Source organism: Micromonospora sp. NPDC051924, assembly GCF_055586005.1.
In genome coordinates this window covers 57,087-114,230 of sequence record NZ_JBVJJA010000003.1, presented here as the reverse complement: position 1 = coordinate 114,230, position 57,144 = coordinate 57,087, and the positions used below count along the sequence as shown (strand labels likewise).

At 73.7% G+C, this 57,144-nt stretch carries 48 protein-coding genes and 1 pseudogene (2 of these 49 running past the window's edge); 21 read left to right on the top strand and 28 right to left on the bottom strand.

Translation table 11 applies throughout. The features are described 5' to 3' along the window. The 3 genes from ACZ6S5_RS03095 to ACZ6S5_RS03085 all read left to right on the top strand — a co-directional run. Positions 1–1,666, top strand: the 3' portion of a protein-coding gene (locus tag ACZ6S5_RS03095; protein WP_465997178.1) for a M6 family metalloprotease domain-containing protein. The gene continues 392 nt to the left of window position 1, outside the view; only the last 1,666 of its 2,058 coding nucleotides appear in the window; the start codon falls outside the window, past its left edge; its stop codon occupies positions 1,664–1,666. A 70-nt stretch (positions 1,667–1,736) separates the two neighbouring features. After that, complete coding sequence (locus ACZ6S5_RS03090) at positions 1,737–2,168, top strand: hypothetical protein (RefSeq protein WP_465997176.1); 432 nt, start codon at positions 1,737–1,739, stop codon at positions 2,166–2,168. Beyond that, entirely contained in the window at positions 2,165–2,764 is a 600-nt protein-coding gene (locus tag ACZ6S5_RS03085; protein ID WP_465997174.1) for a TlpA family protein disulfide reductase, read from the top strand. Before ACZ6S5_RS03090 ends, ACZ6S5_RS03085 begins: the two co-directional genes overlap by 4 nt. 12 nt (positions 2,765–2,776) lie before the next feature. Here ACZ6S5_RS03085 and ACZ6S5_RS03080 read toward each other — a convergent pair whose 3' ends face one another. Together ACZ6S5_RS03080 and ACZ6S5_RS03075 are read right to left on the bottom strand one after the other, a co-directional pair. Then, positions 2,777–4,192 carry a CoA transferase gene (locus ACZ6S5_RS03080; protein WP_465997172.1) on the bottom strand — a complete coding sequence of 472 codons (1,416 nt, stop codon included), beginning with the start codon at positions 4,190–4,192 and terminating at the stop codon, positions 2,777–2,779. 57 nt (positions 4,193–4,249) lie between these two features. Further along, a complete protein-coding gene (locus ACZ6S5_RS03075; protein ID WP_465997170.1) occupies positions 4,250–6,496 on the bottom strand; it encodes a transglycosylase domain-containing protein in 2,247 nt (748 codons plus the stop codon). 358 nt (positions 6,497–6,854) lie between these two features. Between ACZ6S5_RS03075 and ACZ6S5_RS03070 the strand changes: the two genes are divergently transcribed. Continuing rightward, the gene (locus ACZ6S5_RS03070; protein ID WP_465997168.1) at positions 6,855–8,108 is read left to right on the top strand and encodes a glycoside hydrolase family 6 protein; all 1,254 of its coding nucleotides are present in this window, start codon (positions 6,855–6,857) and stop codon (positions 8,106–8,108) included. A gap of 74 nt (positions 8,109–8,182) precedes the next feature. Here the strand turns inward: ACZ6S5_RS03070 and ACZ6S5_RS03065 are convergent, their stop codons facing one another. Both ACZ6S5_RS03065 and ACZ6S5_RS03060 read right to left on the bottom strand, forming a co-directional pair. Further along, complete coding sequence (locus ACZ6S5_RS03065) at positions 8,183–8,863, bottom strand: RNA methyltransferase (protein WP_465997166.1); 681 nt, start codon at positions 8,861–8,863, stop codon at positions 8,183–8,185. 160 nt (positions 8,864–9,023) lie between these two features. Then, complete coding sequence (locus ACZ6S5_RS03060) at positions 9,024–10,166, bottom strand: hypothetical protein (RefSeq protein ID WP_465997164.1); 1,143 nt, start codon at positions 10,164–10,166, stop codon at positions 9,024–9,026. A 156-nt stretch (positions 10,167–10,322) separates the two neighbouring features. Here ACZ6S5_RS03060 and ACZ6S5_RS03055 point away from each other — a divergent pair. Beyond that, a pseudogene (locus ACZ6S5_RS03055) lies at positions 10,323–11,174 on the top strand (diacylglycerol/lipid kinase family protein); the annotation flags it as partial. Here ACZ6S5_RS03055 and ACZ6S5_RS03050 read toward each other — a convergent pair. Beyond that, a complete protein-coding gene (locus ACZ6S5_RS03050; protein ID WP_465997162.1) occupies positions 11,094–13,745 on the bottom strand; it encodes an AMP-binding protein in 2,652 nt (883 codons plus the stop codon). The pseudogene ACZ6S5_RS03055 and the gene ACZ6S5_RS03050 overlap by 81 nt on opposite strands. Before the next feature lie 82 nt (positions 13,746–13,827). Between ACZ6S5_RS03050 and ACZ6S5_RS03045 the strand changes: the two genes are divergently transcribed. From ACZ6S5_RS03045 to ACZ6S5_RS03025, 5 genes are read left to right on the top strand one after another with little or no spacing between them, the layout of a single operon-like run. Next, positions 13,828–14,865, top strand: coding sequence for an iron ABC transporter substrate-binding protein (locus ACZ6S5_RS03045; RefSeq protein ID WP_465997160.1), 1,038 nt, complete (start codon positions 13,828–13,830; stop codon positions 14,863–14,865). 53 nt (positions 14,866–14,918) lie between these two features. Further along, positions 14,919–16,433, top strand: coding sequence for an ABC transporter permease (locus ACZ6S5_RS03040; protein WP_465997416.1), 1,515 nt, complete (start codon positions 14,919–14,921; stop codon positions 16,431–16,433). After that, positions 16,430–17,464, top strand: a complete 1,035-nt coding sequence (locus ACZ6S5_RS03035) for an ABC transporter ATP-binding protein (RefSeq protein ID WP_465997158.1) — start codon at positions 16,430–16,432, stop codon at positions 17,462–17,464. The genes ACZ6S5_RS03040 and ACZ6S5_RS03035 overlap by 4 nt, the downstream gene beginning before the upstream one ends. A gap of 33 nt (positions 17,465–17,497) precedes the next feature. Further along, positions 17,498–18,271 carry a nucleotidyltransferase domain-containing protein gene (locus tag ACZ6S5_RS03030; protein WP_465997156.1) on the top strand — a complete coding sequence of 258 codons (774 nt, stop codon included), beginning with the start codon at positions 17,498–17,500 and terminating at the stop codon, positions 18,269–18,271. A gap of 55 nt (positions 18,272–18,326) precedes the next feature. Next, positions 18,327–19,430: a glycoside hydrolase family 18 protein gene (locus ACZ6S5_RS03025; RefSeq protein ID WP_465997154.1), complete on the top strand. Its 1,104-nt coding sequence runs from the start codon at positions 18,327–18,329 to the stop codon at positions 19,428–19,430. A gap of 51 nt (positions 19,431–19,481) precedes the next feature. Here ACZ6S5_RS03025 and ACZ6S5_RS03020 read toward each other — a convergent pair whose 3' ends face one another. Beyond that, positions 19,482–20,201: a TMEM175 family protein gene (locus ACZ6S5_RS03020; protein WP_465997152.1), complete on the bottom strand. Its 720-nt coding sequence runs from the start codon at positions 20,199–20,201 to the stop codon at positions 19,482–19,484. Between the two features lie 977 nt (positions 20,202–21,178). Next, positions 21,179–22,030 (bottom strand): S1 family peptidase, encoded by an 852-nt coding sequence (locus ACZ6S5_RS03015; protein WP_465997150.1) that lies wholly within the window; start codon positions 22,028–22,030, stop codon positions 21,179–21,181. A gap of 188 nt (positions 22,031–22,218) precedes the next feature. On the opposite strand from ACZ6S5_RS03015, the gene ACZ6S5_RS03010 reads away from it, so the two are divergent. Further along, positions 22,219–25,011, top strand: coding sequence for an FAD-binding and (Fe-S)-binding domain-containing protein (locus tag ACZ6S5_RS03010; RefSeq protein ID WP_465997148.1), 2,793 nt, complete (start codon positions 22,219–22,221; stop codon positions 25,009–25,011). A gap of 32 nt (positions 25,012–25,043) precedes the next feature. Here the strand turns inward: ACZ6S5_RS03010 and ACZ6S5_RS03005 are convergent, their stop codons facing one another. Both ACZ6S5_RS03005 and ACZ6S5_RS03000 read right to left on the bottom strand, forming a co-directional pair. Next, positions 25,044–26,216 (bottom strand): MFS transporter, encoded by a 1,173-nt coding sequence (locus ACZ6S5_RS03005; protein WP_465997146.1) that lies wholly within the window; start codon positions 26,214–26,216, stop codon positions 25,044–25,046. 166 nt (positions 26,217–26,382) lie between these two features. Continuing rightward, the gene (locus ACZ6S5_RS03000) at positions 26,383–27,807 is read right to left on the bottom strand and encodes a M1 family metallopeptidase (protein WP_465997144.1); all 1,425 of its coding nucleotides are present in this window, start codon (positions 27,805–27,807) and stop codon (positions 26,383–26,385) included. Positions 27,808–27,944: 137 nt separating this feature from the next. Between ACZ6S5_RS03000 and ACZ6S5_RS02995 the strand changes: the two genes are divergently transcribed. Beyond that, positions 27,945–28,388 carry a glutaredoxin domain-containing protein gene (locus ACZ6S5_RS02995; RefSeq protein WP_465997142.1) on the top strand — a complete coding sequence of 148 codons (444 nt, stop codon included), beginning with the start codon at positions 27,945–27,947 and terminating at the stop codon, positions 28,386–28,388. Positions 28,389–28,403: 15 nt separating this feature from the next. Next, complete coding sequence (locus ACZ6S5_RS02990; RefSeq protein ID WP_465997140.1) at positions 28,404–28,970, top strand: GNAT family N-acetyltransferase; 567 nt, start codon at positions 28,404–28,406, stop codon at positions 28,968–28,970. A gap of 128 nt (positions 28,971–29,098) precedes the next feature. Here the strand turns inward: ACZ6S5_RS02990 and ACZ6S5_RS02985 are convergent, their stop codons facing one another. Next, the gene (locus tag ACZ6S5_RS02985) at positions 29,099–29,542 is read right to left on the bottom strand and encodes a hypothetical protein (protein ID WP_465997138.1); all 444 of its coding nucleotides are present in this window, start codon (positions 29,540–29,542) and stop codon (positions 29,099–29,101) included. Between the two features lie 161 nt (positions 29,543–29,703). Here ACZ6S5_RS02985 and ACZ6S5_RS02980 point away from each other — a divergent pair, with 161 nt between their 5' ends. Beyond that, positions 29,704–30,123 carry a nucleotidyltransferase domain-containing protein gene (locus tag ACZ6S5_RS02980; protein WP_465997136.1) on the top strand — a complete coding sequence of 140 codons (420 nt, stop codon included), beginning with the start codon at positions 29,704–29,706 and terminating at the stop codon, positions 30,121–30,123. Positions 30,124–30,129: 6 nt separating this feature from the next. Here ACZ6S5_RS02980 and ACZ6S5_RS02975 read toward each other — a convergent pair whose 3' ends face one another. Further along, complete coding sequence (locus ACZ6S5_RS02975) at positions 30,130–31,164, bottom strand: nitronate monooxygenase (RefSeq protein ID WP_465997134.1); 1,035 nt, start codon at positions 31,162–31,164, stop codon at positions 30,130–30,132. A 216-nt stretch (positions 31,165–31,380) separates the two neighbouring features. Here ACZ6S5_RS02975 and ACZ6S5_RS02970 point away from each other — a divergent pair, with 216 nt between their 5' ends. Further along, entirely contained in the window at positions 31,381–32,274 is an 894-nt protein-coding gene (locus ACZ6S5_RS02970) for an SDR family NAD(P)-dependent oxidoreductase (RefSeq protein WP_465997132.1), read from the top strand. A gap of 5 nt (positions 32,275–32,279) precedes the next feature. Here ACZ6S5_RS02970 and ACZ6S5_RS02965 read toward each other — a convergent pair whose 3' ends face one another. The 7 genes from ACZ6S5_RS02965 to ACZ6S5_RS02935 form a co-directional block, all read right to left on the bottom strand. Beyond that, positions 32,280–33,905: a glycoside hydrolase domain-containing protein gene (locus ACZ6S5_RS02965; protein ID WP_465997130.1), complete on the bottom strand. Its 1,626-nt coding sequence runs from the start codon at positions 33,903–33,905 to the stop codon at positions 32,280–32,282. Positions 33,906–34,049: 144 nt separating this feature from the next. After that, positions 34,050–34,478 (bottom strand): ester cyclase, encoded by a 429-nt coding sequence (locus ACZ6S5_RS02960; protein WP_465997128.1) that lies wholly within the window; start codon positions 34,476–34,478, stop codon positions 34,050–34,052. 181 nt (positions 34,479–34,659) lie between these two features. Beyond that, complete coding sequence (locus tag ACZ6S5_RS02955) at positions 34,660–35,898, bottom strand: styrene monooxygenase/indole monooxygenase family protein (RefSeq protein WP_465997126.1); 1,239 nt, start codon at positions 35,896–35,898, stop codon at positions 34,660–34,662. Positions 35,899–35,915: 17 nt separating this feature from the next. Then, positions 35,916–36,521, bottom strand: coding sequence for a GTP-binding protein (locus ACZ6S5_RS02950; protein ID WP_465997124.1), 606 nt, complete (start codon positions 36,519–36,521; stop codon positions 35,916–35,918). Then, on the bottom strand, positions 36,499–36,840 hold the full coding sequence (locus ACZ6S5_RS02945) for a DUF742 domain-containing protein (RefSeq protein ID WP_465997122.1): 342 nt from the start codon (positions 36,838–36,840) through the stop codon (positions 36,499–36,501). Before ACZ6S5_RS02945 ends, ACZ6S5_RS02950 begins: the two co-directional genes overlap by 23 nt. Before the next feature lie 21 nt (positions 36,841–36,861). Then, on the bottom strand, positions 36,862–37,320 hold the full coding sequence (locus ACZ6S5_RS02940) for a roadblock/LC7 domain-containing protein (protein WP_465997120.1): 459 nt from the start codon (positions 37,318–37,320) through the stop codon (positions 36,862–36,864). Then, positions 37,317–38,567 (bottom strand): sensor histidine kinase, encoded by a 1,251-nt coding sequence (locus ACZ6S5_RS02935; protein WP_465997118.1) that lies wholly within the window; start codon positions 38,565–38,567, stop codon positions 37,317–37,319. The genes ACZ6S5_RS02940 and ACZ6S5_RS02935 overlap by 4 nt, the downstream gene beginning before the upstream one ends. 271 nt (positions 38,568–38,838) lie before the next feature. Here ACZ6S5_RS02935 and ACZ6S5_RS02930 point away from each other — a divergent pair, with 271 nt between their 5' ends. Next, entirely contained in the window at positions 38,839–39,465 is a 627-nt protein-coding gene (locus ACZ6S5_RS02930) for an SGNH/GDSL hydrolase family protein (protein WP_465997116.1), read from the top strand. A 32-nt stretch (positions 39,466–39,497) separates the two neighbouring features. Here ACZ6S5_RS02930 and ACZ6S5_RS02925 read toward each other — a convergent pair whose 3' ends face one another. The 9 genes from ACZ6S5_RS02925 to ACZ6S5_RS02885 all read right to left on the bottom strand — a co-directional run bounded on the left by ACZ6S5_RS02925 (position 39,498) and on the right by ACZ6S5_RS02885 (position 50,763). Then, complete coding sequence (locus ACZ6S5_RS02925; RefSeq protein ID WP_465997114.1) at positions 39,498–42,236, bottom strand: glycoside hydrolase family 38 N-terminal domain-containing protein; 2,739 nt, start codon at positions 42,234–42,236, stop codon at positions 39,498–39,500. Further along, the gene (locus ACZ6S5_RS02920; RefSeq protein WP_465997112.1) at positions 42,236–43,369 is read right to left on the bottom strand and encodes a Gfo/Idh/MocA family protein; all 1,134 of its coding nucleotides are present in this window, start codon (positions 43,367–43,369) and stop codon (positions 42,236–42,238) included. Before ACZ6S5_RS02920 ends, ACZ6S5_RS02925 begins: the two co-directional genes overlap by 1 nt. After that, positions 43,366–44,277, bottom strand: coding sequence for a sugar phosphate isomerase/epimerase family protein (locus tag ACZ6S5_RS02915; protein ID WP_465997110.1), 912 nt, complete (start codon positions 44,275–44,277; stop codon positions 43,366–43,368). Before ACZ6S5_RS02915 ends, ACZ6S5_RS02920 begins: the two co-directional genes overlap by 4 nt. After that, positions 44,268–45,476 (bottom strand): CehA/McbA family metallohydrolase, encoded by a 1,209-nt coding sequence (locus tag ACZ6S5_RS02910; protein WP_465997108.1) that lies wholly within the window; start codon positions 45,474–45,476, stop codon positions 44,268–44,270. The genes ACZ6S5_RS02915 and ACZ6S5_RS02910 overlap by 10 nt, the downstream gene beginning before the upstream one ends. Positions 45,477–45,478: 2 nt before the next feature. Next, entirely contained in the window at positions 45,479–46,615 is a 1,137-nt protein-coding gene (locus ACZ6S5_RS02905) for an ABC transporter ATP-binding protein (RefSeq protein WP_465997106.1), read from the bottom strand. Continuing rightward, a complete protein-coding gene (locus ACZ6S5_RS02900) occupies positions 46,615–47,481 on the bottom strand; it encodes a carbohydrate ABC transporter permease (protein ID WP_465997104.1) in 867 nt (288 codons plus the stop codon). The genes ACZ6S5_RS02905 and ACZ6S5_RS02900 overlap by 1 nt, the downstream gene beginning before the upstream one ends. 76 nt (positions 47,482–47,557) lie before the next feature. Continuing rightward, positions 47,558–48,505 (bottom strand): carbohydrate ABC transporter permease, encoded by a 948-nt coding sequence (locus ACZ6S5_RS02895; RefSeq protein WP_465997103.1) that lies wholly within the window; start codon positions 48,503–48,505, stop codon positions 47,558–47,560. Next, positions 48,480–49,874, bottom strand: a complete 1,395-nt coding sequence (locus ACZ6S5_RS02890) for an extracellular solute-binding protein (RefSeq protein ID WP_465997101.1) — start codon at positions 49,872–49,874, stop codon at positions 48,480–48,482. Before ACZ6S5_RS02890 ends, ACZ6S5_RS02895 begins: the two co-directional genes overlap by 26 nt. 151 nt (positions 49,875–50,025) lie before the next feature. After that, on the bottom strand, positions 50,026–50,763 hold the full coding sequence (locus ACZ6S5_RS02885) for a GntR family transcriptional regulator (RefSeq protein ID WP_465997099.1): 738 nt from the start codon (positions 50,761–50,763) through the stop codon (positions 50,026–50,028). 191 nt (positions 50,764–50,954) lie between these two features. On the opposite strand from ACZ6S5_RS02885, the gene iolC reads away from it, so the two are divergent. The 5 genes from iolC to ACZ6S5_RS02860 all read left to right on the top strand — a co-directional run bounded on the left by iolC (position 50,955) and on the right by ACZ6S5_RS02860 (position 56,479). Next, on the top strand, positions 50,955–51,920 hold the full coding sequence (iolC, locus tag ACZ6S5_RS02880) for a 5-dehydro-2-deoxygluconokinase (RefSeq protein ID WP_465997098.1): 966 nt from the start codon (positions 50,955–50,957) through the stop codon (positions 51,918–51,920). Continuing rightward, a complete protein-coding gene (locus tag ACZ6S5_RS02875; protein WP_465997097.1) occupies positions 51,917–52,804 on the top strand; it encodes a Cgl0159 family (beta/alpha)8-fold protein in 888 nt (295 codons plus the stop codon). Before iolC ends, ACZ6S5_RS02875 begins: the two co-directional genes overlap by 4 nt. Next, positions 52,801–53,697, top strand: a complete 897-nt coding sequence (gene iolB / locus ACZ6S5_RS02870) for a 5-deoxy-glucuronate isomerase (protein WP_465997095.1) — start codon at positions 52,801–52,803, stop codon at positions 53,695–53,697. The genes ACZ6S5_RS02875 and iolB overlap by 4 nt, the downstream gene beginning before the upstream one ends. Beyond that, positions 53,685–55,526, top strand: coding sequence for a 3D-(3,5/4)-trihydroxycyclohexane-1,2-dione acylhydrolase (decyclizing) (iolD, locus tag ACZ6S5_RS02865; RefSeq protein WP_465997093.1), 1,842 nt, complete (start codon positions 53,685–53,687; stop codon positions 55,524–55,526). Before iolB ends, iolD begins: the two co-directional genes overlap by 13 nt. Before the next feature lie 182 nt (positions 55,527–55,708). Continuing rightward, positions 55,709–56,479 (top strand): hypothetical protein, encoded by a 771-nt coding sequence (locus ACZ6S5_RS02860; RefSeq protein ID WP_465997091.1) that lies wholly within the window; start codon positions 55,709–55,711, stop codon positions 56,477–56,479. Positions 56,480–56,580: 101 nt separating this feature from the next. On the opposite strand, the gene ACZ6S5_RS02855 is transcribed toward ACZ6S5_RS02860, so the two are convergent. Then, positions 56,581–57,144 carry the 3' portion of a DinB family protein gene (locus ACZ6S5_RS02855; protein ID WP_465997089.1) on the bottom strand. The gene runs 9 nt beyond the window's last position, so the window shows 564 of its 573 coding nt (coding positions 10–573); the start codon falls outside the window, past its right edge; its stop codon occupies positions 56,581–56,583.

The window sequence follows — 57,144 nt, the reverse complement described above, 5'->3', positions numbered from 1 at the left end:
TTTCCTGAACAAGCCGGGCGACCTGAACCGGGGACACACCCTGCACGAGTACTGGATGCAGGACTCCAACGGCCGGTACGGGGTGGACCTGACCGGCTTCGGCCCGTACGAGATGCCGGCGAAGTCCTACCAGTACGGCATCGACAACGGCTTCAACCCCGGCGCCTGCCCGTCCGGGGAGGCCTGCGCGAAGAACATCCGTACCGACGGGCTGGGCGCCTGGCGCGCGGCGGTCGGCGACGCGGTGGCCAACAGCTTCGAACTGGTCTTCATCCTCTCCGCCGGCCAGGACGAGTCCTCGACCTGGCAGGAGTTCGGCCAGATGATGTTCCAGACCAAGGAGGACGTGCCGGACGCCTGGGGGCCGCCGGACCCGGCGCTGCCCAACTACGCGAAGACCCGGTACGTCGAGTGGACGTCCTGGAAGGCGGCCGCCACCATCTGGCCCAACGCGGGCGGCGGCTCGTCCACCCAGGCGGAGAGCTCCGGCATGGGCGTGTACGCGCACGAGCTGAGCCACCTGTTGAGCATCGGGGACAACTACAACAATCCGTACGGCGTCCCGCTGCGCCGCGCGTACACCGGCATCTGGAGCATGATGTCGCGCGGCTCCTTCAACGGCCCGGGCGGACCGCACACCCGGTGGCAGATCCCGCCGGTCAACGGCGGCTCGATGGGCTCGCTGCACACGGTCCGGGACAAGCTGAAGATCGGGCTGCTCGGCGAGGAGCACGTGCTGCGGCTGTCCCGGGAGGCGCTGGCCACCTCCGGCATGGTGGTCGCCGACGTCACCGCCCGCGCGGTGGACGCCGGCCCGGGCGGGCTGACCGGCGTCAACATCGCGATGAACGCGGACCGCTCCCCGGCGTGCAGCGTCACCACCGATCCGCTCTGCGACGGCGGCCGGTACAACAACTACACCGTCGAGGTCGTCGACCGGATGGGCGCGGACTCGTTCACCCCGGACAGCGGCGTGCTGATCAGCAAGACGAAGAACACCGACAGCGCGCCGTTCGTGTGGGTGGTCGACGCCAACCCGCAGGACATCGACATGGTGGACTTCTACCAGCCGAACGGCACCCCGCAGAAGATCACCATGGGTGACTACCGGCAGCTGTCCGACGCGCTGTTCCACGCCGGCGCCAACTCCGGCAGCGAGTACGAGTACGTGGACGAGGCCAACCGGCTGCACTTCTACGTGCTCAACCTCCGCCGCGACGCCGACGGGGTGCTGTCGTACACGGTGGCGGTCCGGTCGCTGGACGGCGCCGGGCCGAGCGAGCACGGCGCGGCCCTGTCCAAGGGTTCCCTGATCACCCGCGGCGAGCCGACCGGCAAGGGCGCGACATGCACCTTCGACCTGACCAACACCGGGACGTACGTGGCCGGTGAGCAGCAGCACCCGGAGGATCCCGGCGCGTACCTGAAGTCGGACGTGTACCGGCTCTCGGCGACCGTCGGCGGCGAGGGCTGGCGGGTGCAGCTGCCGAACGAACTGGCGGCCGCCGAGTTCGGCGCCACCGTCCCGGTCGACGTCTCGGTCGGCGCCGCCGCCGACGCGACCGCGACCACCCTTGTGACGCTCACCGCCACCTCGGAGAGCGACCCGAGCAGGACCGTGACCAGCCAGTGCCGGGTCGAGCGACCCCGGGCGCTGCTCGGCTGAGCCACGGGTACGGCCCGGGGCGGTGCGCGCCACCGCCCCGGGCCACACCCCGACGATCTGGAGGGACAGATTGCGACGCCTGCTGGCAGCGCTGCTGCTGCCGTCGTTGCTCACCGGCGCGCTGACCGCGTGCGGTGACGCCGAGGAGGCCCGGTCGGCGGTGACCGTGCGGGTGCTCGTCCGGGACATCAACATCCGGCCCGAGGGCGTGGAGTGCGCCGGCACCGGCCCGTACACCCACTTCCACAACCGGGCACCGTTCCAGGTGATCGACGCCGCCGGCCGGACGCTCGCCGAGGGCGCGCTGTCGGCGGGCACCTCCGTGGCGACCTTCGCCGAGGACCTGGAGGTGGCGCGCGTCCCGACGTACTGCGAGTTCGCGGTGCCGGTCGAGGTGGCCAGCCGGGACGCCTACCGGCTGGTCGTCGACGGCCATCCGCCGATCCCGCTCACCGCGAACCGTAGCGAGGGGCCCGCGCTGGTCGCGGTGGTGCCCGCATGACCCGTCGACACCTGGTCCGGCTGGCCGCCGCCGCGCTGGCGCTGGCCGGACTGCTCGCCTCGGCCGCCTGTTCCGGCGGCGACGGTACGCCGGACCGGCCCGAGCCGGTGACCGGGGGAGCGGCGGCGTTGCCCGGTCCGGCGCCGGCGGGTCTCGCGCTGCGACCGGCCCCGGCGGGCGCGCCGGGTGCGCCGGCCGTCACGGGACGGCTCACCGACGCCAGCCCGGTCGCCTTCGCCGACCTGTGGGCCGACCGCCCGGTCGTGCTGGTCTTCTTCACCTCGTGGTGCAATCTCTGCGCGCAGCGGCAGGACGCCCTGAGCGGGCTGGCCCGCACCCACCGGGACGGGGTGGTGTTCGTCGGGGTGGCCACCGGGGACAAACCGGCGGACCTGCAGCGCTACCTGCGTGAGCACCGGGTGGAGTACCCCGTCGTGGTCGACGACGACGGCACCGTCGCGCGGTCGTACGCGGTCCGCGAGCCGCCGGCCGTGGTGCTGGTCGCCAAGGGCGGCGCGCTGCTGCGCGGCTGGCCGGGTGGCGTGGACGCCGCCACGCTCGACGACAAGCTGCGGGAGCTGGTGCTGGCCCCCTGACCGGCCCGCCCGTCACCTCGACGTCGGCAGCCAGGTCGGCGGGTCGGCGCCCCACGGGCCCGGCGGGGTCGCCCAGGTGCGCGGCCCGCCGGGCAGCGAGACCGGCGGCAGGGCGTACCGGAGCCGGCCCGACGGGCTGTCCCGCTCGTCGCACCAGGGCGCCGGGTCCGGGGCGGTCGCCGCGCCCGGCGCGGGCGGTACCGGAAGCTCGTGCCGCAGCCACCGCGCGGTACGGGCCAGCGACAGTTCCACCGTCCACGCGCCGCCCCGCCAGGCACGCTCGGCGAGTGCCCGGAGCACCGCCGCGGCCAGCAGGTAGCCGGTGCCGTGGTCGAGGGCCTGGGCCGGCAGCACGCCCGGGTCGCCGTCCGGTCGGCATTCCACCTCGGCGATGCCGGTGGCCGCCTGGACGAGGCTGTCGAAGCCGCGCCGGTGCGCCCACGGGCCGGTCGGGCCCCAGGCGGACAGCCGGGCCACCACCAGGTCGGGCCGGCACCGGCGCAGCGCGTCGGGGGAGAGGCCGAACCGGTCCAGGGCCGCCGGCCGGTAGCCGGTGACCACCACGTCGGCGTCGGCGAGCAGCGCGTCGAAGCGCGCGCGGTCGGCGGGCCGGGCCAGGTCGAGCAGGGTGGACCGCTTGCCGAGGCCGGTGTCCAGGTGCTGTGCCTCGATCTCCGGCAGGCCCGGCGGGTCGACCCGGAGCACGTCGGCGCCGAGCAGCGCCAGGAACCGGGTGGCCACCGGCCCGGCGATCACCCGGGTCAGGTCGAGCACCCGTACCCCGGCGGCGGGCAGCCCGGCCGGCGCGGGCGGCAGCCGGCGGGGTGTCGTCGCGCCGTCGGCTGCCAGCCGGACCAGCGGTTCGGCGGCGACCGCCCCGGCCTGCGGATGGGCGTCCCACCCCGCCGGGGTACGGGCCGCGACGGCGAGGCCACCGGCGGCGTGGACCTGCGCCTCGACGACGGTGGCCGGACGCTCGCGGATCCGCGTGGCCACGGCGTCGACCAGGGCGTCGTCGTCGGTCCCGGTCGGGTCGAGGTCGAGCGCGGCCAGCAGCCGGCGCCGGTGGTGCGGGTAGTTGGCGTGGGTGCGGACCCAGCCGTCGGCGGCCGGCCAGAACCGGGACAGCGGCGCGAACCCGGTGAATGCCCGCCCGTCCACCCGCAGGTGTCGTTCGCTGGTGAAGGCCGTCGCCACGGCCCGGCTGTCCACGGTCAGCGGGCCGGGCGGGTGGTGCCCGCGGACCCGGGACAGCTCCGTCGCGGCCAGTCCGGCGGACGCGACGCAGGCCACCGCCAGGTCGGTGACCGGCAGGCGGGCCGGCAGGGTGGCCGCCGGGCCGGACACGTCCAGCGCGTCGGTGGCCGCCGGGTCGCCGCCCAGCGCCGTCCAGGCCGAGCGGACCGCGTCCGCCGTCGACTGCTCCACGAGCCGATCATGCCACCGGCCGGCGGCCGTCCCCGGTCGGGACGGCCGCCGGAACCGTCAGGCCGGTTTCCTGGTCTTCGACGGCGACAGGGTCGGCGCCGGGCTGAGCGACGGCGACAGGGTCGGCAGCGGAGTCTTCCGGTCGCTCGGGCTGGGGCTCGGGCTGGACGGCGCCGTGCTCGGCGTCGGGCGCGCGGTCGGTGAGGGCGCGGAGGGGGTCGGCGCGGGCGAGGCCGGGGCGGTCGCCGTCGGGGTGTCGTTCGGGAAGGAGGGCTCGCCGAACCGGTACTTGTCCGGGTCGAGCTTCATGGCGGCGGTGGCCTGCTCCATGAACTGCCGCCAGATCGGTCCGGGGCCGGTGGAGCCGTACACGTCGTAGCTGCCATCCTTGGTCTTCAGCGGCTTGCCGTCGGTGGTGCCGAGCCACACGGCGGAGGCCAGCGCGCCGGTCCAGCCGACCATCCAGGTGTGCACGTTCTGGGTGGTGCTCTGCCCCGCCTGCCAGGTGCCGGTCTTGCCCGCGGAGTCCCAGCCGTTGTCCAGCTTGGCCGCCTTCACCCGGCGCAGCGTCCAGTCGAGCTGGTCGATCGCCTCCTTGTCCAGGCCGAGGTCGGTCTCCTTGAGCTGCTCGGTGTAGACCTTCTCGTCGCCCTTGGTGACCGAGCGGACGAAGTGCGCCTCGGCGCGCTTGCCGCCCGCGGCGAAGGTGGCCATCCCGTTGGCGTGGTCCTGCACGCTGATGCCGTACTGGCCGATGCCGACCTCGGTGGAGAACCGCTGCGCGACCTCCTCGGTCGGCTGGTCGCGCAGATCCACCCGCTGCGGCTGCGGGTTGCCCTTGACCGTCTCCCACATCGAGTTGACCCCGGCCCGCTTGGCCATGTCCATGACCTTCGCGATGCCCAGCTTCTCGGTCAGCTCGAAGTAGGTGACGTTCAGCGAGGCGACGGTGGCTTCCCAGAGGGCGCAGTTCGGCTGGCACGGGGCGTGCTCGGCGTTGCGGATCGGGCCGGCCGCGCTGGCCTTGGTCCGCCCGGACTCGGGGAACTCCTTGGTGTCCGGCGAGTCGAAGTGCTGCTTCACGGAGATGTCGTTCTCCACGGCGGCGGCCAGGTCGTACACCTTGAACGACGAGCCCGGCGGGTGCTGGCCGTAGCCGCGGGCCTGCCCCTTCTCGTCGTAGTACCAGCCGGCGTAGTCGGCGCCGCTGTTGCCCCCGTTGCCGCCGTAGTAGCCGAGCACGCGGCCGGTGCCCGGTTCCACCGCGACCAGCGCGGCCTGCCAGTTCTTCGGCTGGTCGCGGACCGCCTCGGGGGCGGTGTCGCGGCGGATGTCGGCGGCGGCTTCGGCGGCGTCCTGGACCCGTTTGTCGATGGTCGTCACGATCTTGTAGCCGCCGTCCCGGATGACCTCGTCCGTCTTGCCCTTGAACTGTTCGGTCTCGCGCAGCTCGCTGAGCACGTGGTTGACCACCAGGCCGGTGGGCCGGTCGAGGCCGGACTGGCCGGCGTTCTTGTCGACCGGCTTCACGTCGTCCGGGTACGCCAGGTTCGCCGCCTCCTCGGGCGTGAGGTACCCCAGCTTCACCATGCCGTCGCGGATGTAGTTCCAGCGGTCGATCGAGTTCTGCTTGGCCTTCGCGTTGCGGGCCGGGTCGTAGCCGGGCGAGCCCTCGGGGTCGTTCGGATCCGCCTCCGGCTGCTTCACCATCGCGCAGAGCACCATCGCCTCGGCCTTGGTGAGCTGCTGGGCCGGCGGGGCGTCCCGGCGCACCGTCTTGCCGAAGTACGTCTGAGCGGCCGCCTCGATCCCGTACGCACCCCGCCCGAACGGGACGGTGTTCAGGTAGAAGCCGAGGATCTCGTCCTTGCCGTACTTGTCGTCCAGCTTCCAGGCGATGACCGCCTCGCGCAGCTTGCGGGAGTAGGTCACCCCGCGCAGGTCGGCGGCGACCCGCGCGTACTGCTGGGTGATGGTCGAGGCACCCTGCCGCTGGCCGCCGGTCAGGTTCGACCAGGCGGCGCGGAGCACGCCGGTGAAGTCCACGCCCTTGTTGGTCCAGAAGGTGCGGTCCTCGGCCGCGACGATCGCCTCCTTGGCGGAGTCGTTCATCTGGTCGTACGGGACGATCGTGCGGTTCTCCGCGCCGAGCTTCGCCATCGGCGTGCGGCCGTCGGCGTAGTAGACGGTGGTCGACTCGGGCAGTTTGAGGTCGGTGGGGGTGGGCACGCTGTCGAAGTAGTAGCCCCCCGCCACCAGGCCGGAGCCGGCCAGCAGTGTGAAGACCGCCAGGAAGATCAGCAAACGGTGGCGGCGACGCTTCCGCCCCGGTACCGGGGCTGTGGAACCGTCCGCGTTGTTGTTGTCACCGGTAGGAAGCACCCGCACCCGATACCCTCCGACTGCTCGGCCGAATCGTGTCCATGCTCGGCCTGCAGGCTAGCGGAGCTGCGCGGACACCGCTCGGGCCCGGCGTCGCCGGGTGTGGCGTTCGTCGCGCCGCCCCGGGCCCACCGGCCGGTCGCGCTCCGTGACCGTCCGGCCCGGGTCGCCCCGTGAAACATCCCGGCAACATTGACAGTCGGCTGTGGACCCGGCACGCTCGGACGAGCTGCGGGAACGCTCCCACACGTCGTTCCCCCCTCTGATCAGGAGCAATGACGTGGCCCTGACCTTCGTCCGACGGCGCGTGGCTGCCGGCCTCGCCACCGTCGCCACCACCCTCGCCGCGGCCGTGCCCGCCACGCCGGCCGGCGCGGCCGTCCGCGACGGCACGACCTTCTACACGCCGCGCCCCGACCACCGGGCGGTGGCGCAGATCGCCGAGCTGACCGCCGCCGGGCAGTACCACCGGGCGGCCCAGCTGGCCGACATGATCCGTACGCCCCAGGCGGTCTGGGTGACCGGCGGCTCCGGGCACTCGCTCACCCAGTCCGTCAAGGCCGAGATGCAGCGGGCCGCCGGCAAGAAGACCGTGCCCGTCCTGGTGGCGTACAACATCCCGTTCCGCGACTGCTCGCAGTACTCGGCGGGCGGCGCCGCCTCGGTCGACGATTACCAGGCGTGGATCGACGCCTTCGCCGCCGGCATCGGCGACCACGAGGCTGTCGTGCTGCTGGAGCCGGACGGGCTGGGCATCATCCCCTGGTACGCCACCATCAACGGCAACCAGGAGTGGTGCCGGCCCGCCGAGGCGGACCCGGCGACCGCCGCCGCCGACCGGTTCGCCATGCTCAACCACGCCGTCGACGCGCTGACCGCGCTGCCCCGCACCAGCGTCTATCTCGACGGCACGCACAGCGCCTGGCTCGGCGTCGGCGACATCGCCGACCGGCTGGTCAAGGCAGGGGTCGGCAGGGCCGACGGCTTCTTCCTCAACGTCTCCAACTACGAGACCACCGAGCGGCAGCTCAAGTTCGGCAACTGGATCTCCCGGTGCGTCCACTACGGCACCGCCGGCCCCGACTGGGCCCGCGGCCACTTCGACTGGTGCGCCAGCCAGTACTACCCGGCCGACCCGGCCGACTTCGGCACCTGGGGCCGCACCGACGCCTGGTACGCGGAGAACGTCGGGGACGTGCCGGCCGACCGCCTCGCCCACTTCGTGGTCGACACCAGCCGCAACGGGCGGGGGCCGTGGACGCCACCAGCCGGCGTGTCCTGGCCCGACCCGCAGACCTGGTGCAACCCGCCGGCGCGGGGCCTGGGCCTGCGTCCCACCACCGCCACCGGTGACCCGCTCGCCGACGCCTTCCTCTGGGTGAAGACGCCCGGCCAGTCCGACGGGCAGTGCGACCGGGGTACCGGCACCGGGCACGACCCGGCCCGGGGCGGCATCGCCGACCCGGCCGCCGGAGCCTGGTTCCCCGAGCAGGCCCTCGAACTGGTCACCTACGCCGATCCGCCGCTGCGCTGACCGGCGCCGGGCGGGGGTGGTCCCGTTGCGGGTCCGCCCCCGTCCCGCGCTTTCCGGCCGCACCCGGGCGCGGCTCAGCGCAGCGCCCACCCACTCGTCCGGCCGTTGCGTGTTCGCCCGCTGGCGTGGTGCACCGGCCAGCGGGCGTTGCCGCCGGCGCGGCCCGTCCAGAACGGTGACAGCCGCCACATGGGCTGCGCGGTCGCGCCGCCCGGGACGGGAAAGGCGTCCCGGTCCAGATAGCCGTGCCGCCGGTACAGGTCGCGGTCGGCCTCGCTGAGCGCCTCCGCGTAGGTGGGCAGGCTCAGCGTGTCCATCCAGCGCTGCGCCCCGGCGAGCACCGCGGCGGCCGGCCGCATCCCGCCCGGCCCGGGGGCGGCCAGCATCGCCAGGTGGTTGTGCGGCTCGGTGGGGCGTCGTGCGGCGAGCGCCCGGCCGAACCGGAGGAACCGCTCCGGGTCCGCCCCGTACGCCTCGCCGAGGCGGTCGACGTAGCGGGCCGGGCGCGGGATCGGCCGGTACCGGTGGAACCAGACGGTCGCCGCGGTGCCGTCCCGCAGCAGGAACGCGTCGCCGAAGAGCAGCGCGTGCTCCACCCAGATACGGGCCACGGCGGCGAGGACGGTGGGTCGGCGTCGGTCGTCCGGGACGAGCCAGGCGCCGAGGGGGGTCGGGGCGAGGGTGTCGCTGACGAGGTCGACGATCCGGTCGGTGTCGCACCACCGGGCCCGGACGACAGGCATGCTCACGCTCATGGGAACTCCTGGTCGGGTCGCGATCGGGTAGGTCGGAAGGACCGCCGGCGGGGGCGCGGGTTCTCCGCGGGGCCGGCGCGGGCCATCAGGGGCCGTCAGGCAGGCAGGTACGCGGAGCAGCCGGTGCCGTCCGCGGTGGCGGAACGGACCGGCTCGTCGCTCAGGCGGGTCGGGTGCCCGGTCGGGGCGCGCGCGACGGGTGGGCGTCGTCGCCGGAGTCGCGGCGCGGGAGTCCGGACTGGGCGGACGGCGTCCAGTCACGGGCGGAGGCGTCGGCCAGCTCGCCGTGCCCGCTCGTGGTGGAGCCCGCGCCGGTCGTGCCCGGGGCGGGCGGCGCGGGGGTGTGGGCGAGATCCGAGCGCAGCGGCGGGGTGTGGCGCGGCCCGCCCGACCGGGAGAGCTGTCGGTCGTGCGGCGCGGCGCTCCACCCTGCCGGGGAGGCGCCGGCGTGGTCCGTGACGGTGGCCACGACCGGATCGGAGTCCACAACCGGCCGGTCCGGGGAAACCACGGCGTCCGGCGTGCTCGCGGTCGGGGGTGCGGTCTCCGGCGCCGGGGTGGGAGCCGGGGGGTCGGTGTGCGGGGTCGGCGCCGCTGGCCCCGGGTGCGGCGGTCCCGGCACCGGGTCGTGCGGGTCGGACACCGGGTCGGCCCGGTCACGCACCGGCTTCGGCCCGTCCGACACCGGCCCCGCGATCGGACCGGGCGGCCCGGCCACCGGGCGCGGCCCGTCGGCCACGGGTGGCCGGACGGGTGGTTGGACGTCGCCGCGGATCGGGTCGGTCACCGGACCCGGTGCGTCACCGGTCGGGCCCGGCACGCCGGTCCCGACCGGGCCGGCGCCGGGTCGCGGCGCGTCGGTGGCCGGACCCTGTGTCGGCACGGCGCGGGCGGGCCGCGTGGTCGGAAGAGGGGAGTCGCCCAGGGACGTCGGCGCCCCGGGTCGGCCGGTCGCGGTCGGAGGGCAGTCCACCGCGGTGTCCTGCGCGGGTCGCTGCCGAGACGGGGCGGTGCCGGTGACGGATACCGGCCGATCCGTGGTCGGCCGGGTCGACGGCGCCGGGGCGCGGTCGCCGGTCGCCGGGGCGGACGGGTCGGGATCGGTGGCCGACCCGGACCCGAGCAACGGGCCGAGCGCGTCGGTGACCAGCTGCAGGGTGTCGCGGATCGGGGTGGGCCGGTCGGCGGCGTACGCGGCGCCGGCGGTGGCGATCTCGTGGGCACTCCATGCCACGGCGACCCCGCCGAGCAGCAGCACGAGGCGCAGCGTGACTCGCGTCAGTCGCCCGCCGCCTCGAGTCATCCCGGCACCCCCCGATCGTCGGCCAGTGCCGACGATCAACGCTGCGTACTCTACCGAAAGCGGTCGGCCGATTACACCCTGCGGCTGATCGAAACCGGCCGGCGTCGGAAACCGGACAGGCATGGGTGCTGCGCCGTTCGGGTACCACCCTCGGCCATGAGGACGAGCACGGCCGACCACCCCGTCGACGCCCCCGCGAAGCCGGCCGGCGTCGTCGCGGTCGTCGCCCATCGGAAGAAGACCCTCGGCGGCGGGCTCGACGAGCTGCGGGCCGGCCTGGTCGCCGCCGGGGTCGGGAAGCTCCTCTGGTACGAGGTGCCGAAGAGCCGCAAGGCGCCGAAGAAGCTGCGCAAGGCGCTCGGCAAGGGGGCCGAGCTGGTCCTCGTCTGGGGCGGCGACGGGATGGTGCAGCGCTGCGCCGACACGCTGGCCGGCTCGGACGTGCCGATGGGCATCCTGCCCGCCGGGACTGCCAACCTCTTCGCCAGCAACCTCGGCATCCCGGCCGACCTGCCCGAGGCGCTCCGGATCGCACTGCACGGCCGGCGGCGCAAGCTGGACCTGGGTCGGCTCAACGGGGAGCACTTCGCGGTGATGGCCGGCGCGGGCTTCGACGGCGACCTCATTCGGGACGCCGACCGCAAGCTCAAGGGCCGGCTGGGCCGGGTGGCGTACGTCTGGACCGGGCTGCGGCACGTCCGGGGCGAGTGCGTGCCTACCCGGATCCGGGTGGACGGCGCCGACTGGTTCGACGGCGAGGCGAGCTGCGTGCTCTTCGGCAACGTCGGCACGATCACCGGCGGCATCCCCGCCTTCGACGACGCCCGCCCCGACGACGGCGCCCTGGAAATCGGCGTCTCCACCGCCAGCGGCGCCATCGACTGGGCCCGCACACTGGGCCGGATGGCCGCCGGCCACTCCGAGGACTCACCGTTCGTGCGCATCACCCGCGGTCGCAAGGTCCGGGTGCGCTTCGCCGCCCCGAAGACGTACGAGCTGGACGGGGGCGCGCGGTCCAGGGCGAAGCGGCTCAAGGTGAAGGTCGTTCCCGGCGGGCTCACAGTCTGCTGCCCCGACTGACCGGCGTGTCGACAGCCGCCGGGTCAACCGCCGCGCCCCTTCCGCGCAACCGATTCCGACGACGAGGGACGTGACCAGAGCCAGCCACCGGGACCACGGCCCCACCACCGACAGCACCTGCCAGTGGGTCAGGTAGATGAACAGGGAGCTGCTGGCCACCGTGGCGGCCACCCGGTTGACCACGGGTCGGCCTGGTAGCCAGGGCACCCAGACGAGCAGGGCGAACCCGGCGACCACGAACGCCTCCCGGTACGGCTGCCCGAAGAGTCCGGGCACGGTGAGCGCGGCGGTGGCGGTGACCGCCACCCGCTGCGCGGTCCGGCTCGCCCGGGCGGCGGCCCAGCCCAGCGCGAAGAGCCAGCCGACCGTCAACGCGTCGGGCACGTGCCCGACGCTGGCGAGGCCAGGCAGGTCGTAGCGGGTGACCAGGCCGAGACCGGCGAGGACCAGCGGCAGCCCGAACGGGTACCGGCGTTCGATCCGGTCGACCGCCGGCACCGCGATCAGCGCGGTGCCGGCGAGCAGGATGTACACCAGCGCCTCGAGGAACCAGAACTGCCACTCGGTCGCCCCGTCGTGCGGGCCGAGGATGCTGTTGAGCAGCAGCACGTTGGTCAGCGTGTAGTCGCCGGTGAGCGCACCGGCCAGGGTGATCCAGACCACCGCTGGCAGGACGAGGCGGCCGGTGCCGCGCAGGGCCGCGCGTACCCGTGCCGGTCGGGGCGCGGCGGTGAGCTGGAAGCGGGCGAAGTTGAACCCGGCGACGGCGAGCAGCAGGTGCGCCCCGCCCTTGACGGTGAAGACCGGGATATGTGAGCCGACGATGGCGACGATCGCCAGCGCCCGCAGCGCCACGCTGGTCTCCAGCGTCCGCCGCCGGTTCGCCCGGACCGGCTCCGGCCGGGCCAGCTCCCGGATCGGCCTGGTGGGCCAGTCGGTGGGCAGGTCGCCGAGGAGTTCTTCCAGCCGGACGGAGGCCGCCACGTAGGACAGTGAGTCTCCGCCCAGGTCCACGAAGCTCTGGTCCGGGTGCACCTCGGGCTGGTCGAGCAGTTCGGCGTAGAGCCGGCAGAGCTGGTCGGTGCCGGTCGTGGTGGGCGTCGGCGCGGCCGGTGGCGGGGCGTCGAGGGCGTGCGCCGCGGCCCGGTCGGGCTTGCCGTTGGCCAGTCGGGGCAGCTCGGCCAGCACGTGCGCGCGGACCACGCGGGTCGGTAGCCCGGCCGCCTCGGCAGCCAGCCGCCGCACCCGCTCGGGGTGGTGGCCGCCGGCCGCGGCCACGATCAGCTCCCGGTCCGTGCCGACGCAGTACGCCTCGACGCCTGAGCGCAGTAGCCGCTCCTCGACGCGGCGCGGGTCGACCCGCAGGCCGAAGATCTTCACGAATCCCGCGACCCGGCCGACGATCTCGTAGAGACCGTCCGGTCCGCGCCGGGCCACGTCCCCGGTCTGCAGGTCGGTGACGGTGCGGCCGAGCGCCAGGTCGGCGGTGTGCTCGGCGTAGCCGAGCATGACGTTCGGCCCGGTGTAGACCAGCTCGCCGGTGTCCGGCTCCGGGTGGTCGGCCAGGGGACGCAACTGGAAGGACCCGCCGGGGATCGGCACGCCGACCGCCTCCGGTCGCCGCTCGGCCAGCTCCGGCGGCAGGTACGCCATCCGGGCGGTGGCCTCGGTCTGGCCGTACATGACGAAGAACCGCCAGCCGTGGCGGCGGCCGAGGGCGGCGTACCGGACCACCCGTTCCGGGTCGAGCCGGCCACCGGCCTGGGTGACATGACGCAGGTGCGGCAGTCGCATCCGGTCGAAGCCGACCCGGTCCAGCAGGTCGAAGGTGTACGGCACGCCGGCCAGGCTGGTGCCGCCCTGGGCCCGGAACAGCTCCCAGAAGCGGTGATCGGCGACCGAGAACCCGGTGAGGATCAGCGCCGCCCCGCGCAGCAGGTGGCTGTTCACCACCGAAAGTCCGTAGCAGTAGTGCGGCGGCAGGGTGGTGGCGGCCCGGTCGGTGCTGCGGATGTCCAGGTACGTGGCGATGGACTCGGCGTTGGCCTGGAGGTTGGCCGAGGACAGCCGGACCAGTTTGGGGGAGCCGGTCGTCCCGGAGGTGCTGAGCAGCAGGGCCAGCTCTGGGTGCAGCTCGTGGCGGGTGCCGGGGCGGCGTTCGTCCACGACGAGCGCCCCGTCGACCCGCCGGATCACCACGTCGGGGTCGTACGCCCGGACCAGCTCGTCCACTGCGGCGGCGGAGTCGCCGGGCACGAGCAGCAGCGGGTGCCCGCCGGCCAACGCCGCCAGGTACGCGACCAGCTCCTCGACCCGGTTCGCGCCGGTGAGCAGCACCAGCCGGCGTTCCGGACCGAGTCGGGCGGCCAGCGCGTCGACCCGCTCGGCCAGCTCGGCGTAGCTGAACCGGCCATCGGCGGTGATCAGTGCCGGGCGGTCGCCGTGTCCGGCCAGGGCGCGGACGAACGGCACCGGCGCGGTGTGGGCGTGCAGGCGCATGGCAACAGGTTAGGGGAGCCTCACCTAATATTTTGGTGGGGGTGGGTTGCTTCGATCGTGATGAGTAAGGTAAGCCTTACCTGTGCGAAAGCGTCTCAGTCTCGTTCTGGCCAGCGCCCTGGCCGGACTTCTGTCCCTGACCGCGTGCGGCGGCCCCGAGGGCGACCCGGGAAAGCCGGGCGACAAGCGGCTCACGGTCTACAGCGGCCGCAGTGAGGCCCTGGTCAAGCCGGTGTTCGAGAAGTTCGAGAAGGCCACCGGCATCGACGTCGACGTGCGCTACGGCACCACGTCGCAGATGGCCGCGCAGCTGCTGGAGGAGGGGAAGCGCAGCCCGGCCGACGCCTTCCTCGCCCAGGACGCGGGCGCGCTCGGCGCGGTCGGCCGGGCCGGACTCTTCGCGCCCCTCTCCGCAGCGCAGCTCGACCGGGTGCCCGCGGCGTACCGGGACAACGCGGGGCGGTGGGTCGGCGTCAGCGGCCGCTCCCGGGTCCTCGCCTACAACGCTCAGCAGATCACCGCCGCGCAGCTGCCGAAGAGCGTGTTCGAGCTGACCGGTCCCACCTGGAAGGGCAAGGTCGGAGTCGCCCCGACCAACGGCTCCTTCCAGGCGTTCGTCACGGCACTGCGGGTGCAGCACGGCGACGCCGAGGCCCGCGAGTTCCTCACCGGGCTCAAGGCCAACCAGCCGCAGATCCGCGAGAGCAACGTCCAGATCGTCGCCGACATCGACGCCGGCACTCTCGCCGTCGGCCTGGTCAACCACTACTATGTGTACGAACTGGCCAAGGAACGTGGCGGCAGCCCCGACGCGTTGAAGGCGAAGCTGCACTTCTTCCCCGACGGCGACACGGGCGGCCTGGTCAACGCGGCGGGCATCGGCGTGCTCGAGCGGGCCGGCGCGGACCCGGACGCCAGGACGCTGGTCGACTACCTGCTGGGCGCCGAAGCGCAGACCTACTTCGCCACGCAGACCTTCGAGTACCCCCTCGCGGCGGGGGTGCCCGCCGCGCCGGGCCTGCCGCAGCTCGCCACCCTCGAGGCGCCGAGGATCGACCTGAACGACCTGGACACCCTCGACGCCACCGTGACCATGATCAAGGAATCGGGGCTGGCCTGAGCACCGTCCTGGCCGGCGACCGTCGGGCCTCCACCCGGCGGTCGCCGCGCCGGCTGATCCGCCGGCCCGCCCTCACCGCCGCCTCGGCCGCCGCCGTGGCGGTCGCCCTGCTGCCCCTGGTCTACCTCGGCGTACGGGCCGCCGAGGCGGGCGCGGACCGGATCGTCGCCGAGCTGTTCACCGTGCGGGTCGCCGCGCTGGCCGGGCGGAGCCTGGCGCTCGCGGCCGTGGTCACCGCCGCCTGCACCGTGCTCGGTGTCGCCACCGCGCTGCTGGTCGCCCGCACCGATCTGCCCGGCCGGCGGGCCTTCGGCCTGCTCGCCGCCCTGCCGTTGGCCGTGCCGACCTATGTCGCCGGGTTCGCCTGGACCGCCACGTTCACCGGGTTCGAGGGCTTCTGGGCCGCCGCGCTGCTGCTCACCCTCTGCTCCTACCCGTACATCTTCCTGCCCGCGGTGGCGGCGCTGCACCGGGCCGACCCCGATCAGGAGGAGGTATCCCGTTCGCTGGGCCGGGGTCCGTGGGCCACCCTGTTCGGAGTGACTCTGCGGCAGATCCGTCCCGCCGTCGCCGCCGGCGCACTGCTGGTCGCCCTCTACGTGCTCAGCGACTTCGGTGCCGTCTCCATCGTCCGGGTCGACACCTTCACCCGGGCCATCTTCACCGCCTTCAACCTCGGCTTCGACCGCACCGGGGCGCTGGTCCTGTCCACCGTCCTGGTGCTGCTCACCGTCCTGCTCATCGGAGCCGAGCTGGCCACCCGCACCCGCGACGCCCGGTACGCCAGCGGCACCACCCGACCGCCCGTACGGCGGCCGCTGGCCCGCTGGCGCGGGCCGGCGCTGCTCGGTCTGCTCGCGGTGAGCGGGCTCGCTCTGGGCGTGCCGGCGGCCGGCCTGGCTCGCTGGCTCGCGGCCGGGGTGTCCCGTCCCGGCTCGCTCGCCGAGGTCGCCGCGGCGGCCGGCGCGTCGCTGTCGGTGTCCGTCGCCGGCGCCGGGCTCACCATGCTGCTCGCGCTCCCGTTGGGCCTGCTCACCGCGCGGGCCCCCGGCCCGGTCGCCACCGCGCTGGATCGCCTCACCTACGTCGCCCACGCGCTGCCCGGCGTGGTGATCGGCCTGTCCCTGGTGTTCTTCGCGGTCAACGTCGCGTATCCGCTCTACCAGAGCGTCTGGCTGCTCGCCCTGGCGTACGCCACCCTGTTTCTGCCCCTCGCCGTCGGCGCGGTGGCCTCCGCCGCGGCGCAGGGCCCACCCGCCGTCGAGGAGGCCGCCCGGTCGCTGGGACGTGGCCCGTTCACCGTGTTCCGCACCGTCACCCTGCCGTTGACCCTGCCCGGCATCGGCGCGGGTGCGGCGCTGACGTTCCTCACCTGCATGAAGGAACTGCCCGCCACGCTGCTGCTGCGCCCCACCGGCATGGACACCCTCGCCACCGAGCTGTGGACCCACACCAACTCCTCGGCGTACGCCGCCGCCGCCCCGTACGCCGCGCTCCTGGTGGCACTCGCGGCCGTGCCGACCTGGCTGCTCGCCGTCCGAACCGGACTCACCGGAGGTGCCCGATGATCGAGTCGATGCTGACCGTGGCGGGGGTCACCAAGATGTACGGCCCGGTGGTGGCGCTGGCCGGCGTCGACCTCGACGTGCCCCGGGGCGACCTGGTCGCGGTGCTCGGCCCGTCGGGCTGCGGCAAGACCACCCTGCTGCGCTGCGTTGCGGGGTTCGAACGCGTCGACTCGGGGGTTGTCGGCGTCGCCGGCCGGCAGGTGACCGACGGGCGTGTCCACCTCCCACCGCACCGACGGCGGGTGGCCGTGGTGCCGCAGGACGGCGCGCTCTTCCCCCACCTCTCCGTCGCCGGCAATGTCGGCTACGGCCTGGACCGGGCCGAGCGCCGCGGCGGCCGGGTCGAGGAGGTGCTGGACCTGGTCGGGCTGTCCGGGTATGCCGCCCGGATGCCGCACCAGCTCTCCGGGGGCCAGCAGCAGCGGGTGGCGGTCGCCCGCGCCCTCGCACCCCGCCCGCCGCTGGTCCTCCTCGACGAGCCGTTCAGCGCGCTCGACGCCCAACTGCGGGCCGAGCTGCGCGCCGACATCCGGCAGGCGCTGCGGGCCGACGAGGCGACCGCCGTGCTGGTCACCCACGACCAGGGCGAGGCGCTGTCCATGGCGGACGCCGTGGCGGTGATGGACGCCGGCCGGATCGTCCAACACGGCACGCCCGTCGAGGTCTACCGGGACCCGGCGACCCCCTGGGTGGCCCGGTTCGTCGGTGACGCGGTGCTGCTGCCGGCCACCGTCGACGCCGACGTGGCGGTCACGCCGCTGGGCCGGCTGCCGCTGCGCGGCCCGGCCGTCGGCGGCACCGCCACCGTGCTGATCCGCCCCGAACAGCTCCGGCTCGCCCCGACCGGCGGATCGGTCGCCACGGTGGTCCGGCAGGCCTTCCACGGGCACGACGCGTTGACCACGCTGCGGCTGGCCGACGGCACCCTGCTCACCGCGCGCACCCTCGACGAGGGTGCGGCGCTGGCCACCGGGGCGCAGGTCGGCGTGACCGTGCGCGGCCCGGTCCGGGCGTACGCCGGGGCGAGCTGACCGGCGACCGGAGCGACGGGCAGGATGGCACGCATGGAGCACGGCGTACGCGACTACCTGGCCGAGCTGGTCGAGCGGGCCCGGGCGGCGCTCGGCGACAACCTGGTCGGCGCGTACGCGGCCGGCTCGGTGGGGTTGGGCGCGTACCAGCCGGGGCGCAGCGACGTGGACGTGGCGCTGGTGACCGCGGGGCCGGTGGACGCCGCCGCGAAGCGGGCGCTGGTGGCGCGGCTGCGGCACGAGTCGCTGCCCTGCCCGGCGCGCGGCCTGGAGCTGGTCGTCTACCGGCGGGAGGTGGCCGGCTCCGGCACCCCCGAGCCCGGCTTCGAGGTGGAGCTCAACACCGGCGCGACGATGGCGTTCCGGGCCACGTACGACCCGACCGACCGGCCGGCCGCCGACGGGCGGTTCTGGTACGCCCTGGACCGCAGCATCCTGCGCCAGTCCGGGCTGGCCCTGCTCGGCCCGCCCGCGGCCGAGGTCTTCGCCGATCCCGCCCCGGCGGACCTGTGCCGGCTGCTGGTCACCGCGCTGGACTGGTGGCTGGCGCTGCCCACCCCCGAGGGCGACGGCCCGGCGCCGGGCACCGAGGACGCGGTGCTGGGCGCGTGCCGTTCGCTGGCGCGGGCCACCACCGGTGCCTGGCTGGCCAAGGTGGACGCCGGGCGGTGGCTGGCCGAGCGGGGCCGGCACGCGGAGCTGATCGGTCGGGCGATCACGGCCCGGCGGGGCGGCCCGGCACCGAGCGGACCCGAGGCCCGGGCCTTCCAGCGGTGGGTCCGCGCCGAAGTCGCCGGGATGCATTGACGCGGATCAGCGCCTTACTGTAAACAAGGCGTACTGATCGATCGGGGAGGTCCCCATGCGACGCTCGGTACCCCTGGCCGCACTTCTGCTCACCCTCGCCACCACCACCCCGGCCGCCGCCGCGCCCGCGGCCCGACCGGCACCCACGCCGCTGGCCGCCACGCCCGTCCAGGTCTACGGCGCCTGGCACTGCGGCAACGACTACTGCACCTGGACCACCCCGCGCACGATCGCCGAATTCGACAGCCAGAACCACTGGCTGATCGACCGGGGCGACGGCCGGCCCTCGGTCAACCTGGTCGTGCTGAGCTTCGTCAACCCGCTCGACCTGCTGCACCAGACCACCGACGCGACCACCCTCAACGGCGTGCCGCGCGGCATGACCGCCGAGATCGTGCAGTACTTCACCGCACGGGGGGTGCGGGTGATGCTCTCCATCGGAGGCATCACCTACACCGACGACTGGAACGCCGCCCTCGCCGAGAACCCCACCCTGCTCGGCCAGCGCGCCGCCGCGGTCGCCACCCAGCTCGGCGTCGGCATCGAGATCGACTACGAGCAGAACACCGACCCCGACCTCGCCGGCCTGCAGTCCTTCATCACCGCCTACCGCGCCGTCCACCCGTACGACGCCACCGGCGCCCGGCCCGAGGCCCGGCTCACCATCGACGTCGCCGCCGGCGACCGCTGGCTGATCGACCTCAACCGCAAGGCCACCGCCGACTGGCTGCGCACCGACACCCCGGTCCTCGACTACGCCAACGCGATGGTGGCCGCCCGGCCCGCCTCGGCCAGCACCTCCCAGGCCAGCTGGCAGGAGCACATCGACGGCAAGCCGCAGTACAGCCCGCCGGTGCCGCCGCTCGCCCCGGCGAAGTTCACCGGCGGGGTCTACATCGCCTACGGCGGCAAGCCGCTGCCGGAGTGCGTGGACTACGCCAACTCGGTGCAGAAGGCCGCCGCCCCGTACGTGCAGGGCGTGGCGCCCAACGGCGCGGGCAGCACCGCCGGCATGCTCGGCTTCATGTTCTGGGCCGCCGAGCGCCCCTCGACCCGGGGCATCGGCACGGTGCCGCCGAACACCTGCGAGCGGGGGACCGGCGCCGGGGCGACCGCGCTCGCCGTCCCGGTGCCGATGCCCGCGCTGCGGCAGAGCTGAGCAACAGCGCGGCTGCCTGTCGCGGTCGCAGGTTGGAGACCAAAGCGCGAATTAGGGGGCAGCGGATTGTCCGCCAACGCGCTCGCGGGCGCGTTTGATGCTGGCAATCTCGCCCTTGATTGGCCACCAATAGAAGGGAACGAACGCGGCGAGCACTGCCACGCCGAGAAGGGGATGCCATGCGCCTAGTGCGGTCCCTGCGGCAATCCACACGGGTGCTGGATGAAAACGCCTGCTGATCGCCGCCGCGCTGGCCGGGTCGGTGGTCGGTGCCAGCAGGCGGCGGCCGTGCCGCGCGTATTCCCAGATGACGTTGAACAGGATGGCCGCTACTTCGTAGGAGATTCCGTAGAAGACGACGGCAGTTCGCTTTCCATGACCGGACTCGAACGCGCTGGCCAGGACAGCGGAGGCGAATGGAAGGAACGCGATCTGCATCAAAAGGAGGGTGTTGAAGAGCAATATCAGGCGGTCCGCGGAGCGGATGTGGTCAAACATGACGTGGTGGTTCACCCACATCTGGCCGATGAGCAGGAAGGTGATGAAGTATGCCGCATATGAGGGCCAGAGTTCACGAAGGCCCGTCAGCAGGTGTCGAGTGTCCTCGGGCGGGCGGATTTCCAGAACAAGCAGCGTGACGGCGATGGCAATGACCGCGTCGCTGAATGTGACGACTCGTTTGGGGTCTCGCTCCGCACCTATTGGAGTGCTGAATCGGTCCTGGTGGTCGCCAGCGGTCGAGTTGTTGCTGGCCGTACGAAACCAGGGCATGCGCTTTCGCCCGACTGGTCAGGAGCAATACGTCGCGCAGCGGCGGCGCCAAGCGAGGGACGTCCACCATCGCGCTCGGACCTGCCTGGGCAGACTTACTCCTACTTCCATACGAGCCATCTCGGACCTCCTCGGCGCGGAAACGGTTGACTCCAACCGGTCGCCTTTCCCGCAGTTATAGGAAACAAACTCGCACTTGACCCGCACCTCGCCTGCCGGGGACGGACGGCGGGCATACGGCATCGCTACGGTCCGCTGACGATCACCTCTCCACATCCGGGGCGCCCGCCGGAGGCAGATCCTCGGGCTGCCGGGCATGTGGACGACGGGCCGCGGGCTGGAGCCGCGACACGGGCCGTGCCGGCAGTACAGGCAGCCCCGACGGCCCCGGGGTCAGTCCGCGCCGGGAACGCGGCGGCCGCGGCTGCTTCCTGGGTCTCCTGACCACCCTGCATGATTCACTCACGCGGCCAGCAACCGACGTTGAGGCAGCCATGAGACAGCGAAAGCCTCGAAGTCGACTGCCGAGGCCTGCAAGCAAACGGCGGTCCGCAGATGCTCGTCGTCGCTGCTCGGCGCGGAACTCACTCGTCGACAGCATGTACCCGTTTTTCCCGGCGGGTTCGTGCTCGCTGCAGCTCTCCTACGCCCCCCACTCCCGGCGCACTGGAGGCTGCGGCGGCTCCTCGTGCGGGGGATCTGTGTCAACGGTCTCGATGAGGTCCTCGGCCGGCGTGACTCGGGCGGGCAACTCGCCGAACCTGACGTGCCGCAGGCGGGCGAACTCCTCGTCCGTTGACCGTTCGGTGTGCCCTCGATCCTCACCCATCGCGGACCTCCCTCGTCGAATTCCATGGTCCCTCGCTGAGGCGACCTTCGGTTACGTCTGGGGACGCTAAGGTCCCGACGCAGACGGCGGGGGCCCGCACCCCGGGCGGGATGCGGGCCCTCGTCGCCGGCGCGGGCCGGCGGGTGGATCAGTAGACGGTCACGCCGTACGCACTGGCCGCCTCGGTGACCGGCTGGAAGAACGTGGTGCCGCCGGACTTGCAGTCACCGCTGCCGCCCGAGGTGATGCCGAGCGCCTTGGTGCCGTCGTAGAGCGGGCCGCCGGAGTCGCCCGGCTCGGCGCAGACGGTCGTCTGGATCATGCCCTTCACGGTGCCGCTGCCGACGTAGCGGACCGTGACGTTCAGGGCGGTCACCGTGCCGCTGTGGGTGCCGGTGGTCGAGCCGGTCCGCTTGACCGACTCACCGACGAACGCGTTCGCGGCGGTGTAGCCGCCCGGGTGGCTCAGCCCGGTGTTGTCGTAGCGGACCAGGGCGTAGTCGTTGCCCGGGAAGCTGGAGCTGATGGTCGGGCCGATCAGCGTGGTGTGGCTGGAGTTGGTGTACCAGGTGTTGGCGACGTCGCCGCAGTGCCCGGCGGTGAGGAAGTAGTACACGCCGGACTTGACCACGTTGAAGCCGAGCGAGCACCGGTACTGGCCGCCGTAGATTGCGTCGCCGGCGGAGAGCAGCGGCCGGAAGACGCCCTTGGCGCGGTCCACCCGGATCGCGCCGGCGTCGGCGCCGGCGCTCTTCTTGAGCGTGGCCAGCTCGGCGGCGGAGACGCTCTCGTCGGCGGTCACCACGACTCGGCTGGACGCCGCGTCCACCCGCCAGGCGATGCCGTCGACCCCGGAGGCCGCGACGGCGGCGTCGACCCGGGCGAGCTGGTCGGCGCTGTAGCTCGGGGCGGCCGAGGCCGGCACGGTGAACGCGCCGGCGGCCACCAGGCCCACGGTCGCGGCGAGCAGGGGAGTCAGTCGACTACGGCGGATTCTCACGGTCTCCTCCTAGGACGGTGAAGGCCGCCGGTTGCGTCGGCGTCCCTGCCGTATCGCCGCGGTCGGATCGGGGTGTGACCTTGGCGAACGCTTGACGGCGAGTATCCACCACGGTCTATGAAACTGGCAAGGGGTCCGTCGTGTCGGTATCGCTCCTGGTTAGGGTGGGCGGGGGAGGTGCGACGACCATGGCGGAGCTGAGCACGGACGTCCGGGCCGGACTGGAGGCGGCGGTGCCCGGCGGGGTGCGGACCCGGGCGGCCGACCGGCTCCGGCTGGCCCACGATGCCTCCCACTACCTGCTGCATCCGAGCGCCGTGGTGACCCCGGCCGACGCCGAGCAGGTCGCCGCGCTGCTGCGGCACAGCCACCGCGCCGGGACCCCGCTGACCTTCCGCTCCGGCGGCACCAGCCTCAGCGGGCAGGCCGTCACCGACCAGCTCCTCGTGGACACCCGGCGGCACTTCCGGGGCCTCGACGTCCTCGACGAGGGTCGGCGGGTGCGGGTCCAGCCCGGGGTGGTGCTGCGGCAGGTGAACGCCCGGCTCGCCCCGTACGGCCGCAAGCTCGGGCCCGATCCGGCCAGCGAGTCGGCCTGCACCGTCGGCGGCGTGGTGGCCAACAACTCCAGCGGCATGACCTGCGGCACCGAGTACAACACCTACCGGACGCTGGAGTCGGTGCTGCTGGTGCTGCCGAGCGGCACCGTGCTGGACACCGGCGCGCCGGACGCCGACGAGCGGCTGCGGGCCGCCGAACCCGAGCTGCACGCCGGCCTGCTGCGGCTGCGCGACCGGGTGCGCGGCAACCCGGACTCGGTGCGCCGGATCCGCGCCCAGTACGCCATGAAGAACACCATGGGGTACGGGGTGAACGCCTTCCTCGACCACGACGCGCCCGCCGACCTGCTCACCCGGCTCGTGGTGGGCAGCGAGGGCACCCTCGCCTTCGTCGCGGCGGCGACCTTCCGCACCGTACCCGTGCACCGGCACGCCGCGACCGGCCTGCTCGTCTTCGACACCCTCGGCGCGGCGATGGCCGCGATGCCGGCCCTCGTCGCCGCCGGGCCGGCGGCGGTCGAGCTGCTCGACGCCGCCGCCCTGCGGGTCGCCCAGGCCGACCCGAAAGCGGACACCGCGCTGCGCGGCCTCGCGGTGCGCGAGCACGCCGCGCTGCTGGTCGAGTGGCAGGAGTCCGACCCGGAGGCCCTGGCGGCGCGGGTCGCGGCGGCCCGGCCGGTGCTGGCCGAACTACCGCTGACCGCCCCGGCCCGGCTCAGCGGGGAGGCGCCGGCCCGCGCCGCGCTCTGGCACATCCGCAAGGGTTTGTACGCGGCCGTCGCCGGCGCCCGCCCGTCCGGCACCACCGCGCTGCTGGAGGACATCGCCGTCCCGGTGGCGGCGCTCGCCGACACCTGCGCCGCCCTCGCCGACCTCTTCGCCCGGCACCGGTACGAGGAGAGCGTCATCTTCGGCCACGCCAAGGACGGCAACCTGCACTTCATGCTGAACGAGCGGTTCTCCCACGGCGAGGCGCCCGCCCGCTACGCCGACTTCACCGAGGAGATGGTCGACCTGGTCCTCGGCCACGGCGGCACGCTCAAGGCCGAGCACGGCACCGGCCGGGTGATGGCCCCGTACGTGCGCCGCCAGTTCGGCGACGAGCTGTACGACGTGATGCGGGAGCTGAAGACGCTCTGCGACCCCGCCGGGGTGCTCAACCCGGGCGTGCTGCTCAGTGACGACCCCGACGTGCACATGCGGCACCTGAAGACGGTGCCGACCGTGGAGGAGGAGGTGGACCGCTGCGTCGAGTGCGGATACTGCGAGCCGGTCTGCCCCAGCCGCGACCTGACCACCACGCCGCGGCAGCGGATCGTGCTGCGCCGGGAGATCGCCGCCGCCCACGCCGACGGCGACCTGCCCCTGGCCCGCGAGCTGGAGTCCGCGTACGACTACGACGCGGTGCAGACCTGCGCGGTCGACGGCATGTGCGCCACCGCCTGCCCGGTCCTCATCAACACCGGTGACCTGGTGAAACGGCTGCGTACCGAGGAGCACGGCAAGGTCGCGCGGGCCGGCTGGCGCGGTGCGGCGAACCGGTGGGGCGCGGCCACCCGGGGCATGGCCCGCGGCCTCGACCTGGCCGGCGCGCTGCCGTCCGCGCTGCCCGAAGCGGCCACCCGGGCCGCCCGCGCGGTCCTCGGCGACGAGCGGGTGCCGCAGTGGCGGCGCGACCTGCCCCGGGGCGGCGCGGTCCGCCGGCCCCGGCCGGTCGACGAGCCGGACGCCGTCTTCGTCCCGTCCTGCCTCGGCACCCTCTTCGCCCCGGCCGAGGGCGGCACCGGCGTCGCCGCCGCGCTGCTCACCCTCGCCGACCGGGCCGGCGTACGCCTGCTCGTGCCCGAGGGTGTCGCCGGCATGTGCTGCGGCACGCCGTGGTCCTCGAAGGGGCTCACCGCCGGCTACCAGGCGGTGCGGGACCGGGTGCCCCCGGCGCTGCGCGCCGCGAGTCGCGACGGCGCCCTGCCCGTGGTCAGTGACGCCGCCTCCTGCACCGAGGGCTTCGCGAAGCTGGTCGCCGACGCCGGTGGGCTGCGGGTCGTCGACGCCGTCGCGTACGTCGCCGACGAGCTGCTGCCCCGGCTCACCGTGCGGCGCCGGCTCGGCTCGCTCGCCCTGCACCCCACCTGTTCGTCCACCCGGCTGGGGTTGGACGAGGCACTGCTCACCGTGGCCCGGGCGGTCGCCGACGAGGTGGTCGTGCCGGACGGCTGGCAGTGCTGCGGCTTCGCCGGCGACCGGGGCCTGCTGCACCCGGAGCTCACCGCCTCCGCCACCCGCGCCGAGGCCGCGGCCGTCGGGCAGCGGCCCTTCGACGGGTACGCCTCGGTGAACCGCACCTGCGAGATCGGCATGGCCCGGGCGACCGGGCAGCCGTACCGGCACCTGCTGGAGCTGCTGGCCGACGCCACCGCCTGACCGGCTCACCGGCCGGGCTGCCGGGGTCTCGACTACCGCGCGTCGACGTGGCGCCGGATCGGGCGGGCGAGGAGCCCCGCGGCGAGGACGGCCGCGGCGATTCCGGAGACCAGCAGGGGCAGGGCGCCGTCGGAACCCCAGGCGAGCCCGGCCCAGAGGCCGGCGGCCAGGATTCCCAGGCCGCTCAGTCCCTGAAACAGGCCCTGGCCGGTGCCCTGGTCGCCGGGGCTCAGGAGCCCGGAGATCCACGCTTTCCCGACTCCGTCGGTGAAGGCGGTGAAGCCGCCGTAGGCGGCCAGGAGCGCCCACGCGGCGGGGTGGGAGCGGGTCAGGCCGAGTCCGGTGTAGGCGAGGGCGAACAGCACCAGACCGGCGCCGAAGACCGTGCGCGGGGACAGCCGATCGGCGACGACGCCGGCCGGGTAGCTCAGCACGGCGTAGACCGCGTTGTAGGTGACGTACGCGCCGATGACGGCGGACACCGAGAAGCCGATCTCGTGGAGGCGCAGCAGCAGGAGGGCGTCGGGAAAGTTGACCAGGCTGAACAGCGCCAGCACGGCCACCACCCGCCAGTAGCGGCCGGGTAGGTCACGCGGGTGCCAGGTGCCGGTACGCGCAAGGCGGCGGGGCGTCTCGCGGACCGCGGCAACCAGGACGGCGCTGACCACGGCGGGCAGCACGGCGATGACGAGCAACGGCCGGATGTGATGGTCCAGCAGCTGGTAGAGGGCGAGACCGGCGAGTGGTCCGACCACCGCGCCGGTGGTGTCCATCGCCCGGTGGAACCCGAAGGCCCGCCCCTTGGCGCTCGCCGGCACGCCGGTGGCGATCAGCGCGTCGCGGGGTGCGCCCCGGATGCCCTTGCCCAGCCGGTCCACACTGCGACCGGCGAGGACGACCGGCCAGACGGTGGCCGCGGCGATGACCACCTTGCCGAGGGCGGCGAGCCCGTACCCGAGGCCGATCATCGGGCGGGCACGGAAGCGATCCGCGACCCGGCCGGTGACGATCTTGCTCAGCGCGGCGGTGCCCTCGGCGATCCCTTCGACGACGCCCACGACAGCGGCGGGCGCGCCCAACACGGCGGTCAGGAAGATCGGCAGAATCGGGTACAGCAGCTCCGACGCGGCGTCCTGCAACAGGGACACCCCGGACAGGACCTTCAGGTTCCGGGTCAGCCAGGAACCAGCCGGCTGATCAGTCACCCTGGACCCTCCTCGGCCAGATGCGGACACCGCTGTCAACGGTGGCAGACCGGCGGCCGCCGCGCGGCCCGGCCGTGGAAGAACCCCGGCCCGCGCCGCCGTGACAGCGCGCGCCGGCCCACCCGCCCCGGGGCCCCGCGACCGACGGGCCGCGGGGCCACCGGCGTCACCAGGTCGTGGGCTTGCCTTTCTGGAACAGCCACACGTCGAAGAAGGCATCGAGATTCTGTCCGGCCTCCCGCTCGGCCAGGGCGATGAAGTCCGCCGTGCCCGCGTGGCGGTAGCGGTGGCTCGCCGCCCACTCCCGCAGGATGCGGAAGAAGGTGTCGTCGCCGACCTTGCCGCGCAGCGCGTGCAGCGTCATGGCGCCCCGGTTGTACGGGATGCTGCTGAACATGTCCTCCGGGCCCGGGTCGGCGAGGACGATCTGCCAGAACGACGATGAGGCGGCCCGACCGTAGTTGCTGCCGCTGTTGAAGGTCTGGTCGACGGACGCGCCGCCGTTGTGCTCGGTGTACATCCACTGGGCGTAGGTGGCGAAACCCTCGTTGAGCCAGATGTCCGACCAGCGCTCCGGCGAGACGCTGTCGCCATACCACTGGTGGGCCAGCTCGTGGGCCATGGTGCCGACGCTCGCCGCGTTCGAGAAGATCGGCTTGGTCTGGGTCTCCAGGGCGTAACCCACGTCGGGGGCCCGGTCGATGATCGCCCCGGTCGAGGCGAACGGGTACGGACCGAACGTCGAGGCGAAGAAGTCGATCATCTTCGGGATCTGTGCCACGGCGGCGGCCGACCCGGCGACCAGTCGCGGGTCGACCGCCACGTACACCGGGATCCCGCTGGGTGTGACCGATTCGGTGACCAGGAAGCTGCCGATGGTGATCGTCGCCAGGTAGGTGGCCATCGGCTCCGTCGAGTCCCAGACGAAGGTCGTCCAGCCGTCCCGGGTCTCCGCGGAGAGGAGTTGTCCGTTGCCGACGGCGGTGAGCCCCTCCGGCACCTTCGCGGTGAACCGGAAGGTGGCCTTGTCGGTCGGGTGGTCGTTGGTGGGCAGCCAGGCCGGTGCGCCCTGCGGCTCGCCGGCGACGAAGGCGCCGTCGTCGGTCGGCACCCAGCCCTCGATCGACCCGTCGGGATCGGTGATCGGGCCCGGTACGCCGGCGTACCTCACCACCACGGTGAACGTCTGTCCGGCCTTGAGCTTCGGCCGCGGGCTGACGATCAGCTCCTGACCCTCGCGGGTGAAGTCGTGCGCATGCCCGTCGACCGTCAGCGAGGAGATGGCCGGACCGCGGAAGTCGAGGTTGAACCGGTCGAGGTCCTGAGTGGCGATCGCGGTGACGGTGGCGGTGGCAGCCAGGAACCGGCTCGCCGGGTCGTAGGAGAAGGTGAGGTCGTAGTGCTGGACGTCGTATCCGCCGTTGCCCTGGTCGGGAAAGTACCGGTCGCCGACGCTCGCCGCGCCGGCGACGTAGCGGGGGCCGCCAGGGTTGCCCGGTGCGGCGACGGCCGCGCCCGGCGCCACCACCGAACCGGCGGCCACCAGGACCACCGTGGTCAGTGCGGCACCGCGCAGGAGTGGGATTGTCATGCGAATCCTCTCTCGTGGAGTGAGGGCAGCGGCGGCCATCGGATGGCCACATTCCCATCCACCCGCATCGGATGCGAACTCGTCAAGATCTGCCGGCCGCCGCGAGCCCTCCGGGCCCGGGCGTAGCATTCGGTCGCATGCTGCGGAGTTGGTGGTTCGCGGGCCTGATGCTGGCCTGCGGGGTGCTCGTCGCGCTCGGCCAGGATCAGCGGTGGTTGGCCACCGTCGAGTTCGTCGTCTTCGCGGTGCTGGCCGTACTCCTCTCACCGCTGGTCTTCCCGAGATCCGTGACGGCGGCGCAGGCACAGCAACGCAGCGCGCGGGACGGCCGGCCGATCGTGTACTGGCGGCCCGGCTGCCGGTACTGCCTGCGGCTGCGTCGCCGGCTCGGCCGCCGGGCCGGCGGGGTGCACTGGGTGAACATCTGGCGGGACCCCGACGGGGCGGCGGCGGTCCGCGCCATCACCGGTGGCGACGAGACGGTGCCCACGGTGGTGGCGGGCGGCGAGACGGTGGTGAATCCGGACCCGGCTTGGGTGCTGCACCGCACAAACCCCGACCGGGTCGACACTGGCGAGTGAGAAGTGGCGGCAGGAATGAACGGCGACCCTGACTTGAGGACCGAGCGACTGCGGCTGCGGCGTTGGCGGGAGACGGACCGGGCCCCCTTCGCACGCATGAACGCTGACCCGCAGGTGATGGAGTACTTTCCGGCCCCACTGACCCGCCACGGCAGCGACCTGCTGGTCGACCGCATCGAGGCCGGCTTCGACCAGCACGGGTTCGGGCTGTGGGCGATCGAGGTGGCCGCGACCGGGCAGTTCGTCGGCTTCGCCGGCCTCTCGGTGCCCCGGTTCGACGCGCACTTCACCCCCGCGGTCGAGGTCGGCTGGCGGTTGGCGCGATCGGCCTGGGGCAGGGGGTACGCGACGGAGGCGGCCCGGGCGGCGCTCGAGTACGGATTCAGCCGCGCGGGCCTTCCGACGATCGTCTCCTTCACGGCCGCAGTCAACGTCAGGTCGCGACGGGTGATGGAGCGACTCGGCATGAGCCGCGACCCGGCCGACGACTTCGATCACCCGAACCTGCCGCCGGGACATCGACTGCGCACGCACGTCCTGTACCGGATCTCCCGTGGCCACCAGCAGCCGCCGCTGGCCTGAGCATTCCGAGCGTTGGACTACTTCGGCGTTTCCGGCGATCCTCCGGATCCGCGGGTGGCCGAGGCGGTCGGGCCGCTCCGGGACAAGCGGCAGCCCGACTGCCTGATGCGCGTGGTACGAGGGCTCAGTCAGGCGGCCGGAACCTGCTGCAGGGCTGCCGCCAGCGACTCGGCGTTCTTCTTGTCCACCCGGGGAAAGGTGAGCGACACCCCGTCGCCCGAGGCGCCGAACGCGATGCGCAGCAGGCTCACCACGCCCATCTTGACCTCGGCCAGCGAGGCCTGATCACGCGGCACCTCGCCGAGGACCTTCTTCCCGGGGCCACCGAGGAAGGTCTGCGGCAGGAAGATCAGCCGACGATTGGTGAGCACGACGAACTGCTTGCGGGTCGACGACAGTGCCGCCCCCAACGCGCCGGCGGCCTCCATGACCAGCGCCTGGCTGACGACCGTCCCGAGGCGACCGGACGAGAACTTTCCGACCATGGCCCGGGCCGCGACGATCGGCTGCTCGCCGGCCTGCAGCATCGGCGTCACGTACTCGAACGCCCGGGTCTGAAGCTTCTGGTTCACCGCGTTGTCCCTCTCTTGGCAGCAATCGTGCAGATGCTAGTGACGCGCAGGTGGAACCCAGATCCGACGATCGGCGGAGATCATCCCGGCGGAATGGCCGGCCCGGGCGCGCCGATCGGTCGAGGGCCTCCCGTTGCCGCGGGACGTGTGAGACTCACCGGATGGTGACCGAGGAACGGACCCGGGAAGCGTGGTCCGTGGTGGACACGGTGGCCGGTTGGGCGGCCGGGCACGAGGACGTACGGGGAGTGGTCGTCGTCGGCTCGTGGGCGCGCGGCGCCGCGCGGATGGACTCCGACGTGGACGTCGTGGTCCTCACCGACAACCCCGGGTACGCCGATCCGGCCGGCTGGACCGGCCTGCTGGGCGGCGAGGTCGTCCGGCTGGCCGACTGGGGGCCGCTGCGGGAGGTACGCCTGCGCCGCCCGTCAGGGTTCGAGGTCGAGGTGGGCGTGGTGCCGGTCAGCTGGGCCGACACCGACCCGGTCGACCCGGGGACCCGTCGGGTGTTGGGCGACGGACACCGGATCGTCCACGACCCGGCCGGCGTGCTGGCCGCGCTGTCGGCCGCCTGCCGCTGAACCGGGTCACAGCCCGGCGGTGAGTTCGGCGACGATCTCCGCCGCCGGGGCGGCGCGGGCCGCACGCCAGCCGGTGCCCGCCCACAGGTGCAGGCGGTCGGCGTCACCGGCCCGGGCGGCGGCGACCCGCAGCGGCCGGGTCAGGTGGTGCACCGCCGGATAGCCCAACGGGGCGTCCGCGTCGTACCGGTCGGTGAAGGCGTTGCGCAGCGCGCGGGCCGGTCGCCCGGTGAACGCCCGGGTGACCACGGTGGCGTCGCAGCGGGGGTCGGCCAGCGCGTCCCGGTGGGTACGGCTGGTGCCGCTTTCGGCCGCGCGCAGCAGCAGCGTGCCGACCAGGACGGCGGTCGCGCCGCCGGTGAGCGCGGCCCGCACGTCGGCCGGCCCGCCGACGCCGCCGGCGCCGAGGACGGGCAGCCCGGTCCGGTCGGCGACGAGGCCGACGAGCTCGGGCAGCGGCCGCAGCGGCGGCGGGGCGGCCGGGGTGAAGGTGCCGAGGTGGCCGCCCGCGTGGCCGCTCTGCGCGACCAGCCCGTCCACTCCGAGGTCGGCGGCGGCCGCGGCCTCCGCCGGGTCGGTCACGGTGACCAGCACCCGGGTGCCGGCACGACGCAGGTCGCGGACGACGGTCGCCGGGGGGAGACCGAAGGTGAAGCTGACCACCGGCACCGGGTCGTGGACGAGGAGGTCGAGCTTCGCGGCCCAGTGGTCGTCGTCCTCGATCCGCTCGGCCGCCGCCAGGTCCAGCCCGTACGGCGTGCCCTCGGCGGCGATCCGGGTCGCGTACCGGCGGAACTCCGGCTCCTCGACGGGCACCGGGGTGGGCACGAAGACGTTCACGCCGAACGGCTGGCCGCCGGCTCGCGCCGCGGCGATCTCCGCGGCCACCGCCTCCGGGGTCTTGTAGCCGGCGGCCAGGAAGGCGAACGCCCCGGCCGCCCCCACGGCGGTGACCAGGGTGCCGGTGGTCGGGCCGCCGGCCAGCGGCGCCGCCACGACCGGCGCGTCCACTCCGAGCAGGTCCCGTCGTCGCGTGTCCATGCCGCCAGTCTGCCGTGCGGCGGGGGACGACGACGCCCTGGTCCGGTCGGAACTCCAGCGGCGAGGTGCCGGTCGGTCTACGGTGCCAGAAGGGGCCGACCGGCGTCGACCGAACACCCAGCCTCCTAGGGCGGCCTGAAGGTGGTGACCGGGGTCAGGCTGCCGGTACGACCGGGGAACCGGCACCGGATGCCGGGACGCGACGGTGGTGTGGAGGTGGCAGTGCGAGAGTCCGCGGCCGAGCCGTCAGGGCGCCCGCTGGCCGGGCGGGTCGCCGTGGTCACCGGTGCCGCGCGGGGCATCGGCCGGGCCGCCGCCGTGGCTCTGGCGGAGGCCGGGGCGCAGGTCGCCGGGGTCGACGTCGCCGGTCCGGTCAGCCCGATCCTCGACTTCCCGCCCGCCACGCCGGAGGACCTCGCCGAGACCGGCCGGCTGGTCGCCGCGGCCGGCGCCCGCTGGTCCGGTCACGTGGCCGACCAGCGGGACCTGGCCGCCGTCCGGGCCGTGGCCGAAGCGGTGGAACGCGACCACGGCGGCGTCGACGTGCTGTTCGCCAACGCCGGCATCCAGGCGTTCACGCCGCTGCTGGAGATGACCGACCCCGACTGGCACGACCAGATCGACGTGAACCTGACCGGCACCGCGAACGTGCTGCGCGTGTTCGCCCCACTGCTGGTCCGCCGGGGCGGTGGCCGGATCATCGTCACCTCGTCCACTCAGGGGCAGCACGGCACGAAGAACGGTTCGGCGTACTCGGCGTCGAAGTGGGGGCTCATCGGCCTGGTGAAGTCGGCCGCGTTGGAGCTGGGGGTGCACGGGATCACGGTGAACGCCGTCATCCCCGGGCTGGTCGACACCACCCTGACCCGTCACGAGGACCGGTACGCGCAGGCCATCGCCGAGGGCGGCCGGACCCCGTCCGGGGATGCCGCGACCGACGAGCGGACCGCGGTCGAGGTGCTACGTGCGAAGACGCCGCTGGGGGTGCCCTGGGTGCAGCCGGAGGACGTCGCGCCGCTGGTGGTGTTCCTCGCCTCCGACGCGGCGCGGATGGTCAGCGGCACCGCGTTCGCCGCGACCGCCGGCGACAGCGCCCACGTCACCGCCTGATCGGTTCACAGCAGGGGTTGCATGGTCCCCCAGCCCGTACCGATGCGGAGCCGGGCCGGGAAGGTCGCGCCCCGGCCACGGTACAGGTAGAGGTAGCCCGTCGACTTGTCGACGGCGACGAGGTCCTGGCTTCCGTCCCGGTTGAAGTCGCCGATGCCGACCAGGTCCCGCATGCCGTTCCAGCCGGCACCGACCTGGACCCGGGCGCCGAACCCGCCCGCCCGTCCGGGATAGAGGAACAGGTAGCCGGTGGACTTCTGCCGGGCCAGCAGGTCCTGTCGGCCGTCGCCGTTGGCGTCGCCGATGCCGGCGAGTTCGTCCATGCTGTTCCACCCGGTGCCGACCGCCGTCCGGAGCGCGAACGAGGTGCCGCGCCCCGGGTAGAGGTACAGGTTTCCTGAGGAGGTCTGCACGGCGAGCACGTCCCGGTAGCCGTCGCCGTCGAAGTCGCCGATCGGGGTGATCTCGCGCATGGTGTTCCAGGCCGTGCCGATCCGGATCCGGGTGGCCCAGCCCGTCGGGCTGTGCGGATACAGCCACAGGTCACCGGTCGTCTTGTTGCGGGCGATGACGTCCTCGTGGCCGTCCCGGGTGAGATCGGTCCGGACGATGGCGTCCATGCCGTTCCAGCCGGTGCCGACGGTCGTGCGGTTGACGAGGTTCGTGCCGTTGCCCTGGTAGAGGTACAGGTTGCCGGTGGCGGGTTGGCGGCTGAGCAGATCGGACCAGCCGTTGCCGGTGAAGTCGCCGAAGGGGGTCCGGGGGAGCGGAGCGACGTCCAGATAGTCGTTGTCGATGTTGATCGTCACGCCGCCCCAGGTCTCGTTGTGTCCACCCTGGTACTGCTTCATCCGCCGCTGGGGAGACCAGTACGTGCCGGGAATGGCCGGATCGGACACGGTCACGACCCCGTCCCAGCGGGCGAAGTCCAGGTAGTCGGGCGGGACGTAGCCCGGCGTGGCATAGGCGGTGACCTGGTCGGCGACGCCGGAGGCCAGGCTGCTGTAGAAGCCGGACAGGTAGCCGAGGTCGTGCAGGCGCGCCGTCCACGCGCTCATGAAGGCGAGCACTGCCGCGCGGCAGGCCGCGTCGTCGGTCCGGTACGCCTCCATGTCGAAGATGAGTACGCTCTCCGGCGCCAGGCCGAGCGTCGTCGCCTGGGCGACCGCGTCCTCCGCCTGCGTGCGGCCCTGTGTCGCCGCGTTCGCCGGGTCGATGAGGTAGCGCTTGGTGGACGTCGTGCAGGGTGCCTGCAGTCCGAGGTAGATCGGCATGAGATGCCAGCCGGCGGCCTGCTGGGCGGCGACCCAGGAGGGGGTCAGGTTGGGCTGCGTGCAGGCCCGGTTGATGCCGCCGAAGTAGATGCCGATGGCCCGGTAGGGCGAGGCCAGCCACGCCTGCATGGTCGCGGCCGACGGGGCGGTGCAGGCGTCGAAGCCCAGCCCGGTGAAGCTGCCGGGCGAGGGGTCGGCCGCCGCGAGGGCCGCGTCCACCGGGGCGGCGTGGGCCGGGGCGGGTGCCGTGGCGACGAGCGTCAGTACGGCGACGGCACCGACCACGAGGGCGTGGATCAGGTGGCGCCGGGGGCGCGGAAGAGCGTGGCTGTCCATGCCGGTCTCGATTCTGGCCATGGTGACCAACCGACTGGTCCTGCCTTTCAGAGCAGCAGGTCAGCGGTCACTCCACCAGGGCCGAACGGACTGTCTCCGCTGGACGGCAGTGCTGCCGACAGCCGGCGACTTCGTCCCGGGCGAGCGCGGCGCACCGCGTCCTGGTCAACCGGCGTCGCCGAGCTGGGCGCGTACGCTGGCGCGGTCGATCTGCATCCAGTATTCGGTGATCAGTCCGTCCGTGACGTGGTAGACGATCGAGTTGATCTGCCGAATCTCGCGCCCGGTCGGTGCGACCCCGTCGACCGGCGCCAGGTGGCGTCCCCGCTGGGTCAGCCGGACGTACGCCCGGGCGCCGTCCACCAGGAGCTCGTCGATCGTGATGGTGAACTCGCCCCAGGTCGCGGTCATCTCCCGCACGTGCTCGGCGTAGTCGTCGGGGGTCCGCGCGATGGTGACCTCGTCCTCCGACTCGACCTGGTGGGCTCGCACCGTCGGGGCCAGGAACTCGGCGGCCCGCTCCGGCTGCCGCCCCGAGCGCACGTACCTGATGAAGTCCGTGACGACCCGGCGGGTGTCCTCACTGTCTGTCATGATCACACCCTGTCAGATTCCGGCCGGGGCGGAGGCCGGCGGAGCGCGTGGTTCCGGTCACTCGGCCTGCGCAGCGGGGCCGAACGGCGGGCGGCCGGACCCACGGGTGGCCGCCCGCCGTTCGGTGGGGTGCCCGCCGGGCGGGGGATCCCGGCGGGCTGCTCGTTCCCGGCGCGACCGGTCAGCCGGTGACGGTGGCCAGGTAGCGCTCGGCCGCGTCCGGCGTCATGAACCAGTCCCGGAAGTCGTTCGGGTCGCTGAACCCGTTGGCGAAGCGCCGGGCGACGACCTCGTTCCCGGCGGCCGCGCCGAGGAGTTGCTGCACGTGCGGCGGCAGCGGTTGCAGCATGGCGTTGGTCCAGCCGGTGACGGCCTCACCGACCCCGGCCCAGAACCGCTCGAAGGTCTGCGTCATCCAGTCCTGGTCGAACGGCCGATCGCCGCGCTCCAGGATCGACCCCAGGTACGAGTACGCGCACTTCGCGGCGGTGTTGCTGCCCTGTCCGGTGATCGGGTCGTTGGCCACCACCACGTCGGCCATGCCCAGCACCAGTCCGCCGGAGGGCAGCTCGGCCACCGGGCGGCGCACGGTCGGGGTGTAGCGGCCGGAGAGGGTGGCTCGCCCGTCGGTCAGCTCGACGTTCGTGCAGCGGTCGTAGATCCACGGCGTGTAGCGGCGGATCAGGTCCAGGGTGAGCTTCAGATGCTCGGCCGGGTCCCGCCGCTCGACCCACAGGTCCAGCGGCCCGCCGGGCACCGCCTCCCAGAACAGGATCTCGCACGGCCCGGAGTGGGTCAGCGCGGGAATGACGAACAGTTCGCCGAGGCCGGGCACCGCGTTGAAGCTCACGTGCGGCACCGGCAGCAGCGGGTCCGGCGTCATCCCGTGCACGTACGCGACGGCCAGCCCGCGCTGCGGCGTGTCGTACACCGAGCGCTGCGGGTCGCGATCGAAGACACCCACCAGGTCGCCCTTGCCGGCGGCGACCACGGTCAGGTCGTACCGGCCGAGCCGGGTCAGGCCGTCCAGGTCGGCGGTGGTGACCGTCTGGTAGAGCACGGTGCCGCCGCGCTGCTCGAACAGCTCCAGCCAGTCGGCCATCTTGATCCGCTGGTCGGTGCTCTGCGCCGGCTCGTCGAGCGGGGCGGCGATCCGCAGCGCCCGCTCGCCGGGCGGCGCGGACAGCGACACGTGCAGTCCCTCGATCCGGGGCGCCTTGTCGGCCCACAGGTCCAGGCCGTACCGGCGCTCGGTCGCGAGGGCCGTGGCGAACATGGCCTGGGTGCTCATCACCCAGCCGCGGCGGATCTCGTCCGGGGTGCGGGCGGACATGACGGTCACGTCGTAGCCCTCGGCGAGCAGGCTCAGGGCGAGCTGGAGGCCGGACTGTCCGGCCCCGACGACAAGGATCTTGCGCATGGTTCCTCCAGGTTGAGCTACCGCGCCGCGAGGGCGCCCGCGGTGGGCCGGGCGGTGCGGGACATGGTGTGTTCCACGACGGCCAGCAGCGCGCGGGCCACCGACGACGGGTCGCGAGCGTCGCAGGCGACCAGGGGTACGCGGGCGGGCAGCGCCAGCGCAGCGCGGACGTCGTCGAGCGGGTGGTGCAGTTCGCCGTCGAAGAGGTTCACGCACACCACGAACGGCACGTCGCTGTCCTGCTCGAAGTAGTTGACCGCCGGGAAGGAGGCGGCCAGGTTGCGGGTGTCGGCGAGCACCAGCGCGCCGACCGCGCCCCGGCACAGGTCGTCCCACATCGGCCAGAACCGGGGCTGGCCCGGCGTGCCGAACAGGTAGAGCACGAGGTCGGGGCCGATGGTCAGCCGACCGAAGTCCATCGCCACGGTGGTGGTGGTCTTGTCGATGCCGGGGTCCAGCCGGTCGACGGTCTCGCTGGCCGCGGTCATCCACGCCTCGGTGTTGATCGGCGGGATCTCCGAGATGGACGCGACGCAGGTCGTCTTGCCGACCCCGAAACCGCCGGCGATGACGATCTTCGCCGAGGTCAGCAGCGGATTGTCAGGCAAGCTTGCGGAGGCCATCGCGCAGTCTCTCCAAGAGGCGGAAGTCGACGTTGTCGTGGTCGCTGTGGACGAGCAGTCGGTCGGTGGCGGCCAGGTCGTCGACGACCACCCGGGTAACGCCCAGCGACATCCCGCAGACCGCGGAGAGTTCGGCGACCGAGCGGGCGGTCCGGCGGGCGTGCTCGTACAGGGACCGGGCCTCGGGCAGCAGGCCGGAGGCGAAGACGGCGTCGTAGTAGGGCACCGACACCAGGGTGTGCACCAGCAGCGGCTGGCGGGTGCGGGTGCGGCCGGCGGTCAGCACGTACGGCCGCACCTTCCAGTACCTCATCGGCATGATCAGCTTCCTTCGGCCGGGTCAGCGGGGCTGGCTGGCGGTCATCCGGTGCAGCTCGTGCCGGACGGCCGGGGTGAGGGCGTGCCACACCGCGCCCACGAACTGGGTCATCCGGTAGGAGATGATCCGCAGGTCGCAGCCGGGGGCGGCGGCGACGGCCAGGCCGGCCGACTCGCCGACCCGCATGAACAGCAGGTGCCCGCGCGGCAGCCGGACGGTCAGGTACTCGGAGGCGCCGAGGTCGAGCAGGGCGGCGCTGCGGTCGGCCATGCTGAGCAGGCCGGCGGTCAGCGCGGCGAGCTGGTCGCCGAGGTCGCGGCCGACCCCGTGCGAGGCGGCGAGCTGCAGGCCGTCCAGCGACACCAGCATCGCGTGGCTCACCCCGGGCGTGTCCTCGGCGAACTGCCGGATCAGCCAGGCGCAGTCCGGCAGCCCGGAGCCGTTGGTCGCCGTGCCGGTGCCGGGGTACGCGTGGGTCATCGCTGCCGTCCTTCGTCGTCGGTGGGGGTGCGGGCGTCGCCGACGCCGGCCTCGAAGGCCGCCGTCTCGTCCGGCCACGCCTCGGGCGGGGAACCGGCGCCGGGATCCGCGGGCGGGCGGGGCCGCGGAAGCTGGTCGCGGACGCTCTCCGGCACCCGTCGGGGCAGGCCGGTGGCCGGCTGGGGCGGGGCGGACGGTCCGCCGAGCGTGTGCAGCGGAACCGTCGGCGAGTCAGTGCTGTCCGGCGCGGCGGCCATCGGCGTACTCCAGGGATCGGTGGTGGCCGGTGGCGGCCAGGCCGGCGGCGGGGTGGGAGTGCCGGCCGGTCCCGGACCGGGCGACGTCGGCCACCCGGCGGCGGCCGGGTCCGGACCGGGCGGCGCCAGCCAGGCGGCCCCGGCGGCCGGGTCCGGCGCAGTGGGGATCTCGCAGAGCAGCGCGCCGGGGACCAGCACGGTCGCCGTGGTGCCGCCGGAGGGCCGGTTGGTGAGGGTGACCCGCAGCCGGTGGGCGAGCGCCAGGTGGGCCACCACGGCGAGCCCGAGGTGGGTGGCCGGGTCGAGGGTGACCGGGGCGAGCGACGCGCCGCCGAGCAGTGCGTTGAGCTGGCTCAGGTGGTCCGGGTGGACGCCCACCCCGGCGTCCTCGATGCGCAGCAGGACGCTGCCGTCCTCGGTGATGAAACCGGAGACGATCACCGGGGAGGTGGGCGGGGAGAACCGGGTGGCGTTGTCGAGCAGTTCGGTGAGCACCCGGATCACGTCGTCGGCGGCGAATTCGACCACCGCCAGGTCGACCACGTGGCCAACCCGGATGCGGGGGTAGTGCTCGACGGCCGAGGTGGCCGCCCGGACCACGTCGACCAGGGTGACGGTCTGCGGGTCGGCGTCCTCGACCCGGCGGCCCAGCAGGACCTGGAGGTTCTCGGCGTGCCGGCGGATGCGGGTGTTCGCGTGGTCGATGCGGTAGAGGCGTTCGAGACGTTCGGGGTCCTGCTCGTCGGACTCGACGGCCTCGACGTGGGAGCCCATCTGGTAGGCCGAGGCGAGGATCCGCATGGCGAACTGCTCGCAGATGGCGGGCCAGGGGCCGGGGCGCTCCTCGGGCGGCGGCGGGGGTTCGGGGGTCTCCGGTGGGGCGGCGGCCCACTGGGCGACCGTCGGGTCCAACCAGCGCGCCGCCCGCTGCCGCCAGGTGGCCCGGCGGTGCCCCGCCGAGGCTGCTGGGGTGATGTCGGTGCTCTTCACGAAATTACCGGCCTGTCCGTGATGATCGGCTCTGGCATGGTGGGGGAGTCAACCACCGTTGTGGGCTGATAGCAACGGCCAAGGTCAACTTGGGGCGGTTTTCACACCCTGCCCGCCGCATTGCCACGAATGCTTGATCGGCGTCAACCGGCGGAACGCAACGGCCGGACGGAGAAAATTTCGCGGCGGACCGGACGGGAGTCGGCCGCCGGACGTCCGGCCCGCTAAGGCATGATCATGGAAGGCGTCGAGCGGGGAGGGGACGGAACCGATGACCGTGGAGGTGCCGCACGGCGGCCGGGTGCTCTTCATCGGCGACAGCATCACCGACGCCGGCCGGGACCGGACCTGCGGCGACGACCTCGGCACCGGGTACGCGATGATGGCCGGCGCCTGGTTCACCGCCCGCCATCCGGGCCACCGGGTCGGCTTCGTCAACCGTGGCATCGGCGGCGACCGGGTACGCGACCTGCGTGCCCGCTGGGCGACCGACTGCCTGGCCCTCACCCCGACCGTGGTGTCGATCCTCGTCGGCGTCAACGACATGTGGCGCCGGTACGACCGGGACGACCCCACCAGCGCCGCCGACTTCGCCCGCGACTACCGGCACATCCTGGAATCCACCCGCCGGGCGGGCGCGCGGATCGTCCTGGTCGAGCCCTTCCTCGTCCCGCTCGACGACGAGCAGCGCCGCTGGCGGGAGGACCTCGACCCGAAGGTCGACGTGGTGCGCCGGCTGGCCGCCGAGTTCGACGCGACCCTGGTCGCGGTGGACGAGCTGTTCCAGGCCGCCGGCGTGGACGAGCGGGTGTGGACCCGCGACGGGGTGCACCCCACCCCGTTCGGGCACGCGCTGATCGCCCAGGCCTGGCTGCGCGCGGTCACCCCGGCGACCTGAGGGCCGGGGCAGGACCCGGCCCACACCCCACCTCAGCCCTGGTCGAGCTGGACCGTGGCGATCTCCCACGCCCGCAGCGGCAGCCGGACCCGCCCGCCGTCGTCGACGGGCAGCGCCTCGCCCGGCCGGCCGCGCAGGTCGGCGCGGCACGCCGCGCGTACGCCCCGGCCGGCGGTGACGACCGCCTCGGTGTCCCGGCTGGCCACCACCCGCAGTTCGAGGTGGCCGTCGCGGTCCCGGGCGCTGGTCAGCGTGACGCCGTTCCCGCCGACCGCCAGCCCGGTCACCGGCTCGGGCAGCCCGGCCGACGGGTCGCCGCCGCCCCGGAAGGGCAGCAGCCCGTGCCGGTACGCCTCGGCCGCAACCGCCACCCCGGCGGAGTCCCAGTCGCCCCGGAACGGCAGCACGGCTAGCTCGACGCTGCGCGCGCCCCGGCACTGTGCCTGCGGCGTGGGCAGCTGCGGGCCGGCGGGCTCGTCGCGCAGGGCGTGCCGGTTGCGCGACAGCATCCCGATCGACCGCAGCACGGTGACCGCCACTTCCCGGCCGGAGTCGGTCAGCTCGTACTCGGTGGGCTGGGTCAGCAGGACGGCGAGGGACCCCTGGCCGCCACCGGCGGCGACGAACCCGTTCGCGGGGAACGTCGGCAGCGGCACCTCGCCACCGCCGCCCTCGGCGGTCAACCCCCGCTCGACGACCGCGAACTGCCCCTCGGCGTACGACGAGCGGGCCGGGGACGGCAGCGGCAGGTGCAGCCGTACCCGGTGGTCGTCGCAGCGGTTGTCGAAGTCGAGCCGCATCCGGGCGAACGGCTCGCCGGCCCGGATCTCCACCCGGGTGGTGACGACGCTGGTCTCCCGCTCCACCCGGCGCGAGCCGGCGTCCACGTCGGCGCCGACCGGCCAGCGGTACTCACGGACCACGTCGAGCACGGCGACCACCGGGCCGTCGTGCACCACCACCGTGCGCACCGCCCGGGGCTTGTCGACCAGCTCGTCGGCGGCCGGCGGGGCGTAGTTGTAGCTGTCCCCGACGTCGCCGCCGTCGACCAGCCGGCCGACCCCGTCGACGTTCAACCCGTCCGGGGTGGACAGCCGCAGCGTGCCGTCCTCGGCCACCTCGACCCGCAGCAGCCCGTTGTCGACGGTCCGACCGGTGACGGTGACCGGCGTCGCCGTCACCGCGGCCGGCTCGGGCAGGGGCACCGGCCGGACCGCGGCGAGGCCGAGCGCCGGCACGGTGACCGGCGCGGCGACGGTCACCCGTGGCGCGGCGACGATGCGGACCCGCCACCGGTCCGGGCCGGCCGCCTCGGCGAGCGCCAGCTTCACGTCCGCCACGTCGAAGGTCGGGTCGCCGTGCCGGGCCACGTGGAAGGTGAGCGTGGCGTCGGCGGGCGACACCGACCAGGTGGTGATCTCCTGCCCGTACAGCTCGGTGCCGTGCACCCGGGTGAGGATCGCCGGCAGCTCGCTCGCCGGCACCAGGTCGTCGGCGAGCAGCGTGCGGGCCCGGTCGAGGACCTGGGCGGGTACCACCGCGCCGGTGGCGTCGACCAGGCCGACCGGCCCGTCCGCCGGGGCCTCGACGTCCAGCCGGACCAGGGCGGTGCGGGCCGCCGGGGTGGGATTGAACACCAGGTGGCCGTCGCGCGGCACGCCGGCGGCCAGCCGCGCCCCGACCAGGTCGCAGACCGCCCGGCCGAGCTGGTCCGCCTCGGCCAGCCGGGCGGCCACCTGCTCGGCGGTCTCGTCGCAGCCGCAGCCGGTCACCGAGTCGTGGCAGCTCGCGTCGATCAACCGGGTCCACGCCATGTCGAGGAAGCGCTGCGTGGACGGGTCGCCGAAGAGCGCGGCGAGGGGTTCGGCGTACCGTTCGACCCGCCGCTCGGCCCGGCCCATCGCCTGCTTCAGGTGGGCGCGGACGGAGATGACGCCGGGCAGGATGTTCGCCCGGGCGTGCGAGCGCAGCTCGCCGGCCACCACGGGCAGGCCGTCCACGGTGGTGGGTTGGGTGGCGAAGTACTCGGCGAGGGTGCCCAGCCGCAGGCGTACCCCGTCGAGCGCGGCGGCGGCCAGCCGGTCCGGGGCGTCCGGCGCGGGCGCGGCGTGGTCGGTGCCGTACATGGCCAGCACCGGGGTGTCGACGCCGTCGGGCCGCCAGCCGGTGAGCCGCTCGGCCAGGTCGGCGGCTCGGCGGGTGACCAGCGCCGGGTCGTCCATCAGGCCGGCCGCGTTGCCGTAGCCGCCGGGCAGGTACTCGGTGCGGATCGTGGTGCCGTCCGGGGAGCGCCAGGCGAAGGTGTGCGAGCGCACCCGCTCCGGCACGCCCCGGAACACGCAGGCGTGCGCCAGGCCCGCGCCCGTGAGGAGCTGCGGCATCTGGGCGATGTGGCCGAACATGTCGGGCAGGTAGCCGACCGGCATGGCACCGCCCAGCTCGGCGCTGCGGGCCAGGCCGCGTTCCAAGTTGCGGACGATGTTCTCGCCGGAGCAGAGGAACTCGTCGAGCAGGATCTGCCAGGGCCCGATCGCCAGCCGCCCGGCCCGCACCAGCGCCTCGACCTGCGCCCGGCGTTCGGGGCGGACCTCCAGGTAGTCGTCGACGGCGGCGAGCTGGCCGTCGAGGGTGAACCGTTGCCGCTCGTCGGTCGCCATCCGGTCGAACACGTCGTCGAGCAGGGCCACCAGGCGCAGCCGGAACCGCTGGAACGGCTCGTACCACTCCCGGTCCCAGTGGGTGTGCGGCACCACGATGATCTCCGTCGGCATCAGTTGCCCGCCTCTCCGCCGATCGCCGCGCCGGTCAGTTCCCCGTAGCGGCGTACCACCTGTTGGCTGGTGCGTAGGTCGGCGGCGCCCTCGGCGACGCCGGTCAGCGGGCGCGCGCCCGCGGTCACCATCGCGTGGAAGGCGACCAGTTCCTGCTCGAACGCCTCGGTCACCGACCGGAACGTCGCCCGCCGCTCGCCGCCGTCGTGCCGGTCCACCGCGGTCAGCGTGGTCGGCGCGTTGAGCAGGTACGGCGACGGGAAGACCAGTTCCAGGGCGCCCCGGGCGTGGTGCAGGGTGACCGTCTCCCGGTAGGCCGGGACGTCGGGCAGGTTGAGCCAGCGGATGCCGTACCGGCCGCCGGAGGCGAGCCGGCCGGCGATCTCCACCGACGGCTCGGCCGGCCCGTCCGGCAGCGGCCAGGTCGACACGTGGTCCACGGTGGCCGGTGCCCCGGTGAACAGCCGCAGCAGGGACAGGTCGTGCGAGATGCTGTTGATCAGGATCTGGTAGAGGGTGCGGGCACCGGGGTCGGCGCCCACCGCCGCGTCGAGCAGCCGCTCGTCGGCGGCCCGCAGCCGGGCCACCGTCGCGGCCGGCAGGTCCCGGGGCGCCGGGGGCAGGTTGGCGAAGGCGAGCTGCTGCTCCCCGGCGGCGTGCAGCACGCTCACCTCGACCGCGTGCACCGCCGCCGCGCCGCCGATGGCGTCCAGCAGCCGGGCGGCCTCGGCGACCGCCGGGTCGTACTGCTTCATGTAGCCGACCATCAGCCCGGCGTCGGTCCCGGTCAGCCGGTCCGCCTCGGCGAGGGTGTAGGCCAGCGGTTTCTCGCAGAGCACCGGCAGTCCCTGGCGCAGCGCCGACGCGGCCAGCGCGCCGTGCGAGCCGGAGGTGGCCAGCAGGACCGCGTCGCAGCCGCCCGCGTCCACCATCGCCGTCGCGTCGGTGTGCCGGCGGGCCGGCTCGACGCCGTACCGGTCGCCGAGTTCGGCCAGCCGGGTCGGCGACAGGTCGCTGAGCGCGACCAGGTCGAACAGGTCGGCGCGGCGTTGCAGCAGCGGCAGGTGCACGGTACGGGCGATGACGCCCAGCCCGGCCACCGCGATCCGGATCCGCTTCCCCGGCTCGGTCATCGCAGTGCCGCCTCGAGCCGGCGCAGGTTGGTGTGCTGGTCGGCGCGGATCTGGTCCAGGTCCCGGCCCTGCGCGGGCGCGTCCTGCTCGATCACCAGCCAGCCGGTGTAGCCGGTCTGGTCCAGCTCGCGCAGCACTGCGGCGAGGTCGACGTCACCGGCGTCCAGGGCGCAGAAGCCGCCGGCCGCGACCACCTCGGTCAGGCCGCCGCCGGCGTCCCGGACCCGCCGGTGCACGCCCAGGTCGGCGCCCTTGAGGTGCACCTGGCCGATCCGCCCTGCCCACTTGCGGGCCGCCGCGACCGGGTCGCCGCCGGCGAGGGCCAGGTGCCCGGTGTCCAGGCAGATCTTCACGTCGGTGAGTTCCAGCAGCCGGTCGGCCTCCGCCTCGGTCTCCACCAGGGTGCCCAGGTGGTAGTGGAACACCGGCTCCAGCCCCCGGTCGCGGCAGCGGTCGACGGCCTGCTGCACCCGGGCGGCGAAGTCCGGCCAGGCGCTGGCCGGCAGTGCGGCGGCCAGGTCGGGTGGGGTGCCGGGGCGGGCCATCCGGGCCGGGTCGCCCGGGCAGGCCAGGGTCGGGCGGGGCGCGAACCGCTCGTCGTCCACGGTGACGCCGGTGAACACGTCCAGCGCCGCGTCGAGTTGGGCCAGGTCCGCGGCGAAGCCGTCCGGGTCGGTGAAGCGCAGGTCGACCCAGCCGCCGGCCAGCCCGATCCCGGTCGCGGCGAGCCGCCGGTCCAGCGTCTCGCCGGTGCCGAGGTAGCCGATCGGGCCGGAGTCCACCCCGGCGTAGCCGTCCGCCGCCAGCGCGGCGAGCAGGTCCTCGGGGCCGACCTCGGGGTCGGTCGGCTGGTAGATGCCGTAGTTGACCGGCGCTCCGGCCACTCTGGTCCGTCCGCTCAGCTGCACAGCGCGATCACCTCCATGCGGTGGGACTCCAGGACGTGCAGTCCGTCGCCGGCCGGCAGCCGGCACCGGTCGCCGTGGACGACCCGGTGCCGACCGTCCGGGTAGCCGAGCAGCGCGCCGTCCGCGCCGAGGGCCAGCAGTTCGTCGCCGAGGCGCAGCAGCAGGGGCGCGTCGGGGCTGGCGGAGATCGCGGTACGGCCGGCGGCCAGGGCGGCGCGGATCGTGGCCTCGTCGGTCGGGTCGCCGTCGGCGAGGACCCAGGTGGTCGGGGCGCCGGGCAGCCCGTCGTCGCCGGGCCGGTGGAAGTCGCTGCCCCCGACCGGTACGACGTCCGGCCGCCACGCCTGCGCCCAGGCGAGCGGGGCGCCCCAGGTGCGGTCCCACCAGCCGGAGTGCCACACCTCGGCGAGCCGGGTCCGGGTGGCCAGTGGCTGCCGCCAGGCGCAGTCGCCGCCGAGTGGGTGGTTGACCGACATCAGCCCGCCGGCCCGTTCCGCGGCGGTCAGCCAGTGGTCGGCCGGCTCCCGGAAGTCGATCCAGCCCACCGGCCCGAAGACGTTGGCGTGCCCCCGGTCGGTGGTGACCTCCTGCCCGGGCACCAGGGTGATGCCGTACCGGCCGGCCGCCGCGGGCAGGTGCGGGTGGTGGCTGACCGTGTTGTGGTCGGTGACGGCGAGGAAGTCCAGGCCGCGGGAGACGGCGAGCGCGGCCAGCTCGTTCACGGTGGACACGCCGTCGCTGTGCACGGTGTGCGCGTGCAGGTCACCGGCGAGCCACCGCATCCCGTCCACCTTCGGCAGCTGCGGGCGCGGCGGGCGGTCCGGCCGGGGCGGCGCGGGGACGGCGGCCGGGGGAGCGGGTGGGGTGCTGCTCGTGCTGGCGGTGACCTCGTACGGCAGCCCGTCGGGCGGGATGCGGTGCAGCCGCAGCAGCACCTGCCACTCGCCGGGTTCCAGCTCGCCCGGCAGGTAGCCGGGGGTGGCCCAGTCGGCGGCGACGGTGTACTCGTCGCGGGCGCCACCGGACCAGCCGCGGAAACCGGCCGGCCCGAGGCAGCCGAGGTCGAGCACCCCCGCCTCGCGGGGGTGCTCGAGTCGTACGGTGAGCGCGGCGGTGCCCGGCGGCACGGTGACCGGCAGGGCCCGCATGATGCTCTCCGCGCGGTCCCGCAGCGTCCAGGTGCCCCGGTGGGTGGCCATGGTCAGGCGTCCGCCGCGACGCCGGTACGCGGTGCCGGCACCGGTGGCGCGGCCGTGTCGGCGACCAGTTCGCCGTCCCGGTAGACCAGGGAGCGGCCGGGGCGGGGGACCACCCAGCCGGTGTCGCCGGGCTGGGGCTCGCGTCCCTCCGGCACCACCACCTGCACGCTGGTGGTCGCGTCGTCCCCGGCGGGCAGGTCCAGCGACACCAGGGAGAAGCTGCCCAGGTTCTCCACCACGACGACCCGGCCGGTGAGCGCGCCGGGCGCCGGCTCGGAGGAGTAGTCGAGGTACTCCGGCCGGACGCCGTAGACCACGTCCTCCGCGTCGGCGAGCTGGCCGCGGACCTCCTCGGGCACCGAAAGCCGTGCGCCGGCGACGGCGAGTTCGTCGCCGGACACCCGGGCCGGGACGAGGTTCATCGGGGTGGAGCCGATGAACCCGGCGACGAAGGTGTTGGCCGGGCGGCGGAACACCTCCGTGGGGGTGCCGACCTGGCGGATCCGGCCGCCCTCCATCACCGCGATCCGGTCGGCCAGGGCGAGCGCCTCGGCCTGGTCGTGGGTGACGAAGACGGTGGTGACGCCCAGTTCGCGTTGCAGCCGCTTGAGGAAGGTGCGCGCCTCCAGCCGCAGCCGGGCGTCCAGGTTGGACAGGGGCTCGTCGAGCAGGAAGACCTGCGGGTGGCAGGCCATCGCCCGGGCCAGCGCGACGCGCTGCTGCTGGCCGCCGGAGAGCTGCCCGGGCCGGCGGTCCAGCAGGGCGGACAGGCCCAGCTCGTCGGCGGTGCCGGCGGCCTTGTCGTGCCGGGCCGCGCGGCCGACCTTCTTGATCCGCAGCGGGTACGCGATGTTGTCCCGCACGGTCATGTGCGGGAAGAGCGCATAGTCCTGGAACACCATGGCCACGTCCCGCTGCCCCGGCGGCAGGTTCGTCACCGCCCGCTCGCCGATGCGCACGCTGCCCCCGGAGGCGACTTCCAGGCCGGCGATGGTGCGCAGCAGGGTGGTCTTGCCGCAGCCGGACGGGCCGAGCAGGGCGAAGAACTCGCCGTCGGCGATCTCCAGATCGAGGGCGTCCAGGGCGCGTACCCCGTTGGGGTAGACCTTGGTCAGCTCGCGCAGGGTGATGGCGGACATCAGCGCTTGATCCCTCCGTGGAAGCGGAAGCCGTACCGGCTGGAGACGAAGACGAACATCAGCGCCACCGGCAGCGAGTAGAGCAGCGAGAACGTGGAGAGCAGCCGCAGGTCGGCCTGGCCGCCCTCGGTGTAGAGGGTGTACATGATCACCGCGGCGGGCGCCTTGTCCGGGCCGCGCAGCAGCAGGAACGGCACCAGGAAGTTGCCCCACACGTTGGCCACCGCCCACACGCCGACGGTGGCCAGGCCGGGCCGCACCATCGGCACCACGATGTGCCGCATGATCTGCAGCGGGCTGGCGCCGAACACCCGCGCCGACTCCTCGTACGAGGTGGGGGTGGCGTCCATGAAGTCCTTGAGGATGAAGATCGCCGCCGGCAGCAGGCCGCCGGTGAGGACCAGGATCACGCCGAGCCGGGAGTCGATCAGGTTCAGCCGGAACGCCAGCTCGAACAGCGGCACCATGGTGGCGGTGCCGGTGACGATCGAGGACAGCAGCAGCAGGCCGTAGAGCAGCGCGCCGCGGCCGGGCACCCGGACCCGGCTGAGCGCGTACGCGGCCAGCGCGGCGAACACCACCACCAGCAACGCGGTGCCGCCGGCCAGCCAGACCGAGTTGACCAGGGAGGTCAGCGCGTACGGGTTGTCCAGCAGAGTGCGGAAGTTGTCGAGGGTGAAGCGCGGCAGCGAGATGCCGATGGTCGGGGTGTCGTCGAACGGGGCGGTGGCCAGCCACAGCAGCGGCAGGGCAAAGAAGGCGAGCACGAGGCAGAGGAAGACGTACCGGCCGATGCGGGCCAGCACGTGGCGGGTCGCCGCCCGGGCCGCCTGGTCGGTGCGGGCGTGCTCCGTCACGGCACTCATGCCGGCACTCCACTTCGTTCCGTGCCGCCATGAGGCACCAAGGCGCTGCGCTGATGATTCGCTTGCTGACGCTCGCTCATGCCCGCTCCTTCCGGCGGCCCAGCATGCGCAGGTAGATCAGCGCGATGACCAGGTTGATCAGCAGCATGATGAACGAGATGGCGGCGCCGAAGCCCAGCTCGCCGCCGGAGAGCGCCACCTTGTAGACGTAGACCGCGAGGATCTCCGAGCGCTGCTCGGGGCCGCCCGCGGTGATCAGGAACGGCGTGAAGTCGTTGAACGTCCAGAGGCTGATCAGCAGCAGGTTGGTCAGCACGTGACCCCGGATGCGCGGGAACACCACGTCGCGCAGCTGCTGCCAGGTGGAGGCGCCGGCGAGCCGGGCGGTCTCCAGGTGCGAGCGGGGCACGTTCTCCAGCGCGGCGGCGTAGAGCATCATCGAGAACGCGGTGCCCCGCCAGGTGTTGAAGATGATGATCGACAGCATCGGGTGGTCGAGCAGCCAGGCCATGCCGGGCGTGTGCAGCAGCGCGTTGAGCGTGCCGGCGTCCCGGTCCAGCAGGGCGATCCACAGGAAGGCGACCACCGAGCTGGGCAGGATCCAGGACAGCAGCACGAACGCCTCGACCACCCGGCGCAGCGGCCCGCGCCGGTCGCGCAGCGCGAAGGCGATCGCGAAGCCGAGGCCGGCCTGCCCGATCACCGCGGAGCCGAGCACGAACTGCAGGGTCAGCAGCAGCGAGCTGCGGAACCGCTCGTCGCCGAGGGCCTTGGCGTAGTTGTCGAGGCCGACGACCTCGGGGTGGGCCGCGGCCAGGCCGGTGAGCCGGTAGTTGGTGACGCCGAGGTAGATCGTCCACGCCGCCGGCAGCACCAGGAAGAGCAGGATGAGCACCATGCTCGGGACGAGGAACCCGGCGGCCCCGGCCCGGCCCAGCCCGGCGGCGTCGGGGGCCGGGGAGGCGCCCGTTTCCGGGCGCGCTCCCCTGACCGTCTCGTCAGGACGAGACGTTACCTGGACCACCGACGATCCCCTCGACCTTCTTCTGGTACGCCGAGGCCGCCTCGTCGGCGCTCTTGCCCGACGCCGCGGCCGCGGTCGCCTCCTGCAGTGCCACCGAGACCTGCGGGTAGACCGCCAGCGGCGGCCGGTACGCGGTCAGCGGCAGCACCTTCTCGGCGACGAAGTTGAGCATCGGGTCGCCGGCGAGGACCTCCTTGTTGACGTCGGTCCGGGAGGTGATCCGTGCCGCCCCGGCGAGCTGGGCCTTGGTGGCCTCCGCCGAGTGCATGAAGGCCAGCAGCTCGAACGCCTGGGACGGGTACTTCGAGTTCGGGTTGAGCACGTCGACGCCGCCGCCGGACATGCTGACGAAGTCCTGACCCCGGATGCCCGCGCCGGGCTGCTTGGCCGGGATCATCGCGTACCCGACGGTGCTGTCCCGGTCGGCCATCTTGGCCGTGCCGTCCTTCGGGTTGATGACGCTGCGCCAGAAGTAGTCGCCCTCGGCCAGGATGCCGATCTTGCCGGCGGCGAACTCCTCGAAGGACTTGTCCCGACCCTTGGCCTCCTGCTGCAGCTTCGGGTCGCCGAGGCCGCCACCGTAGACCTTGGTGTAGAAGTCGAGCACGTCCTTGACCGGCTGGTTGGCGCCGGCCCACTTGCCGTCCTTCCAGATCTCCCCGCCGGCACCGGCCAGCAGCGGCAACGCGCCCTGCATGGTGGTCGCCTCACCCATCGCCGTGCCGGCGTTGATCTGGATCGGGGTGACCCCCGGCAGCGCCTTCAGCTTGGTGCCGGCGTCGAGGATCTCCTGCCAGCTCTTCGGCTGCCAGTCGGCGGGCAGCCCGGCCTGGGCGAAGAGCTTCTTGTTGTAGTAGAGCACCCGGCCGTCGGTGCCCTGCGGGATGCCGTACTTCTTGTCCTCGAACGTGCCCAGGCCCTGCACGCTCTCCGGGATCTGGGACCAGCCGTCCCACTTGTCGGCGTCACCGGCCACCTCGGACAGCGGCTTGAGGTAGCCGGCCTGGACGAACTCGCCGACCCAGATGCCGTCGATCGACATCACGTCGGCGCCGCCCTTGGAGCGCAGGTCCAGGGCCAGTTTGGTCTTGTACTGCTCGTCGTCGACGCCGCTGGGCACGAACGACACCTTGGCGGTGACGCCCTTGGCCTTCTGGGCCTCGACGAACTTGGGGATGACCCAGTTCTGGATCCACTCGGCGCCGGAGGAGTTCTTGCCCCCGACGATGGCGTTGGAGGCGATGGTGAGGGTGATGTTCTTGGCGTCCTTGCCGGCCGGTCCGTCGGAGCCACCACAGGCGGTGGCGGTGAGGGTGACGGCGGTGAGCGCGGCGAGCACGCCCGTGACGCGTTTCGGCGTGACTGACATGGGCTGTTCCCTTCGCAAGAGGTGACTTCGAAGAGACTCGCGGGTCGCCGGCCGGCCGCAGGTCGATGCCGGCGGTGCTTGTCGGCCACAATGTCATGACAGCCTGACGACGTAAATACCTGTCACCGAAATCGACGCGAAACATCCACCGTCACCGCTCGGCGACGGTCACCTCCAGCGCGTACCGGGAGGCGCGGTAGATGTGCTCACCGTGCTCGACGTGCCGGCCCTCGTCGTCGTACGCGGTGCGGGACATGGTCAGCAGCGGGGCGTTGCGCCGCTCGCCGAGCATCTGCGCCTCGGCTGCGGTGGCCGCCCGCGCGCCGATCCGCTGGTGGGCGCTGCGGACCCGGACGCCAGCCGCGCGCAGGATGGCGTAGAGGCCCCGGGACTGCAGCGCCTCCAGGGAGAGCCGGACCGGGGCCGGCGGCAGCCAGTTCTCCATCACGGCGAGGGGCTCGCCGTCGGCGAACCGCAGCCGGCGCAGGTGCTGCACCGGGCTGCCGGCGGCCACCCCCAACGCGGCGGCGACCTTCGCCGGGCACTCCACGGTGGCCAACTCCAGCACCGAGGTGGACGGTTGCCGCCCGGTGCGGGCCAGGTCGTCGTGCAGGCTGGTCAGCTCCACCCCACGACGGACCTCACCGCGCACGACCTGGGTGCCGACGCCGCGCCGGCGCACGATCAACCCCTTGTCGACCAGATGCTGGATGGCCTGCCGGACGGTGGGGCGGGACAGTCCCAGCCGGTCGGCGAGCTGCAACTCGCTGTCCAGCCGGTCGCCGGGCACCAGGTCGCCGCGCTGGATCGCGGCCGCGAACTGCTCGGCGACCTGGAAGTAGAGCGGGACCGGGCTGCTCCGGTCGACGACGATCTCGGGGCCGGTCACGGTGGACCTCCTCGTCACGGATGCCGGGGTCGGGGCATGGGGATGGGCGTCACTGTACCGAAGCGGTCACGGAGCAGAGTCTTGCGGATGTCAGGACAACACATTGACACAACTCGCGGCCACTGTTACCAATCAATGACCAGGTACGAGCCGGCGGGCACGCCGTCGCCGGCCCGGCGGAAGGACGCCGCATGCTCGACGTGCTCACCATCGGCCGGGTCGGGGTGGACATCTATCCACTCCAGATCGCCACGCCGCTGGCCGAGGTCGAGACGTTCGGCAAGTTCCTCGGCGGCAGCGCCACCAACGTCGCGGTCGCCGCCGCCCGGTACGGGCTGCGCGCCGGAGTGGTCACCCGCACCGGCGCCGACGCGTTCGGCGAGTACGTGCACCGGGCGCTGCGCGACTTCGGCGTCGACGACACCCAGGTACGCCCCGTCGCCGGGCTGCCCACCCCGGTGACCTTCTGCGAGATCTTTCCCCCGGACCACTTCCCGATCTGGTTCTACCGCACGCCCACCGCACCCGACCTGCAGATCCACCCCGACGAGCTGGACCTCGACGCGATCACCACCGCGCGGATCCTCTGGCTCACCGGCACCGGACTGTGCCAGCGACCCAGCCGGGACGCGCACACCACCGCGCTGGCCGCCCGCTCCGGCACGCCACACACCATCCTGGACCTGGACTACCGGCCGATGTTCTGGCCGGACCCGGCCGCCGCCACCGCCGCGTACGCCGAGGCGCTGCCGCACGTCACCGTCGCCGTCGGCAATCTCGACGAGGTCGAGGTGGCGGTCGGCAGCCGGGACCCCGAACACGCCGCCCGGTTGCTGCTGGACCGCGGGCCCCGGCTGGCCGTGGTCAAGCTCGGGCCGGAGGGCGTGCTCGCCAGCACCGGCGACGAGACGGTCCGGGTGCCGCCGGTGCCGGTGGAGGTGGTCAACGGCCTCGGCGCCGGGGACGCCTTCGGCGGCGCGCTCTGCCTGGGCCTGCTGCGCGGCTGGCCCCTGGCACAGACCCTGCGGTTCGCCAACGCGGCCGGGGCCGTCGTCGCCTCCCGGCTGGCCTGCTCGTCCGCCATGCCCGACGAGGCCGAGACCGAGGCGTTGGCGGCCCGCGCACAGCCGGCCCCAGCGACGGAAGGAGAGCGGTGAGCACCGAGTACGAGGCACTGACCCTCACCCGCGCGCACCGGCCGCAGGCGATCGCCGAGGCCGCCGCCCGGCGTACCCGCCGCCCGTGGCCCGACCACGACCGGCCGCTGTTCGTCATCGCCGCCGACCACCCAGCCCGGGCCGCCCTCGGCGTCCGGGACCGGCCGATGGCCATGGCCGGGCGGGCCGACCTGCTCGACCGGCTGCGCCTCGCCCTGTCCCGCCCCGGGGTCGACGGGGTGCTCGGCACCCCGGACATCCTGGAGGACCTGCTGCTGCTCGGCGCGCTGGAGGACCGGCTGGCGATCGGCTCGATGAACCGCGGGGGCCTCTCCGGCGCCGCGTTCGAACTGGACGACCGGTTCACCGCGTACGACGCCGACAGCATCGCCGCGATGGGTTACGACGGCGGCAAGATGCTCTGCCGCATCGACCCCGAGGACCACGGCACCGCCTCCACCCTGCAGGCCTGCGCCCGGGCGGTCAGTGCGCTCGCCGCCCGCCGCACCGTGGCCATGGTGGAGCCGCTGTGGGTCGGCCGTGCCGGCGGTCGGGTCACCGTCGACCTGAGCCCCGAGGCGGTGATCAAGAGCGTGAGCGTCGGGCAGGCGCTGGGCACCACCTCCGCGTACACCTGGTTGAAGCTGCCGGCGATCGACGAGATGGACCGGGTGATGGCGGCGACCACGCTGCCCGTGCTGCTGCTCGGCGGCGATCCGACCGAGGCCCCCGACGTGGTCTACGCCCGCTGGCAGCGGGCGCTGCGGGTGCCCGGCGTGCGCGGCCTGGTGGTCGGCCGGGCGCTGCTCTACCCGCCGGACGACGACGTGGCCGCCGCCGTCGACCTGGCCCACTCGCTGCTGCCCACGAGGCAGCAGGCATGAGCTCTCACCTGCCGTGGGGGTCGACTGCCCGGGAGCCCTGGGCGCTGGAGGTCACCCCGGAGCGGGCCGGCTGGACGTACGCGGGACTGCGGGTGCTGGAGTTGCCGGCCGGCGGGACGCTCACCTTCGCCACCGGCGACGAGGAGATGCTGGTCCTGCCCCTCGCCGGGTCCGCCACCGTGCACTGTGACGGGGTCAGCCTGGTGCTGGCCGGGCGGCCGTCGGTGTTCGCCGCGGTCACCGACTTCGCCTACCTGCCCCGGGACGCCACCGTCACCGTCGAGGGGCAGGGGCGGTTCGCCCTGCCGTCCGCCCGGGCCCGGCGCCGGTTGTCCCCCCGCTACGGCGCGGCCCGGGACGTGCCGGTGGAGCTGCGCGGGGCCGGGTCGGCCAGCCGGCAGGTCAACAACTTCTGCGCGCCGGAGGTCTTCGACTGCGACCGCCTCGTGGCCGTCGAAGTGCTCACCCCCGACGGGAACTGGTCGTCGTACCCGCCGCACAAGCACGAGGACGACCGGGTGCACGACGACGGCCGGGTCGAGGCGCGGCTGGAGGAGATCTACTACTTCGAGGTGGCCGGTGGCCCGCCCGGCGACGGCGGGGCGGTCGGCTACCAGCGGGTCTACGGCACCGCCGAGCGGCCGATCGACGTGCTCGCGGAGGTGCGCACCGGGGACGTGGTGCTGGTCCCGCACGGCTACCACGGGCCGTCGATGGCCCCGCCCGGCCACCACCTCTACTACCTGAACGTGCTGGCCGGCCCCGGTCCGGTGCGCAGCATGGCGTTCGTGGACGATCCGCGGCACGGCTGGATCCGGGACAGTTGGGTCGGGCAGCCGGCCGACCCGCGGCTGCCGCTGACCCGGGCGGGAGGCGACCGATGCCCAGACTGACGGTGGCGCAGGCGCTGGTGACGTTCCTGGCCCGGCAGTGGTCCGAACGCGACGGCCGGCGGCAACGGCTCATCCCGGCCTGCTTCGGCATCTTCGGGCACGGCAACGTCGCCGGCCTCGGCGAAGCCCTCGCCGGAGCGGGGGTCGACCTGCCGTACCGGTTGTGCCGCAACGAGCAGGGCATGGTGCACACCGCCGCCGCGTACGCCCGGATGACCGACCGGCTCAGCACCCTGGCCTGCACCACCTCCATCGGGCCGGGTGCCACCAACCTGGTCACCGGCGCCGCCGGGGCGACCATCAACCGGCTGCCGGTGCTGCTGCTGCCCGGCGACATCTTCGCCGCCCGGCCGGCCAGCCCGGTGCTGCAGGAGTTGGAGGACCCCCGCTCGTACGACGTCAGCGTCACCGACGCGCTGCGCCCGGTCTCCCGCTACTGGGACCGGATCAACCGGCCCGAGCAGTTGCCGGCGGCCCTGCTCGCAGCGATGCGGGTGCTCACCGACCCGGTGGAGACCGGCGCGGTCACCCTCGCCCTGCCGCAGGACGTGCAGGCCGAGGCGTATGACTGGCCGGAGGAGCTGTTCGCCGAGCGCACCTGGCACGTGCCCCGGCCGCGGCCGGACGACGCGGCGGTACGGCGGGCCGCCCGGCTGGTCACCGCGGCCCGCCGGCCGGTGCTGGTGGCCGGCGGCGGGGTGATCTACAGCCGGGCCACCGAGGCGCTGCGGGAGTTCGCCGAGCGGCACGGCGTACCCGTGGTGGTGACCCAGGCGGGCAAGGGCGCGCTGCCGGACGACCATCCGCTCTGCCTCGGCGCGGTCGGGGTGACCGGCACGTCCGCCGCCAACGCGGTCGCCGCCGACGCCGACCTGGTCATCGGGGTCGGCACCCGGTACAGCGACTTCACCACCGCCTCCGGCACCCTCTTCGGCGACGCCCGGTTCGTCAACCTCAACATCACCGGCTTCGACGCGGCCAAGCTCTCCGGCACGCAGGTGGTCGGCGACGCCCGGGAGAGCCTGACCGCGCTGGCCGCCGCCTGCGGCGACTGGGCCACCCCGACCGCGTACCGGTCGACGGTGGCGGAGCTGGCCGCCCGGTGGACGGTCGCGGTGGACCGCGCCCGGGACGTCGCGCCGGACGCCGCGCCGACCCAGGCGGCGGTGATCGGCGCGGTCAACGACGCGGCCGGCCCCCGCGACGTCGTGGTCTGCGCGGCCGGGTCGATGCCGGGCGACCTGCACAAGCTGTGGCGCAGCACCGACCCGAAGGCCTACCACGTCGAGTACGGCTACTCCTGCATGGGTTACGAGATCCCCGGCGGCATCGGGGTGAAGCTGGCCGCACCGGAGCGGGAGGTGTTCGTCCTGGTCGGCGACGGCTCCTACCTGATGCTGCCCAGCGAACTCGTCACCGCCGTCGCCGAGGGCGTCAAACTGGTCGTGGTGCTGGTCGACAACCAGGGCTTCGCCTCGATCGGCCGGTTGTCGGAGAGCGTCGGCGCGCAGCGGCTCGGCACCGCCTACCGGGACCGGGCGGGCGACCCGCTGCCGGTCGACCTCGCGGCGAACGCGGCGAGCCTCGGCGCCGAGGTGATCCGGGCCGGCACCATGGCCGAGCTGCGCGCCGCGCTGGCCGCGGCGAAGGCGGCGGACCGGACGACCGTCGTGTACGTCGCGACGGACCCGATGGAGCCGGGGCCGGACGGCGGGGCGTGGTGGGACGTGCCGGTCGCCGAGGTGTCCACGGTGGCGGCCACGCGGACGGCCCGGGAGGCGTACGAGACGGACCGCAAGGCGCGCCGGGCCCGCCTGCGCCCTTCCTGAGCCGGGGCGCCACGCCGGTCTCCCGCTGGCAGGGTTGCCAGGTGCTCCGCGCGCCCGGCGGGCACCTGCTCTGCGTCATCTCGGTGGCCAGCGATCCGGAACTGTTCGACGCCACCGCCCGCCGTTGGGGCTGAGGGTGCCGCGGGCACGTGGCCGTGGCACGGCGGCCCTACGCTGCTCGCGTGACGGTGAAACGGACTCGGCTTCTGGCTCTGCCCTTCGGGCTGTTGGCGTTCGCGCTGCGGCTGGCGGCGACGTTCTGGGCGACGCCGCTGACCTGGGACGTGCGGCCGGCCGTCGTGGGTCTGCCGATCTGGCTCGCGGCGCTCGCGGCCAGCCTGGCGGCCCCCGCCGGCCTGTACCACCTGAGCGTGCTCCGGTCCGTCCCGCGCCGACCCGCGTCGTTCCGGCTCGACGGCGGCACCTTCGTGGCCCCTGCCGCCCCGCACGACATCGGTACGGCCGCCATCATCGTGCTGTGGATCGCGGCGGGCGCGGTGCTCACCGAACGCGTGCCCGGCGGGGACCGGATGCGCGTGGCCGAGTTCGACGAGGCGGCGCTGATCTCGATCCTCACCGTGGCTGTGCTGTCGATGCTCGCCGTGGCGCTGCTGCTGATCGACCGGCCGTCGGTGGCGCTGAGCCCGGACGGGATCACGGTGCGGCGGATGACGTCCCGCCGGTTCATCGGCTGGCCCGAGCTGGCTCCCGGTGGTCCGCCGCCCCCACCCGGCCGCAGGCCCCGTACCCTGTGGCTCTACCGCACGAACGGTCCTACCCTGGGCGGTCGGCCCCGGCCGGACCTGCTGCCCGTCGGCCGGTTGCAGGTGGATCCCGCATTCCTGGCGCACACGATCCGCCACTACGTGGAGCAGCCCGGTCGGCGTCCCGGCATCGGCACCGAGGCCGAACTGGCCAGCCTGCGCTCGCAGTTCAGCACACAAGGGCAATGATCAAGAAGCGGCCAGCGGCGGACGGACGTAGGCGAGTTCGGCGGCGAGGGCTGTCGTGGCGGCGTGGAGCGCGCGTGGTGAGGTCGACGGTTGCCCGGAAGTCATAGCCGCTCTTGCCCGCCTTTCCACAAGTAAAGGTCCCGAAGTAAGCAGATCTCTGCGCCGTGGTGGACGATCTCCACGTGGGTGTACAGGATGAGCCTGGCCATCGGCGCATCCGCGTGAGCCGGTGGTGAGATGGCGCCTTGCGGCCGGGCGAGCCCTGCCGTGCCGAGGCAGCGCACGTCCCGGATCCAGGCGTCGTGCCCCTCATCGAGTCGACGCAGCGCCCCTCCTGCGGTGCCTGAGTAGCCGACCGCCGGGTGATCGGCCGGCGGGCCGTCGAAATGGGGTGCGGTCGGTGACCCGAAGACGTCGATGAGGTGCGCAAGCCTCCATGCGATCGTGGTGACCGGCTCGCGATCGTGCGGCGGTCTGGCGTGGTCCATGGTGAACTCACCCCCACCGATCGACATCGGCGCCGAGTTCTCGTCGCGGCGGCTGATCGTCCAGCAGCCCGGCACCGGCTGCCAGAAGTACTCGTCATCGGTCAGGCCGTTCAAACGCGGCCGAAGTTGATGCTGCCAGTGCCACTCAAGCTGATCGACCAACTCGAAGCCCCAGTC

Bases quoted from the DNA above. Each gene is read 5' to 3' on its own strand.
- ACZ6S5_RS03085 (WP_465997174.1), top strand. From the start codon at position 2,165: ATGACCCGTCGACACCTGGTCCGGCTGGCCGCCGCCGCGCTGGCGCTG.
- ACZ6S5_RS03065 (WP_465997166.1), bottom strand. From the start codon at position 8,863: ATGAGCGTGAGCATGCCTGTCGTCCGGGCCCGGTGGTGCGACACCGAC.
- ACZ6S5_RS03060 (WP_465997164.1), bottom strand. From the start codon at position 10,166: ATGACTCGAGGCGGCGGGCGACTGACGCGAGTCACGCTGCGCCTCGTG.
- ACZ6S5_RS03050 (WP_465997162.1), bottom strand. From the start codon at position 13,745: ATGCGCCTGCACGCCCACACCGCGCCGGTGCCGTTCGTCCGCGCCCTG.
- ACZ6S5_RS03035 (WP_465997158.1), top strand. From the start codon at position 16,430: ATGATCGAGTCGATGCTGACCGTGGCGGGGGTCACCAAGATGTACGGC.
- ACZ6S5_RS03030 (WP_465997156.1), top strand. From the start codon at position 17,498: ATGGAGCACGGCGTACGCGACTACCTGGCCGAGCTGGTCGAGCGGGCC.
- ACZ6S5_RS03025 (WP_465997154.1), top strand. From the start codon at position 18,327: ATGCGACGCTCGGTACCCCTGGCCGCACTTCTGCTCACCCTCGCCACC.
- ACZ6S5_RS03020 (WP_465997152.1), bottom strand. From the start codon at position 20,201: ATGCCCTGGTTTCGTACGGCCAGCAACAACTCGACCGCTGGCGACCAC.
- ACZ6S5_RS03010 (WP_465997148.1), top strand. From the start codon at position 22,219: ATGGCGGAGCTGAGCACGGACGTCCGGGCCGGACTGGAGGCGGCGGTG.
- ACZ6S5_RS03000 (WP_465997144.1), bottom strand. From the start codon at position 27,807: ATGACAATCCCACTCCTGCGCGGTGCCGCACTGACCACGGTGGTCCTG.
- ACZ6S5_RS02995 (WP_465997142.1), top strand. From the start codon at position 27,945: ATGCTGCGGAGTTGGTGGTTCGCGGGCCTGATGCTGGCCTGCGGGGTG.
- ACZ6S5_RS02990 (WP_465997140.1), top strand. From the start codon at position 28,404: ATGAACGGCGACCCTGACTTGAGGACCGAGCGACTGCGGCTGCGGCGT.
- ACZ6S5_RS02980 (WP_465997136.1), top strand. From the start codon at position 29,704: ATGGTGACCGAGGAACGGACCCGGGAAGCGTGGTCCGTGGTGGACACG.
- ACZ6S5_RS02975 (WP_465997134.1), bottom strand. From the start codon at position 31,164: ATGGACACGCGACGACGGGACCTGCTCGGAGTGGACGCGCCGGTCGTG.
- ACZ6S5_RS02965 (WP_465997130.1), bottom strand. From the start codon at position 33,905: ATGGCCAGAATCGAGACCGGCATGGACAGCCACGCTCTTCCGCGCCCC.
- ACZ6S5_RS02960 (WP_465997128.1), bottom strand. From the start codon at position 34,478: ATGACAGACAGTGAGGACACCCGCCGGGTCGTCACGGACTTCATCAGG.
- ACZ6S5_RS02955 (WP_465997126.1), bottom strand. From the start codon at position 35,898: ATGCGCAAGATCCTTGTCGTCGGGGCCGGACAGTCCGGCCTCCAGCTC.
- ACZ6S5_RS02950 (WP_465997124.1), bottom strand. From the start codon at position 36,521: ATGGCCTCCGCAAGCTTGCCTGACAATCCGCTGCTGACCTCGGCGAAG.
- ACZ6S5_RS02945 (WP_465997122.1), bottom strand. From the start codon at position 36,840: ATGCCGATGAGGTACTGGAAGGTGCGGCCGTACGTGCTGACCGCCGGC.
- ACZ6S5_RS02940 (WP_465997120.1), bottom strand. From the start codon at position 37,320: ATGACCCACGCGTACCCCGGCACCGGCACGGCGACCAACGGCTCCGGG.
- ACZ6S5_RS02930 (WP_465997116.1), top strand. From the start codon at position 38,839: ATGACCGTGGAGGTGCCGCACGGCGGCCGGGTGCTCTTCATCGGCGAC.
- ACZ6S5_RS02925 (WP_465997114.1), bottom strand. From the start codon at position 42,236: ATGCCGACGGAGATCATCGTGGTGCCGCACACCCACTGGGACCGGGAG.
- ACZ6S5_RS02920 (WP_465997112.1), bottom strand. From the start codon at position 43,369: ATGACCGAGCCGGGGAAGCGGATCCGGATCGCGGTGGCCGGGCTGGGC.
- ACZ6S5_RS02910 (WP_465997108.1), bottom strand. From the start codon at position 45,476: ATGGCCACCCACCGGGGCACCTGGACGCTGCGGGACCGCGCGGAGAGC.
- ACZ6S5_RS02905 (WP_465997106.1), bottom strand. From the start codon at position 46,615: ATGTCCGCCATCACCCTGCGCGAGCTGACCAAGGTCTACCCCAACGGG.
- ACZ6S5_RS02900 (WP_465997104.1), bottom strand. From the start codon at position 47,481: ATGAGTGCCGTGACGGAGCACGCCCGCACCGACCAGGCGGCCCGGGCG.
- ACZ6S5_RS02890 (WP_465997101.1), bottom strand. From the start codon at position 49,874: ATGTCAGTCACGCCGAAACGCGTCACGGGCGTGCTCGCCGCGCTCACC.
- iolC (WP_465997098.1), top strand. From the start codon at position 50,955: ATGCTCGACGTGCTCACCATCGGCCGGGTCGGGGTGGACATCTATCCA.
- iolB (WP_465997095.1), top strand. From the start codon at position 52,801: ATGAGCTCTCACCTGCCGTGGGGGTCGACTGCCCGGGAGCCCTGGGCG.
- iolD (WP_465997093.1), top strand. From the start codon at position 53,685: ATGCCCAGACTGACGGTGGCGCAGGCGCTGGTGACGTTCCTGGCCCGG.